The sequence below is a fragment of the Pseudomonas sp. NBRC 111124 genome, from assembly GCF_001320245.1.
Lineage (GTDB): Bacteria > Pseudomonadota > Gammaproteobacteria > Pseudomonadales > Pseudomonadaceae > Aquipseudomonas.
The window spans coordinates 1-41,286 of sequence record NZ_BCBA01000070.1; the positions used below are offsets into that span (position 1 = coordinate 1).

Sequence of the window (41,286 nt, forward strand, 5' to 3'; positions counted from 1 at the left end):
CCGACCGATCACCGCCTGTACCAGCGGGTCGGCGGCCGGTTGCGACTGCCCCGGCACGCCGAAGGCGCGGGTGCGGCCCTGGACGAAGGCCACGGCATCGGTCAGCACCGCGCGGCTGATGCCGGCCAGCGTGGCCAGGTGCACCACCTGGTAGAACGCGGTGAGGTACGACTCGGCGCGCAACTCGCCTTTGGCGAAGCGGCGCAACAGGTGCTCAGGCTGCACCGTCACGTGCGTGAAGCGCGTGGTACCGCTGCCGGTCAGGCGCTGGCCGAAGCCATCCCAGTCATCGACCCGCTCCACGCCCGGTGCACCGGTCGGCACCGCGAGGCTGACGAAGTCGTCGCCGTGGTTGGCCACCGCCGCGACCCAGTCGGCGTAGAGGGTGCCGGTGCAGTAATACTTCTCACCGTCCAGGCGGTAGCCGCCCTCACCCTCGCTGAGCTGCACGGTATTGCCGGTGCTGTCGGTGCGCTCAGCCATGGCCGCGCCCCACAGCTCACCGGCCACTACGCGGGCGAACCAGTAATCCTGAGAGGCAGCGTCGTTGGACGACAGGCGCCCTTCGACAAAGCCGAAGTGGGCGCGGAAGATCTGCGGCAGGTTTGAATCGGCCTGGCCCAAGCGCACCAGCTGGCGCAGCAACTGCGGCAAGGTCGCACCAAGGCCGCCATGGCTGCGTGGCACGCGCAGGGCACCGAGGCCGGCTTCACGCAGCCAGGCCACCGGCTCATGGGCCAGGGTGCGCTGCTGCTCGCGGGCTACCGCGCCTTCGGCAATACGCGCGTAGATGGGCGCAAAGCGCTGATCCAGTTCGGCATCGGTAATCGGGGTTTGACTCATGACAGTTCCTTTCTCGTGAATTCAGGGGCGCGCGGTGCGCGGGTCGATGGCCTGGGTCGCCAGGTCCACCAGCAGGTTGACCAGCACGTAGAGGGCTGCGGCCAGCAGGGTCACGCCGAGCACCAGCGGCACGTCCTTGGTGGCGGTGGCATCGAGCATCAGCCGGCCGATGCCCTGGCGACCGAACAGCAGTTCGAGCACCACGGCGCCGCCGAGCAGGCTGGCGAACACGTAGCCGGCCAGGGTCACCAGCGGCACCAGGGCGTGGCGCAAGGCATGGCGCAGGCGCACGGCGGTGTCACCCATGCCGCGGGCGCGGGCCTGGGTAATGAAGGGCTGTTCCAGCACCTGCTCCAGCGACTGGCGCAGCACCTGGGCCAGCACCGCCGCAATCGGTAATGCCAGGGCCAGACTCGGCAGCACCAGCGAGCGCCAGCCGCTTGAACCGGACGGCGGCAGTAGATGGAAGTAGAAGGCGAAGGCCAGCAGCAACACCGTGCCGATCACGAAGTTGGGTGCCGACGACAGCACCAGTTCGATACCCGACACCAGCGCCCGCAGGCGCGGCCCGCGGTTGGCGGTGAGCAGCGCCGAGGCCAGCGCCAGCAGCACCGCCAACAGCGCCGCGCTGCTAGCCAGGGCCAGGGTCGCGCCGGCCTGCTCGGCAATTGCCTGGCCAACCGGGATGCGCAGCCGGTATGACTCGCCCAGCTCGCCCTGGGCCAGGCGCAGCAGGTAATGCCCGTATTGCACCCACAGCGGCTGATCGAGGCCGTATTCGGCGCGCACCTGGGCCAGCAACGCTTCGCTCGGCATGGCATCCGGGCCGCCGAGAATCGCCAGGGCGGTGTCGCCACCGCTGTGCTGCATGCCGAGGAAAGTCAGGCTGGCCGCCGCCCACAGCACGATCACGCCGTCACGCAGGCGGCGCAGCAACATTGCCAGCAGTTTCATGGTTGCTCCTTGGCCAGCCACACGCTGGTGAACAGGGGAACGTTGTGCGAGCCGTCGAACAGCACGCCGCCGACCACGTTGCGGTAGGCCAGCAGCATCTGGCTTTCCACCGAGGGCACGGCTGGCACGGTCTCGCCCAGGCGCTGCTGGGCCTGCCGATACAACGTGCGACGTTGTGCCGGGTCGGTGCTGCGCCGGGCCTCACCGAGTAGCTGATCGATCTGGGGGTCGCGGAAGTGGCCGACGTTCTGCCCGATCATGTGCGCGCTGGGGATCGAGTGGCTGTGGTAAAGGATGTACAGGCCGTCGGCGGTGTTGGTGTGCCAGTAGCCGCCGCCGAGAGCATCGAAGTTGCTGCGATAGCGCAGCTCCATGACCTTGCTGATCGGCAGCAGCTCGATGCGCAGGTCAAAGCCGACCTTGCGCAGGTCCGCCTGAGCCGCTACTGAGACATTGGCCGGGAACGCCGGGTTGTCGTAGGTCAGCAAAGTCGCCTCGAGGCGCCGGCCGTTGCGGGTGCGGTAGCCTTCGGCATCGCGCCCGGTCCAGCCGGCGGCATCCAGCAGGCGGCCCGCTTCGGCCGGGTCGAACGCCAGCGCATCGCGCGCCACCGGGTCGTAGCCGGGGGTGTTCACGGCAAGAAAGTCACCCTTGGCCAGGTACTCGCCAAAGCCGGAGATCCACGCCAGGCCGTCGCGGTCGATGGCCTTGGCCACGGCCAAGCGCACCCGCACGTCATCGAACGGCACGCGCTCGACATTGAAGGTGATGCTGCGCATCGGGTTGCCCTTGCGGATGCGGTTGCGCAGGGTCAGCTGCGGGTTGGCGCGGATCGCCGCGGCGTTCTGTGCCGGGGCGTCCAGGGCCATGTCGTTGTCGGCCGCTTCCAGCGAGGTGTAGCGGATCATCGCCTCGGGCACGTAGCTCAGTTCGATGCCGTCGAGGTAGGCCTCGCCCTGGTGGTTGATTGCCGTGGGTGCCCAGTGGTAGCCCGGGCGGCGGGCAAAGCTGGCGCGCTGGTCACGTACCCAGCCGGTCAACACGAACGGCCCGGTGCCGATCGGCTGGCTGGCGATAGTCGCGGGCGCCTCGAGGATCTGCCGTGGCGAGATCATCCCCAGCCAGGCCTGCGACAGCACATCGAGAAACGGCGCATAAGGTGCGCGCAAGGTAGCCTCGAAGGTGAATTCATCGACCACCCTGCCCTGCAGATACGGCGCAATGTAGGCAGCCGCCAGCGGCGACTTGGTCTTCGGGTCGCGCATGTGTTCGAGGTTGACCCGCACCGCTTCGGCGTCGAAGCGCTGGCCGTCGCTGAAGGTGACGTCGTCACGCAGGTGGAAGGTGTAGGTCAGGCCATCGGCGCTGATCTCCCAGCTTTTCGCCAGCCACGGCGTGAGGGTGCCGTCTTCGGCCTGGTAGACCAGGCAGTCGAAGAGGATGCGGCCCATCCACTGCATGTTGCCGTGGGACAAAGCGTGGATATCGAAGCTGCCGGCGTCGGTCGCTGCCGACACGCGCAAGGTGCCGCCCCGCTGGCCGGCCTGCTGCTCGACGAAGTCGCTGGCTGGATAGCGCATTACGCCATTCACTGCGCTGACCGCTTCGCCCTTGAGGGTATTTTGCGTTTGCGGAGGTGTGGCAGGTGAACAAGCGGCAACTAACAACGCACTGGCCAACAGGCACAACTTGAATAATCGGGAATTTGGCTGCACAGCAGGGCCTTTATATAGACGGCTACATAAAGGGCTATTGCAGTTGTCATGCCAGCGCTAAATCCGCGCATTCATTGAGTGCTAATTCAAACTTCTGAATGATTAATCATACAAACTGTTTCACTCCTGTTGCTCCGGCAACATCCAGCCCTGTGGGAGCGGGCATGCCCGCGAATACGGTGTTTGCCGCACCGCCGCATTCGCGGGCACGCCCGCTCCCACAGCGTTCACCATAGCGGTCGGGTATTTGTTTATAACCGACACTGTTCCAGACGCAACACGACCGCAACAAAACTTGCTGTTTCGATCATCACCACACACTAAGTCACTTGGCAAACCCCCAACTTCCGGCCTTTTGCCAGCTGGCACAGAAACTGCTCTTACCGATTTCGACAGGCCTGACTATTCCCATAGAACGCCGAGGACCTACGATGACTTTCAAGGAATACAACGATGCGTGCGATCCACCCCCAACCACTGCGCCTGGCCATCCGTCGCGCCGCCCTGGCCAGCCTGCTGGCCCCGGTCACGGTACTGGCTGCTGACCCAACCCTCAGCACCGTGACCGTGCAGGCTGCCAAGCAGACTGAAGTGCAACAGGCCGCCAGCGCCCTCGCCGAAGTGCCCGGCGGCACCAGCGTGGTCGACAGCGAAGAAGTCGCCAAAGGCCGTACTGCCACCCTGCAGGACACCCTGGCCTACCAGCCCGGCGTATTCGTGCAGTCCACCGGCGGCAACGACGCGGCAAAGATCTCGATCCGCGGCTCCGGCGCCAACACCTCGCCCGGCTACTTCCGCGAAGGCATCAAGTTCCTGTTTGACGGCCTGCCACTGACGGGTGCCGGTGGCACCCCATACGAATTCCTCAACGCCAGCGGGGTCAACTACACCGAGATCCTGCGCGGCGCCAACGCCTTCCAGTACGGTGCGCTGACCCTCGGCGGCGCGGTCAACTTCGTCAACCACAGTGGCTACAGCGCCCCCGGCCTGCGCGTGCGCGCCGAGGCCGGCAGCTACCACTACCAGAAGCAAAGCATCAGCTACGGCGGGGTCGAAGGCGACCTGGACTACTACCTGCAGGCCGACAACTACCGCAACGACGGCTACCGCGACTACAGCCTGTCGAAAAGCTCGGGCATCGTCGCCAACGCCGGCTACCGCTTCAACCCGAAGCTGGAAACCCGCCTGCTGCTGCGCTACCGCGACGAGACCCACAACGACCCCAGCGCCACCACCCTGGACAATGCGCTGCACCACCCGCGCCGTGCCAGCGCCACCGCCGAAAGCAGCGGCGCCGGCGCACGCCGCCCGGGCAGCATCTGGGTCGGCAGCAAGACCACCTACACCTTCGACGACGATGCCCGGCTGACCTTCGGCCTGTCGTACCACGACTACCGCCACACCAACAGCCCGCGCAGCCCAAGCAACCCCAGCTACTGGGACTGGCACGACCTCGGCCTGCTGCTGGGCTATGACCGCGTCGACTACCTGTTCGGCCACGAGAGCCGCAGCAACATCGCCTTCACTTCGACCCAGCACCTGCGCGGTGGAGTGGATTCGGCCAACGGCAACAAGGTGTCGCTCAAGCAGGTCAACTACAAGGACTCGTTCGACCGGGTGATCGCCCTGGGCAACGACATCAACCTGGTCGACAACCTGTGGCTCACCAGCGGCGTGTCGTTCATCAACGTGCGGCGCAAGGTCAATATCGACTACGCAGTGAACCCCAACACCACCACCTTCCCGCAGCATGTCGACTATGACAACTGGAGCGTCGCCCCGCGCATCGGCCTGCGCTACGAGATCAACCCCGAGCTGCAGGTGTTCACCAACTTCAGCCGCAGCATCGACCCGCCCGCCTCGTGGGAATACTCAGGCTCCGGCCCGACACTGCCGTACATCCGCCCGCTGGTGGAACAGAAGGCCAACACCTTCGAGGTCGGCATCAAGGGCTCGCACGGCATCTTCGACGGCAGCCTGGCGCTGTACCGCTCGTGGATTCACGACGAGTTGCTGAACGTGCAGATCATTCCCGCCACGTCTACGGCGGCTGCAGTCACCGGCGCGTTCAACGCCTCGCCAACGATTCACCAAGGCGTCGAGGCCGGGCTCAACACGCGCCTGTGGGACAACCCCGAGGGTGACCTGGTGCGCTGGCGCCAGTCGTACACCTACAACGATTTCTACTACCGGCATGACGACACCTTTGGCGACAACCAGCTGCCGGGCGTGCCCAAGCATATCTACCAGGGTGAGTTGCAGTACCAGGACCACAGCGACTGGTACACCGGGGTCAACGTGCAATCGGCATCGCGCACGGCGGTGGACTATGCCAACAGCCTGTATGCGCCGTCTTACACGATCTGGGGAGCGAACCTGGGGTATGAGGCGCCGAAGGGTAACTGGAAGGTGTCGCTGGACCTGAAGAACCTGGCGAACAAAGCGTACGTGACAGCGGTGACGCCGGTGTACAACGCGCGCGGGCTGGATACCGCATCGTTCTGGCCGGGGGATGGGATCGGGGCTTATGTAGGGGTCGAGGTTCGTTACTGATAGCTGATTTTTCCTGTACCGACCTCTTCGCGGGTAAACCCGCGAAGAGGCTCGCACAGATTACACAAAAATATGCTTAGATCTCCCGATCAACCCGCCAGGAAGGCCCGCAATGCCCTACCCTGATCTGCCGCGCACCCTGTCCACGCCCCGCACCCTGCTGGTCCGCCCTGCACTGGCGTTCGCCCAGCAACTGCAGCAGGCGCTGCTCGACAGCTACGCCCTGCACCAACCGTTCCTGGCCTGGGCCAAGCCCGACTGGACCTTGAAAGAAGTGCAGGAATCCCTGCAACTGAGCGCCGAAGAATTCCTCGACCCGGCCAAGGAAAAGCGCTATTTCGTACTTGCTGCAGACACTGGGAATGTCATTGGCTGCATCGGCTTGCGCCCTGGCAACGACGAGTACGAAGTGGGCTATTGGGCGAACCAGGCCAGCAGCGGCCAGGGCCTGATGCGCGAGGCGCTGACCTGCCTGCTGGATGCCGTGGATGTCACCGTATGGCTGACCACCGACATCGACAACCTGGCGAGCCAGCGCCTGGCCGAACGTTCTGGATTCGTGGCGGCCGGCAGCACGTTGACCGAACTCGACCCCAGCACCCCACGGCCGCTCTACCGTCGCGTACCTACCGGGCACGGGTGAGCCCGAACATCCCACCACCCGTCCCTCCCGTTATATGCCCCCCGCCAACCCCGATGCGATAGTGGAGAAAACAACACGGATAAAATCCCATGTACAGAAACACCTCTACCCCCGCGGACGACAACGGTTGCGGCTGGTTCCACCTCAGCCCCAAGCGCCAGCCACGCGCCGCGCACCGGGGGCGGAGCGAGGCGCGCTGGGTGGTGCTCGGCGCGGGCTTCACCGGCCTTGCCGCAGCGCGGCAACTGGCGCTTCACCACCCTGACGACGAGATCATCCTGGTCGAAGCGCAGGAAGTCGGCTTCGGCGCCTCGGGGCGCAACTCCGGCTTTGCCATCGACCTGCCCCATGACATCGGTGCCCCCGACTACATCGGCGACCTGGCCACTGCGCGGATGAACCTCAAGCTCAACCTGCGCGCCCAGTCGATCCTGCGCGGGCTGATCAACCAGCATGGCATCGACTGCCAGATCCGCCCGGACGGCAAGTACCAGGCCGCGGTCGAAGACAAGGGCCTGGCAGTACTCGAAGCCTACCGCAGCGGCCTCGAAAAGCTCGGCCAGCCCTATGAGATGATCGACACTCGCGACCTGCCCGCGCACTTCGGCACCGATTTCTACCGCAAGGCGCTGTACACCCCCGGCACACAGTTGCTGCAGCCAGCCGCGTTGGCCAAGGGCCTGGCCGAAAGCCTGCCCGCCAACGTCACGCTACACGAAGGCACCACCATCACCCGTATCGAACAAGGCCGGCGCATCACCCTCAAGCACGCCAACGGCGAGATCGTTGCCGATCAGCTGCTGCTGACCAACAACGCCTTCGCCTCGTATTTCGGCTTTCTGCCGGGCCGCCTGCTGCCGATCTTTACCTATGCCAGCATGACCCGCGCGCTGACCGAAGAAGAACAGGCGCGCCTGGGCGGCAAGTCGACCTGGGGCATCATCCCCGCCGACCCGTTCGGCAGTACCCTGCGGCGTACCCCAGACCAGCGCCTGCTGGTGCGCAACAGCTTCAGTTTCAACGCCAATGGCCGTGCCCAACAGCGCTATCTGCACCGTGCCGGTCGCCAGCACCGCGCGTCGTTCGAGCGGCGCTTCCCGATGCTCGCGGGCCTGCCGTTCGAGTTCACCTGGGGCGGTTCGATGTGCCTGTCGCGCAATCACCTGTCGCACTTCGGCACCCTGGCGCCAAATGTGCACGCGGCGCTGTGCTGCAATGGTCTGGGCATCACCCGTGGCACCGCCACCGGTACCTTGCTGGCCGACTGGCTGAGCGGCGAGCGCGACGAGCTGATCGACTTTTTGCTGAGCTGCGAAGGGCCCAACCGCAACCCGCCGGAACCGCTGCTGAGCGTCGGGGTCAACTTGAACCTGCACTGGGGCCAGCGCCGCGCCGGCCTGGAAAGCTGACAAGGAGGCAACATGTATAGCCTGGGTATTCTCGGTGTCGGCGAGCTGACCGAGAAAGTCGTGATCGGCCTGCGCCGCAGTGGGTTCGAAGGCACGCTCTACTTGTCGCCACGTAACGCTCAACGCGCCGAGGCGCTGGCGGCCGAGTACGGTTGTGAGGTATTGCCGAGCAATCAGGCCGTGGTCGACCAGGCGGACCTGGTGATTCTCGGCGTACGCCCGGAATCCCTGGGGCAGCTGGCCAGCGAGGTGCACGTGCGGCCGGGCCAGCGCCTGGTATCGCTCGCCGCCGGGGTCAGCTTGGATTTGCTGGCCAACGCCTTCTCCGGCGCCCATTGCGTGCGGGTGATGCTGTCTTATGCGGCGCAGTACAACCAGTCGACCGTGGTGGTATGCCCGGCGGATGCACTGACCGAACAGTGCCTGGGGCCCTTGGGCAAGCTGGTGGTGGTGCAGGACGAGCCGGCATTCGAGCTGGCCACGGTGGCGGCGTGCATGAATGGCTGGTTCTATTTCCTGCTGCATGACTTGCAGCAGTGGCTGACCGACAAAGGGCTGCCGACGGCCGAGGCGCGGGCGCTGGTGCTGGGTAACCTGCAGGATTGCGTGACCAGTGCGCAGCAGCAGCCGGCGTACACCCTGAAGGCGTTGGGGCAGGCGATTGCCACGCCCGGGACCTTTACTGCCGATGGCCTGGCGGTGTTGATGCATCAGCCGGTGAGTGCCAACTGGGGTGCGGCTTGCGAGGTGGTGCTGGACGCCTTGCTGACCCGGTCGGGGTTGGCTGGGCGATAGGTTTTTCCTGTTCCGGCCCTTTCGCGGCTAAAGCCGCTCCTACAAGGGTTATGCGATCCCTGTAGGAGCGGCTTCAGCCGCGAAGAGGCCAGCTGCCGTGATGCAGATCTAAAGCTGGCGATACACCCGGGCAGTATCCTGTTCAAAGTGCTTCAACTCTTCCTGCCGGCGCGCCTCCGACCAGCCCATCACCTCTGCCGCGCGGTGTGACAACTGCTCCACCCGTTCACGCCCCAGGTCCGGGTCCAGCCCCCACGGCAAGCGACGGCGCACCAGGTCGACCAAGCGCACCACGTGCTCACGGGCAACGATGCGGGCGATGTCCTCGCCATCGATGCGCTCGCGTTCAATCATGCCCTTGGGCGCCGTGCCCCGCTTGCCCAGCCGCGCCTCGACGCCACGGGCGATCACCCGCGCCGCATGGCGATGGAGCATGATGGTCGAGCCGGTCAGGGTCAGCAGGTCCGGCTTGCCGGCCGCCTCGCTCAGGCGCACCGGCAGGTAGGTGCTGCGGCCATCCAGGGTCGAGGTCGGGCGCACGCCGCACCAGCTGTACTGCACATCGGCGCGGGTCAGTTGCAGGTCGGGGAACAAGTGGTTGGCCTCGGCCAGGATGTAGTCGATCTCGCCGTCCTCGACGCGCACCGTGTCCGGGTCGTCGGTGAAGTGCGACTCGGTCGGGCCGATGAAATGAAACTCGCGCCAGGGGAATACGTAGTACGGCTCGCCCTTGCTGGAAAACGCCTCCAGGCCCTGGCCACGATAGGCCTCGGGCAGCCGCACCATGACGTTGACACCCTTGATGCCAAGCACCCGCGGGCCACGGTCGGCAGCGCCCGCCACACGATCGACCCAGGGCCCGGCGGCGTTGATTACCACCTTGGCCGTCACGTGCGCCTGGCCGAGGGCCTCGGGTGCCTGTTCGTCCAGTGTCAGCCGCCACTGGCCTTCACTGCGCTGCAACTGACTGACGCGGGTATATGTGCGCACCGTCGCACCGCGCCATTGGGCGTCCAGCGCAGTGTCGACGCAGATGCGCTCGGGCCAGGCGTACATGTATTCCTCGAACACCCCCACGCCACGCAGCGGCCCGCCGAGGCCGGCAGCCATGGCACTGTCGCCGGCCGCTTGTTGCGCCGACTGGCGGCGGTAGGCCAGCGGTACCTTCCAGCCACCGAGCGCCTCGACCAGGCGAAAGCCCATGTCCACCAGCCATGGGGGGTAGCGGTCGCCCTTGCGGAACGGGTAGTGGAAACGGTGCTTGGTGAGGTGCCCGGGCATGTCCTTGACCAGCTCGGCGCGGCAGCGCATCACCTCGCGGGTGTAGCGCAGGCGCTGCCACATGTCGAACGGGCGGAACGGGATCTGCCACAGCGGGTAGCGGGCAGCCAGGTAACCCAGGCCCGAATAGAGCATGCGGCTGGAGCGCGACGAGGTGCCGGCACCGATGTCGCCACGGTCGACCAGCAAGGTGCGGAAGTTGCGCGCGGCCAGCTGCCGGGCGGCGGCGCAGCCGACCGCACCGGCGCCGATGACCACCACGTCGTAGTGGTCGCCGTCGAATGATTGCAAGGGGGGACGGGTCATGTGTCTGGTTCCGGTTCTTGTGATTGTTCTGCCTCCTGCACACAGTAGAAAAGCCCGCGCCCTCCCCTCTAGAACATCCAGGACAACTTGCATAAGCCTTGGGCGAGCCCTGCCAGTGCATCCCATGACTCGTCCCAGCCGTTATATGGAGCCCCGCAAGGCCAGTGCCATAGTGCCGCGACGCTGATGCGTGAATAACAACAAGAGGCAAGTTGAATGACCACATCCAAACGCTCTGTCGAAGATGCTCCGCTGAACGCCTTCCACCGCAAGCTGACCGTCTACTCCGCTGGCGGCCCGTTCCTCGATGGCTATGTGTTGAGCATCATCGGCGTGGCCATGCTGCAGATCACCCATGCCTTGCAGCTGTCGGCCTTCTGGGAAGGCCTGATCGCCGCCTCGGCGCTGATCGGCGTGTTCCTCGGCGGTTTTCTCGGTGGCTGGTTCACCGACAAGTTCGGGCGCAAGGTGCTGTACCTGGTGGACCTGATCGCCATCGTCGGTTTTTCGGTGGCGCAGTTCTGGGTCGAGTCGGCCTGGGCGCTGTTCGCCTGGCGCTTGGTGATTGGTATTGCGGTCGGCGCCGACTACCCGATCGCCACTTCGCTGCTGGCCGAATTCCTCCCGCGCAAACAGCGAGGCCCACTGCTCGCCGCCATGGTGCTGATGTGGTTCGCCGGTGCTGCCGTGGCCTATGTAGTGGGTGAATTGTTGTTGCGCATGGGCGGTGACGACGGCTGGCGTCGGGTACTGGCCAGCGCCCTGTTGCCGGGCGTGCTGTTCCTGATTGCCCGCAGCGGCACCCCGGAGTCGCCACGCTGGTTGCTGAGCAAGGGCCGCAAGGCCGAAGCCGATGCGGTGATCAAGAAGGTCTACGGCCCGGACTATTCGATTGCCGACCTGCCCGAGCAGAGCAGCGGCAAACCGGTGGCGCTGTGGTCGCTGTTCCACTCCGGCTAGGGCAAGCGCATGGCCTTCGTCACGCTATTCTGGACATGTGCCATCGTGCCGCTGTTCGCCATCTATGCCTTCGCCCCCAAGGTGCTGCAAGCGCTTAAGCTGACCGGCGACTGGGCCGCCTACGGTTCGATCGCCATTACCTTCCTGTTCACCCTCGGCTGCTTGTTGGCAACCTTGCTGATCAACCGCCTGGGCCGACGCAAAATGCTGATCCACAGCTTCCTCTGGTCGGGTCTGTCACTGGTGCTGCTGGGCGTGTTCCCCGATGCTTCGCCGACCACCGTACTGGTGCTGTTCGGCGCCTACGCGGTGCTGATCGGCGGTGCCCAGGTGCTGGAATACGTGTACCCCAACGAACTGTTCCCCACCGAGATCCGCGCCTCTGCCGTGGGCCTGGCGACTTCGCTGTCGCGCATCGGTGCTGCGGTGGGCACCTACCTGGTGCCGATCTCGCGGGCCAGTTATGGCGTGGCCAATACCATGTTTGCCGCTGCACTGATCTCACTGTTCGGCGCGCTGATTTCCTGGTGGCTGGCCCCTGAAACCAGCAAGCTCGACCTGCAGCAGGCTGCTGCCCTGGGTGGTCAAGCCGCAACAACGTCACCCACTTACAAAACTGTCGCTCGTAAAGCCTGAAGGAACCTGTAATGAGCCAAGTCCTTACCGTAGTCCGCAATGCTCCTGCCTCGCTGCTGGGTGAGCCGTCCCCTGCCCGCCTGCCGATCGGCGAACCGATCGCCCACGCAGCATCCGCCCAGGACCAGACCGATGAAGCGGTCGGCGCCAGCATTGGCGTGTGGGAAAGCAGCCCGGGCGTGTTCCGCCGCTTCCTCAAGAACCGCGAGTTCAGCCATATCGTCAGCGGCCGCTGCACCTTCACCCCCGATGGCGGTGAGCCGGTGGAGCTGCGCGCCGGCGATGCGGTGCTGTTCCCGGAAAACTGCGAAGGCGTGTGGCATGTCCACGAAACCCTGCGCAAAACCTACGTGCTGTTCTGAGGAGCGGGCAGATGATCGAACGAATCAACCCTGGCCCACGGGCCAGCCAGATGGTGCGGGTGGATGGGCGCATCGAGACCTCCGGGATCGTCGCGCTGGAAGCGGGCGATATCGCCGCGCAAACGCGATGTGTGCTGGCGCAGCTGGAGCAATGGCTGGCGCAGATCGGGGCTGGCAAGCAGCACCTGACGCGCATGCAGATCTGGCTGGCCGACATGGGTGAGTTTGCGGCCATGAACGAGGTGTATGACGTCTGGGTGGGGAACCAGCCGCCGGTACGAGCCTGCGTGGGGGCTGCGTTAGCGGCGCCTGAGTACCGGATCGAGATTCAGGCCTTCGGCCAGCTTTGAGATTCCCGGGGCCGCTTACGGCCCCCTGTTTTGACCTGGCGCCTCCTGCTTTCAGTGCAACGTCCGCCGGGCCCTGGCCCGCGCCAGCTCGATCACCTCGGCCCAGGTGTCGTTCTCGTCCTCCGACACGGTGAACCACGGGTACACCTGCACCCGCCGTTCGTAGTTGGCCCACTCACCTTCCACGTCTTCGCCGTTGGCGCACACCACCTTGTACTCACGGCCCAGGGCATCGTAGTAATGGGTGTCGGCGTAGATGCCCTCGCGGGCGCTGTCGTCGCTGACCCAACGCCAGTCATCGAGGTAGAACGGCAGCCATACGCGCACCGCCTGGCCTTTGTTGTCGAACTCGGTCTTGCCGGTCACCGCCCAGCGCACCTCGGTGTCGCGGGTGACGGCCTGCTGTTTGTCGTCGGTCTCCAACCCACCCGCTTCAATTCGCACAAAGGCTTCGCCCGGTGGGTTGAGAATAGCGGTCTGCAAGATCTGGCCACCCCCATTGAGCACTACCTTGACCCTGACCTGCTGTTCGGGATCGCTGTCGTAGCGGTCGGTCTGGATCTGGATCACATGGGGCGGCGTGCGCCCATTCATGATCGATGGCACAGCTTGCCCATCTCTGTTCAGGTGCCGGGCAGCGCGGCGCCAGGCCATTTCGCCACACCGTCGAACGCCATCGACGCTGCCATCGGCATTCAGCGCCAGCGGCATCCAGCTGTCGGCGATGACCGTGAACGCCTGGGCTACCGGGACTTTCTTGCTCAGGTTCAGCGCTACCGCAGCTTCTACCGAAGCCGGTGGATCGAAGGGCACTTCCGGGGTGTAGCCGCTCATCACCGCTTCATCACTGCCGCCAGGTGTCTCGGTGCCGTAGAAGCGCGTGTGCCGCACCCGGCCGAGAGCATCGAGGTCGACGGTGCTGGTGTTGTCGTTGGCATCCTTGATCTGAACCGGGGTGAGAAAACGCCAGTCATGCGCCTCGACCGTCGTCGTCAGGCCCGCAGCGTCGGTGACCAGCCGCAGCGCCAGGCCATGGGCGGTGTATTCCAGCTGGCTGGGCCCGGTGACCGTGTTCTCCTGCACCGTCTTGGGCAGCCAGAACTGCGCAGCACCGTGGTAGAGGCTGATACCGTGGTGCCCGCAGTAGGCCTCCTTGACCGATGGCTCGCCCAAGATACCTGGCGTACCGATACCCTCTGGGTCGTGGGGGTCGCCCAGCTCCGGCGCATCAGGGGCGCGATCCATGATGACATAGCCACCGCGCTTGAGCAGCTCAGTCAACGATTCGGCTTGCACGCGGCTGTTCAGCAACGTCTGGACCGCGTCCAGCCAGGCTTGCGCCGCCAACGGCAGCTGCTCCCCAGCGGCATCCGGCTGCAACGCCGCCAGCAGCGTACGCCAGAACACCGGCAATGCCTCGGCCCGAGCCAAGGCGGCTGCCACACTGGCGTGCAAGGTGACCAGGCTGGCGCTGCCCTCACCTTGCTGGCCGGCAAACCAGACCAGCACTGCCCACAGCGCCGCATCCGGTACCCGGCTTTCCTTGTAGACCGCTGCCTGCAGGCCATCAGGCAAGGCTGCCTCATCCGCCGCCAGCAGCCGCTTGCGCAAAGCATCCACCGAAATCACCGTCTTCAGGGCGTCACGCAACAAACGGCTGGCGTCCAGGTCTTGGGGTGCGCCATGCAGGTAAGCCAGCAGCAGCGCATACAGCGAGGTGTCGTCGCCCAGGGCTGGCAAGCGCTGGCGCACCCGCTGCAACACCTCCGGGTGGTTGTCGGGGGCCTTCAATGCTTGCGTCACCAGGTCCTGCAAGGTCTGCTCGAAGGTGGGGCGCAACACATCCAGCGAGGCCTTGTCGAGCATGGCCGTGCGGGTATAAGCCACCAATGCCTGGGCTGACGGCACGTTGGCCACACCGCTGCCGTCAGCGTCGCGCCAGACCACTTTCTCGTAGCCGGCCAGGGTGGTCTTGCCCGGGTCGGCCAGTGGCAATCCGTTTTCCAGCAGGTACTCAAGGGTGAAACCTCCGGCCGGCTCATCGCTGACCGCAAAGCGCACCACATCCTTGCGCTGGGTATCGGGCAAGCCAATCACCCAGGTGTCGTCGTCGACCAGGTTGTGCACCGTGGTGCGCGTGAGGTTGACCCAGCAGTCGTACTGCTGGGGATCGCAACTGGCGGTGATCAGCCCTTCCGGCAGGGTCTTCGGATAGATCGCCCGGTCTCGCTCTTCAACTTCAAGCACCTCGGGCGAGAGGCGCCGCGGGTAATGGATGCTGACACTCTCCAGCACCGTGCCATAGACATCCTGGCGCAGCACGATGTCCTGCTTGATCTGCGGGTCTTCAGAAATACGTTCGCAGGTGACCGTCAGCGCCTGAACGGGCGTCACCAGCGCCGACGGGCGCTGTGGGTCGGCCGTCGCGCAGGCGCGCACCTGCAAGCGAGGCCGCGCCACTGTGTAGGGCCGGTCTGCACGTTCATGGCCGTCCTCACCGTAGGCCTCCACGCGCATCAGCTGCCCGCGCAGGGCGCGGAACAACCAGGCCCGCTCGGCCGGCTCGGGTTCGAAGGCCTGCTCACCCTCTGCATGCCACTGGGTGAAGCGCACCGCGCCAGGGTCGAAGCCGTGTTCAGCCTCGGTATGGGCCCCTTGGGCAATTTGATCGTGCGCTTCGATGCCGCAATGGAACCAGCTGCACGTACGCGCGGGCGGCGACAGGTGCGCGGCGCCCTTGCTGGCCAGTGCATGGGTGTCGGTCTGCAGCAAGCGGGTGAAACCCGCGAATTCACGCTCCTTGCCGTCCCATACGCCCCCCAGGTACGTGGTCTGGCTGCCCAGGCACAAGCCGGTGATGTCGTTGTACCGGGTAATCTGGCTGACCGTGTGCACCGGGAACGGCAGGTAACTGACCGGGGCCTTGCCGGTGGCCGCGATCACCGCCGCCTTCTCGTCCAGCCAAGCCTGCGCCGAGCTGCGATAGGCCAGCTGCGTACGGCCGCCGGCGTTGTCCACCACGGTTTCCAGCAACCAGGGGCGCTGCTCGTTGAAGCGGTACAACCAGCTGCACGGTTGCAGGCCCGGGCCATGGTGAGGGCTGGTCAGCAGCAGGTCCGCCGTGCCCTGGCCGAGGATGTCGGCGACCTGCAGATAGCAGGTTGCATCCAGAGTCACCCCGGGTGGGGCCGGTACGAAAGCGCCCTCCTGGTAGCGGTTCCCGCTCTGGCTGACGAACACGCGGATGCCGTCCGGCTGCAGGTAGAGGATGTCGGTGGTGCCGGCGCCATCGGTGTCGGCCAGGAACACCCTTGAGGGATTGAAGTCCTCGATTTTGAAGCCAGGGATCTCGATGGCGTCGGCGAAACGGCCATAGCCCAGCGAAGGCCACAGTGTCACCCCCTGGCCAGTGATGCGCAACAGATGCGCCTGGCCACTGCCGGCAGGGTCGGCGAAAGCGACCAGTTGGTGCTCTGAAGACTCAAGGGTGGGTAATGGCTCGCGACCTTCATACGCTTGATTGAGCGCGGCCAGCCAACCTGCGGTGCCGCTGGAGGGATAAAGCCGCACACTCCTTGGCCCCAAGGCACGCAGCAACACGACATCCTGTTGCCCGTCGCCGGTCAGGTCGGTCATCTGCGCCTGCGGGTGATGAAATTCGCTCGGCAAGGCCGTCAACGGTACCAGGCCCCCCCAGCTGCCATCGGGTGCCAGGGTGAAACTGCCACACAGACCCGCGGTGACCAGCCACTCCGGGCGACCATCGCCGTCCAGGTCCACCAGCGTACCGGCCGTACCGTCTGGCTGAGTTCGCAGGGGTTGAGGCGTGCCCCAGGTAATCGCGTCCTGCTCGGCGCCGCTGCGCCGTTGCGGTGCCCGGTAGTGCCACGCGCCCTGATCGAGGTACAACAGGCCGGGGATCCCTTCACCGTACAGGTCAGCCAATTGCCACGCCGGCGACCAAAAACCGTTCAGCTCCGCCAGCGCCTGCCAAGCTGGCGCGGCACGGCCTGGCCTGCTCAGCTCGAACTCCAGCGGCGGCATGTGGCTGCTGGATTCATGGCTGATCTGTTGCGCCGACGCCAGCACGCTGGTGACCGCACCGCTGTCGTAAGCCAGGTGCACGCGGGCCACCAGGGTAGGCGTGTCGTCGTCTTCACCGTTCATGCGCGCCGTACGGTGCCAGAGCAACACATCGCGGCACAGGCGCCGAACGCGGACGTTGAAGCCGTAGCGCCAGAACGAATGGCAATCATCGCGTACCGGCCAAGGTTCCGTGGGCGCCAGTGGCGGCAATGCTTCAGGATCGGCACCGCGCTCGCCGTAATCGAACAGCGTGAAGGTGAGAAAGTCGTTCTCGTCGAAACCGTCCTGCGGGGTCAGCAAGGCCTCGGAAGGCGTGACGTTCATGGCATGCACGGACGCCAGGTACAGGTGGGTGACCTGTGGATGGGCAGCAAGCTCGGCCGCGCTGCAACCTGCGTCATCTTCATCGCGGTAACGGTAGACCACGTGTTCGCCACGGGCGGAGACGGTCTCTTCGAGGTACCAGCAGACCGCATGCCCCGGCGTGGTCGGGTCCTGCAGGCGCGCCGAGGCCGACCAGCCGTACAGTGACAGGCTGCCGTCGGGCAGCCAGTGCAGCCAGAAGCCCGGGGCGTCTGTTGCCGCCTTGTCCACCCAGTGCTCCAAGCGTTCTACCAGGCCGCCAGTACGCGCGCGCCAGGGGGTGACGGTGTAGACCACCGCACCACCCACGAACGGCAGGCCCGTAGCCTCCCGCGTCGCGCCGGCACGCAGAATCTCCTCACCGGACGGGCCGGCCAGGCGGTCGCTGACGTTGTATTTCGGGAAGCCGAAGCGGGTCATGCGTACCACTGCCGGCAACGGGCAGTCCCAACCGGCACCGAAGGCGCCATTGCCGCCGCCGGAGGAGTATTGCAGGGTCAATTCGGCAGACAGAGCGCGGCCTGCTGGCGAGGGCAGCGGTAGTTGCCAGCCGGCGGCGCCGTCCGGGCCACCGGCGGAGAGCATGCCGCCGCCGATGGAGACGGTGCCGCCGCCTTTGGGGAGTGACGGGGTAATAGCAGAGACTGTATTACTCCCGTCCTGCACCGCAGATGAAACAGGGTTTTGATCCGACACGTGCAAGCCTCCTACTTCAGACAGGGCAAACTTATAGTACGACGCTATTCAGTTAGGCACTCTAACTACGGTATATCAAACCGTCATCACCCGGGGGACCCATACTCAAATCAACGTGCAATTGAAACTGAAGAGCCCCCTGCCCCTCGGAAGACTTATTCAATGAAACATATACTTCACCGTCAATAAATGACATTACAGTATCCGCAACTGGGATCATCGCGATTGAAGCACCAGGTCTAAAAACTGAAATTGAAACCCGCACAAAAGCATCAAAGCCTGGCCACTTGGGCCGGAGTGAAAGCGAATTCCAACGTACTGAAAATGGAACATCAATAGTTTCGCCGCGGGCAAGCACCCTACCCTTATAGCTAAACTCAATATCATTCCATACACTGCTACTACGCACGCAAAGCTTACACAGCTCCTGAACAGCAGGGTATAAAGAGCACCGCATAGACACCACGCCCGCTCCGCTTTTTGAAGTACTCCCCGTCGCATACCAAATACTCGTCCCACTACTATGGGTTGACATCGCCACACCGACTGTTGGAGAAAAAAGCGCCGCCTCATTTTCCAGAGAATTATAAATAGTAAGTTTAGCCCCTAACGCCAGCATATGCGCTGCATCGTACTTAACCGTCAGTTCCTCGCGTGCGCCCCTTACCAAAAGCCACCCAGAACTTCTAGAGACCTCAAATTCATCCAGAAAGTTTTCAGACAATGTTCCACACACCGGCCACTCCAGCGGAGAGTCAAATTTATCTACAATCAGTTTCAACCCGAAGAGCCCGCGCTCACTGCCTGCGGTAAGCGCCCAGGCATTCGCCCCATTGATGGGTGCTTTAGAATCAAAACTCGGCTCCGCCCGCATCTGTGTCGCTGGTAAACCTTTATTCACAAAAGACAGTGAAACGTTGAGGTCAGTCGCCAAGTACAATGGGCTACCGCCTTTGTATACCATACGAACGTTGGTAGGGCTGTCAAAAAAGAACACCTTAGGTTCGGCCTTCGGATTCCGCGGATGCTCAAGCGCGATTTCATCCCCGAGATTTTTTGAAAGAATCATCCCCCTGCTCAAACGCAATGGCGTTTCAAAGCCATCCACTGTTACTTGAAGTTCGAAATACCCACTGCTGCTCTTCGGCGACAGCGTCCAACGGCTTCCCGTATCAGTAATAGCTTGTGGCACCTCATAATTCGGGTTCGCTCCCAATTGCGCCTTACCGAAGCCGCCCTGGGTCTCGACGAACGTCAAAGTAGCTTTGAGCGCCCCCCCCTTCAACGGGCTACCGGTCCTGGGCACGAGGCGAATGCCCCCCTCCGTGTTACGCCAAAAATAGCCGATCCCGCCTTTGTTAGAGCCCTCGACTTCAAGTTCTGCCTCATTAATCAAGTTTTCCGACAGCACCACGCAATCATCGTATGAAATCGTGTAAGCATCATCCTTGCCCACTTTGAACTTTAAAGAAAATTCAAGGCTTGAGTTCGGGGCGGTCACGGTCCACTTCAAACCTGCAGCGGGGATTTCGCGCTCGCCTTTGGGTTCCGTAGAAAGCGACGTAGTCAATATTGCGACAAGCCCAGCCAGCCCGAGAGCGCTGTCAACTTTCGGCACCAGTTCGACCTGATAGGCCTTTTGCCGATTGAACACCACTGTCCCGACCGGTATTTTACTTTCGACCTTGATATCAGCCTCTTCGATGAGTTTGTCTGACAGCAACATTGCCTCACCGACTTTCAACTGCAATGGCGTGGAAAAACCTTCAACAGCGACTTCTAACCCAAAGGTGCCGCGGCCTTTGGTGCCTGTCAGCGCCCAGGTCAGCTTTCCTTCAGGGGTAAATGGGTTCGCGGTGCCATACGCAGGTAATGCCGTCGTATCGGTCTGCGCGACAGTGCCAGCAAGAAACGTCATGACCCCCTTTAGGCCAAGCTCCTTCAAAGGGCTGCCTGCTTTCGCCGCGACGTTGACCTCTTTGGCGGTCCCACGCACGCAAACCATCGGCAATTTGGGCGCCTGTATCTCGGCTTCATCGTTCAAGTTTTGCGACAGCAAGAGCGCTTTTGACACAACCCAGGGCTGAGTAAAACTTTCAACATGAAATTCCAGGCCAAAGAACCCGCTGGCTGCCCCGCCCGTCAACGACCATTGCAAGCCCGCTGCCGGCAAGGAACGCTTTTGCGCATAGGCCGGAGACGCAGGTATGCTGCTTTGCTCCAGGTTAACCTTGACGAACGTCAACCAGGTCTCAAGGCCAAGGCTTGCCAAAGGACTGCCCTTTTTGGGCACGAGGGCGACTGTTCCGGCTTGTGTACGCCAAAACACTGGGTCGTCGCCAAAGGCAGCATACGGTACGGTCAAATCAGCCTCATCCGACAGGCTTTGCGACATCTGCACACCTTTCAATACGAACGGCGCGGCCAAGCCTGTCGCATTGGCTTCGAAGGCAAAAAGTCCGCTGGTACTTCCCCCCTCTATCAACCATTCCAAGCCACCTTCGGGCATTTTTCGCGCCGTTGAAGGCTCGAAGCTGATGCCCAGCTTCCCAGCACTGCCCTCCGGCGAAGTCAGCGTCACATCCCGGCCAATAAAGAAGTTCCCAGGGATAGCCTTGGGTTTCAAAACCAGCTTGCGCGCCTTGTCGCCGCGACTCAGGTGCAGTCCGAGGTTCTTGAGGTCCACCTCCTTGTCATCGAGCAACACCTGAACCTGATCCAGCCAAGGGGTGGTGGTGAACACCCTAAGGGTTTTGCCCTGCCGACTGTCCTCGCCCAGTTCATTCCTGGCGATTGCCGTGATCTCGGCCTGATTGGCGTCCCCCTCATCCCCCTTCTCGGGCTGGTAATCAATCTGCGACTGCCCATGCTGATCGGTGGGAACCGTGCCGAGCAAACGGCCATTGACCCGCCACTCGACCGGTATCTTCTCGACCTTGCGCTCAGATGTGAAATGGTTGAACACGGTCGTGGTGAGCGTCGCCTTGTTGGCGTTCTCGTCGTCGATGATCAGCGCGGTATCGCCCCCTGCGATCGTGCTCATGTCATTGACGTAATCGCCAACACTCGCAGCAACCTCCCGAATCTCCGCTTGCCAGTAGCTACTGATGCCTAGCGCCAGAGCGCCTGAGTTCGCGTCCGTTTTGGCGTTTGAAGACACCGTCCAGGCCGTAACGTCTTCGAGTGGCTGGAAGCTGTCTTCATCCGGTACTCCCCGGTTGAAGGGTGGATTCGCCTGCAATGCGAATTCAGTGGGCAACGTCTCGCCATGCCAGCTCAAGCTCGCTTTCTGGTGCAGCCAACTGTCAGTCTTTACTTCTGAGATGCCGAACCGATGCACTGCCCCATGACAGAACTTGTACGGGGGGACTGTCTGCTCGATCTTCAAACCGTCCGGATCAACGACCAGGCTCAGCGTGGCGGCCAATGCGGGCAAACGCACATCCAGGTCGATATTGCGCAGACTGAGGCGGTTGTTGCCTTTGCCCGCAATGAACTTGATGCGAATAGCGGTGACCGTGCTAACCAGGTTCTCAATGCGCTCCAAGGGTAGGCGCGTCCAGTTCACGAGCGCATCAGACGGTGACACGTCCGGCTCGATACCTTCCATGACCCGTTCCTGCAACCGCGGGCCTTCTTTACCACCGGTGAAGTCATAAATTTCCAGCCGGCAGTCACTCAGGCGGCCGGTATCGTACTCGCAGCCCAGCCAGAAATCGGGCCGGCCATCCTCAGTCGGGTTTGCCTCGACCGGCAGGGTGATGTCTTGCCAGAGGAACGCCTCAGGGTACAGACCCACATAGGGGGAGCCGCCTTCCTCTTGATACTCGTAGTCGCCCTCGACCTGCCAGGACTTGCCCTCACCAATACTGCCAAGTGGGAACGAGGGTTCCTTGACCAGATCATGGCTCTCGGACTCCTGCGCTTTGCTGCCTGCACTCGGGTTTGTGACCTTCGTTTCGTTACGCTTGACCATGATCATCTCCAGCCTGAGGCCGTATCAAAAAGAGGATGGCGAGTGTTCATCTCACACCTGGTTCAACAGCGCCTGCACCTCACGAGTGAACTGCGCGCCACCCGGTAGGGCGTGATAACGGATGTCGAGGACGATATCGCTGAGCCCTTCAAGCAATTGGGTTTGCTTTTCGGGAAGCGGGAACTGCAAGTTCCAGCGTGAAACCGCCCCGGTGCCCTCGAACGGCAGGTAGCGATCATCGGCTTCAGGGGCGGTCACCAGCCCCAGGTCCTGGCTGCCAGTCGACAGGCACACTTGCTGGTGCGGGCGCAGGCTCATCATCACGTTGCTGCCGTCACCGTTGCGTTGGGCCTTCGGCGTCAGGAAGTGCACGCCCTCGATGTCAGGCCTGATCAACAGGCTGCTTTGTGTCTGGGTCAAGGTGGCGCGGATGTTCTGATAGGGCCCCAGCAACGCTGGGAGCGAGACGGCCACGCTGTGCAGGCGGCGCATGTAATGGCCGGGGTAGTCCTGGTCGTACAGGGATTGCGAGAGGTTGAACGCCAGTTCGCCGTCAGCGCGCAACACGGCGAGCAAGGCGGGCCAGTCCTTGATCGGCTCGCCGCGTTTATTGAACAGCAGCTGCTCATCGTCTTCCAGCAATGCCTGCAACGAGACGGTCTTGCGTATCTCAAGGTGCCGCTCGTTGCGCAGCAGTGCTTCAGCCTCCAGGCGTTGCAGGTCCAGGCGCAATTCTGCGCCTGCATTGAGGCCCCAGCGGTCGGCCTGCCATACAGGGGTGCGGATGATGCGTTTGTCGTAGTTACCGGTTTCGTACTGCCAGCAGGCTTCGGCGCTGTTGCAGAGGCTGACGGCCACGTCGAACAGGGTCGCATGCCATGTGCTGGCCTGGGATCGCAGCCAGCGGTACAGGGCCGCGCTGGTCGACTTGTTCTGGTAGAACGCATACATCTGCTCGGCCTGGGCCAGGGCCTTGCGGCTGTGATCCAGCCCTGCGCTGGCTGCCTGAGTGGCGTGTTGCTGGGCTTCGAGCTGCTTGTCCAGCACCTGCAGTTCCTTGTCGGCCAGTTTGTATTGCAACTGCCATTCTTGGCGGCGGCGGCGGTACATCTCCGTGTCTTGCATGTTTTTCGCGGTGAGTTCCCCAATACTTCCCGCCGCGTACGCTATGGTCCCAGCTGCGATCAGTGGATTACCCACCCTATGCCCGCCGTTAGCCATGCCAAAAACATTCGGCGGGGTATTCATCAGGTAGCCTGCGCCTGTCAGCGCGCTGCCGACGGTGGTAGCAATTGAGCTCGCGCCATGCACCGCCATCGCCGCGATCTCCAGGGCCGAGACATTCTCGTCATACAGCGCCTGATAATGCACACGGCGCAGTTCACTGGCAGCCCGCTGCGCCGACAGCACGTCATGGTTCTTGCGCTGCTGCTGATACAGCTGCTGCTGCATGGCGATGGCGTAGTTGGCGATTTCCGCTGCATGGCGGAACTGCAACGTCTCTTGCTCGATGCGTTCTTCCATTTCCATGAAACCGCGCAACTGCTCGCCGAACTGGATCAGAATGGCCACTGTTTCCTGTGCCTTGGCGACCAGGGTGCGGAAGCGGTACGGCGGCACCACGGTGCGGTAGCCCTGCAGGTGCGCCAGGCTGGCGTTGCCGCCCATGCGCGCGAGCAGCAGGTCGAAGGGGTTGGCTGGCGGCTCGTACAGCGGCAACTGCATCGGGTTGCCTTCGAGAGTCAGGAAATGCCGCAGATTGTGGAAGCGCCGAGCCAGCACGCCCCAGGTGTCCAACAGCTGCTGATTGACCGGCGCACGAAAGGCCGGGTGCGCCGACACGCCTGCCCAGACGAACGTTGCCAGCTGCTTGGGCAGGTCGGCGGGCTGCACGTCGTGGGCGTGTTCGAGCAGCCTCGATTCACCGGTTCGCGAGCTTTGCAGCAGCGCGTCAACGGGCTTGGGCTGCCAGGTATCGATTGCCCTGGCGTTCGGTGCCTCCCCCATCAGGTCAGCTGCCATGTTGTAGAGCAACCAGGCATTGGCCAGGCTGTCACGGGTCTGCCGCCGATAGAGCAGATCGGCCTCTCCGATCAACAACTGCACCTGCTGCATGAACACCGCCTTGCGGTAGTGGGACGGTGCATGCAAGGCGATCACGTGGGGGTCGACCAGCTGGTGCTCAAGGCCGGCAGCCTGGGTGTCATCCTGCAGCAGCCAGGCGCAACTCCAGTAATCGACACCGGCCTGCTCGGTCGCCGCCTGCTTGCGCTGCGGATCGAACACCAGCCCGAGCCAACGGCGCGCGTCCTCGAAACGTTCTTCTTCCTGGAGCCGCGAGGCAATCAGGTGCGGAACATGGAAGAACAGTTCGCGCAGGTACAGGCCATTGGCGTCGAAATACTCCACCTTGGGGTCATCGTCCGCACGTTGCCATCCCTGATAGATCGTACTGACATCCTTGGGGTCAAAGGCGGGTTCCTGCAGCAGCTGGGCATCCCAGGCAAAAACAGCCTGAGGTGATGCCTGCGCGCGGTTGATCAGGTCGGTGATATGTTGGGAGTTCAACCGCGAGGTGACGGTACGATATTTGTCTACCGCCTCATACAAGTTGACGACCAGGAAATCCGTACCGCTGGCCTGCTGAGCGATAGTCGGCGGCTTACCGCCGTCAATCATCTTGCCCAGCCCGACCTCAAACTGCGCAGATTCGCTATCACTTGCAAATTTGACCGTGATGCTTTTAGTTTCTGGGTCCAGAAGCAGGCCCCGCCAGGCACTGGTGGCGCTCCCGTTCAGCGTCAAGGACTGCGCGTCAAAGGTTGTGCCCCCAATGGTCACCGCCAGCGCTCGGGTGGCCATTCTCAGGGCCACCCCGATGATGAAGTTGCCCTGGCTCGCCAGTGCCTGGGGTGCACTGCCATCAACGCGGAAGGTGAAACCGGCGCCTTGTCGAATGTTGCTGGCCTTATAGCTGAGCAACTGCATATCAAATTCTGTGAGCTCAACCTCCGCCTCGTACCAGCCGAAAATCCGTTTTTGGAAAGTGGTACTCAACAACGAAGTGACCGGTTTCCCCTCGTGCTGCAACTCTAACTTCTCGAAGAGGGGTTTCACGACAGTAGTGCAACGCAGCAACAAGGTGCCTGAAGGACCGGTGAGCACGTCTGCACGCACCCAGCCCAGGTCCACCTGGACACCACTGGAGAGGTAGACCGCCGCAGGCACCGGAACGGGTAATACCTTGGTGCTGCGGCCTCGTACACGAAGCGTATAGGTCGCCCCATCGCGGGCTTCAAGCAAGACGTCCACGCTTAAGTAGGGGTCGTTGCCAGCCTGTGGCTTGACCGTCACGGGCTGCACGTACGCATTTGTGATTCTGCGCTGAAAAGCCAAACCGCCCTTCGGATCCTCAAAGACCTTGAGCAGCCCGTTACGGCCCTCCTTATCAATGGCATCATCCGCAGGCACAGCGCGCTTCAAGACGTCACGTTGCACGTCCTTGATCAGATCCTCACCGTTCACCCATGCGACGTACAACTGGTCGTCACTGCCATACGTCTTGCCGACGGCCAAGGCCAACAAACGATAATCCGTATCCGTCAATGGATCGTCGCCCTTCTTGACGTCCGAGTCCTTGCTGAACAACAGCTCCGGTGTCGACCACTGGTTGTCCAGGCCCAGATACATCAAATGCACGTTGAAGGTATAGCGCTCCTTGGCACCCTCCTCGATTTCTAGCGGCGCCTCGTATTGCAGCCATACCAGATGCAAGCGCCCACAGAACAGCACCAACCTGGCCTGAACCACCTGTGCAGCCGCCGGCATGCTGATGGCTTTCCATTCGCTCCAGGCATCGGGTTGCACAAAAGTGGACTGCTGGTCGACGCGAACCTCCGCTTTGCGGCAGTAAAACTTTGGCGGTGAGGCAGCATCGTGCCCCAGCAGGTAATAATCCGAGTTGGCCAACGTATAGCCGGGGAACTTGCCTTCATCCGACTGTGGGCCTGCATAGTCGATGTAACCAGACTGCACGCGGATACTGTTCTGGAACTCGTAGCCATTCAGGTAGCTCAACAGCGCTTTTTGCGTAGCCGCGTCGGTGATCTTGCCCTGCGCCAGTTCGTTTTCCAGCCCCTGGAACAGCTCGGTTTTGTCGAAGCGCAGCTCCGGCCGAATGTAGTTCTCCGGGTAGTCTTCGAGCATCTGGTAGGCGGCCCAGATCGAGTAATTGGCCATGCCCTGTTGCCAGAACGTACGCAGTGCCGATGGCAACGCCGCGTCGTAACTGGGCTCGATATTGTTGAAGATACCGTTGATGTACGTCTGTACACAGGCCAGCGCTTCAGCCAGGTAGGACGTGGTTACCGCCGACGTGACCTGAGTGTCCAGCAACAGGTACTTGCTCAGGTGTTCGGCCGTCACCATGTTCAGTGCCGAGGCCTGAAGCACACCGGGTAACACATGGTGAATGCTGAAGGCAGACAACGCATCCCGCCATTGTTCGGCCAGTTGATTGTTCAGTGCAGTGTTCATGATCACCTCGCTAACCGCGATGAAAAACGTTCTGGAAAAGAATCAACGGGAGGGATGAACCTTGACCGGGGTCCGGATGCCGTCGACGGCGTGCTCGTACATCAGCCTGAACTCACCACTGCCGGGCTGGATCAGCGCCGTGGATTCGCAATGCACGGTCCATTGCACCGTGCCATCGACAAAGTGCTGCTCCTCCCCCAACTGGGGTTCGACAGACAGCCCCAGCGAATAGGCCGAATGGCGACCGAAATAGCGCAGGTGCACCGGCATGGTCAGGAGTGGGTAGTCTTCCAGGTGATAAGTCAGGGTATGCTGGGTCTTCCCTGAAGACGGCTGAACGATCTCGATGGATTCCTCCACGCGCTTACCGTCAAACTCGATATCAACCGCAAGTGCCGGCATGAATTGAATGGCCTCGAACGGATGTGTATTACCCGTCCAGCTGGCAACCACGTTGAAGGTTTTCGGCGCCTTGCTCTTGAGCGCGAAGCGGCTGACCCCCTCCTCCCCCGTCAACAGCACAGTCGTCAGGGCATCATCCTCCAGCACTGTCCAGGTCACCGGATAACGCGCCACCGGCTCGCCTTCGGAACTGCAGATTTTTACTTCGAATTCCGCGGCCATGACGCCGTCAGCCATTGGCCAGTCCCAAGACTGGTCGGTTACGTATTGATCGGCATCGGCCAGTACCTTGAACTCCAGCGCCTTGCTGACATAGTCCTTGCCATCGGTGGTCAATAATGCAGTGACCCGCATGAGGCCAGTTTCGGCACTCTTGAAGGTGGCACGGGCCATGCCATCCTTATCACTCTGTGGGTCCGCCTGGTCCAACTCAGCCCCCTCGCACTCCCAGAGCAGCGGCTGGTTGGCGGCCGGTTTGCCGTCCAGGCCGAACACCCAGGCGGTGACGCTGATGGGCTCGCCGGCCACCGCCGAGGAAGTGAGATTCAATGCACTGATGAAAGGTCTGTTGGCGAAACCAATGGGGCGGATAATCGGGTCCAAATTGCCGAACCAGACCAACACGCTTCCCTCGCCTGCCTCCAGGCTCCGCACCTTCATGGTGCTTATGCCGTCACGATCGGTCGTGCTGTTCCCGTCGCTGTCGACCAGATGCCCAATGCTGGTAGACCAGGACACAAGACGATCGCCCCCCAAGTTTCCAAGCTGATCCCTGAGTTGAAACTGCAGGGTGTAGGTTCCCTGGTTGCCCGCCGGAAGCCAGGGCTCCGCGGGCCTGCTACCCATCCCCCAAAGCACGAACGTCAAGTCATCGCAATCGATCACCACCGGTGGTGCGTAGGCCTCACTGTCGAGCAGGTAACTGGCTTTGACATTCGCCACGCCCTGCGCATCTCCCGCCTGCAAGGTCACTGTGGCTCGCCCCTGGTCATCCGTGTAACTGAAGCGGTCAAGCAAATCGCCCATATCGGTGGACCAGTTCACCCGGATGCCCGGCACCGGCTGGTTGTTCATATCCAGCAAGGTCAGCGTCAGGATCGAGCGCTTTTCATGCTCCTCGTACTGGTCTTCTTCAGCGGCTTTGGCAATCAGCCGCAGAGAACTGGCGGTGCAGCGTGTGGACAAACTCTGACGCAGTTCCTCATCGTCCCTGGGCGCGTCGACCGTATGCCTGAGGCTGCTGAGCATTTCTTCCGCCGTCGCCCGATAGGCACGCGTATCGGAGCCTGGGCCAAGCTGGCTGAGTTTCATCAGCGAGGCCGCGCTCAAGCCGGTTTTCTTGCACAATTCTCGGGTATCGAGCAGAGCACAGAATTGGGCCAGGTTGCGGATGATGCCGTCGGTCGACACCAGGCTCGCCACATCCAGTACCTCGCGAATGCCGCACCCCAGCAGATTGGCAACCTTCTCGGCGGCGGCATCTTTGACCAGCCGGTGTTCGTTGTCGCTCATCTCACCCAAGGCTTCAACCAACGAGAAGTAGCCAAGCAATTGCGCTTCCGACTGTCTGGCCGTGCGCACCAAACGCGTGTAGCGCTCCAGGTAGTACAGCGTCGGTAATGTCAGTTCAGGGGTCTGGATACTGAAGCGCTGGCGCTGGGTGCGCACCAACAGGCTGGAGAACATGGCCGGGCTCAGGGAAAACCGCCTGACCACTTCGGCGCGGCGCTGCATTTGCCGCTCCAGCGGCAGGATGGTCTTGAGCTGTTCCGAGTCAGGTTGTTGCGGATCGAACCCGATCGCACTCGCCATCCACGTATGCACATTGGCCTCGGCCCAGTAGATCACCGGGATGACCATGGTGGACTCAAGGTCGAGCAACTGCGCCAGCTGCTCCTGCACCGCCCCCCACTGTTGCGAGCGCACACGCAGTACCACGCCAAGGATCAGGCTGGTCAGACGCTCAGCTTCATCGGCGGTCAATGCAGGCAGTTCGGGTTCCACAGCGGAGCGTGCAGCCGATAGCGTAGAACTGCCCTCTTCCTGCGGCTGCAACTGCTCGATCACTGCCTGGATTTCCCGCCTGGCAAAGTCTTCATACAGCGCCGGGTTGAAGTCCTCTTCCGGGTTACCGCTCTCAGTGATCAAACCGTCATCGTCAACGATCTGCAGCAGATAGCTCTGCCAGCTGCCCCGGTTGAGCGGGGTCACGCCGGCTTCCTCGAGCAGGCCATTGAACGCCCGGAATGGCTGCAGCTTGCCTGCCAGCTCGGTCAGCAAGGTCCTGACCTCCATGGAGGCCACATCCGAACGCTCGTGGGGCAGTAGCTGCCGCACCAGCCAGGCGATCGGAATCTCCTGCTCCCGACACCAGAGCACACTCGTGGCGAGGGCATGAACGACGTTGATCACATCAGTCTGTGTCGTATCGCTGCGGTACGTCGCAACCTGCGGCTTGCCAGTCAAGCGCAGCGCATACAGGCCTTCAGGGTTGAGCACTTCCAGCAGCGACAACAGCTCCACGGGGGTGATCGCCAACAGGCGGGCCAGCCATACCAGACGGTAGAAGGCCGAAACGACCGACAACGAACGCGTCAGGCCTGTGCCCCCTTGAGCCTGCATGATCACCCGCACCATTGGCCGGAAGGTTTCCACGTTGATGCCCAGGCCACTGCATAACTGGTCGATGAAACGCTTACTTGTTTCATCGTCATCGGTCAGGCTGAGCGTCCCTTCATCCAGCAGCAGGACGTTGGGGCCGCTGCTATTGAACACCTGGTCGAACTGGCTGGGTGCCTTGCTGGTGCCGTAGATGGACATGTCAGCCAGCAAAACGGAAAAATCGTCGGTATAGCGGGCCAGGCGCTCCGGCGTGTCCACCCTCGCAAAACGCTCGCGTAGAAACTGGAACAGCCCCAGGCTTCTCAACGTGTCGGACGTGATCACCATCGGCCTATCGGTATTGTTCAGGTGCCCCCGGCTGCGTTCGATCAGGGCATGCGTCTCTCCATCGATGGCGGCGCAGAGCAGCCGGTCGGCGTGCGCGTATTCCAGGCCAAGGGCATTGGCCACACGCACCAGGCGGTTGACCCGGTCACAGCGGGCCGCAGTGAGAAAGTGGAACTCATGCTGTGTCTCATCCCCCTCCTGATTACCAACCGCGACCGGATCAGTACCACCACTGTTGATGAAACGAGCACCGGCCAGGCTGGCACTGGCCCATTTGACGGTGGCCTCCGGCACATTGGCAGAGCGCAGCGGAGCATGCTCAGCCAGTGCAAACAGCCGTTGCATGCCTGCCTGGTCGATCTGCAATGCCTGGCAAAACTTGACCACGTTCTGCAGGTCCGGGTATCCCTGAACACCAAAATTCTGCTGAAAGAAATCTGCTTCACCCATGGAGTCGCTCAGGCCATCCGGTACGTCGCCGCGCGTCGTCAGGGCCTGCAGCTCAGCTGTCAGCCGGGTAAGGTGAACGGCAGTGCCTTCTTCGAAATACGGTGGTTCAAGGAGAAGCTTGCGCAGCAGCGGCCCCATTGAAGCGTCTTGCAGCAGTGCATCGTCAGAGCGGGATGAATGGGCGCCTGGGCGGATGAAATACGGGGCCTGGATGTCACTCAGGCGCGAGACTTCACTCAGGTACACCTTGTTGTGTGCCAGCACGGTACGGATTTGCTGCCAGTAGGCTTCGTAGGGAAACAACCGGGGTGGATAGCGAACCTCTAGCAGTTTGTCTTCGACGCGCGTCAGGTCTTGCGGTGTTTGCTGGCGCTTGGTTTCGATCAACTGCTGCAGCGCCTGGACGACGACCTCGACCTGAGTCACCTCCTGGTTCATGGTTTGCGCATCGAGCATGAGCTTGAACACATCTGGCCGGCGATCTCGCAGGGTCAGCGCGCGGTCGGCATCGGCCTCGGTCTCCAGGTGTTGCTCAACGAACAGCAGCAAGTCGATCAGATAAGCCGCGGGGGACACGGTGGCGTCTACCGCCTGGGGATCAGCGTTGTTGCCCCAGGTTGGGCGAAACTGGTTTTCAAAGGTAGGCCCGGTCGACTGTGCGAGGGGGCCTTTGAGTTCGTCCGCCGAACGCCCGCTGCCGTCGCTCAGGCGCTTTTCGCGGAACGCCCGCATCATGGCTGCAGTGGTGACATCCAGACGCGCCTTGAGCTGCGTCGCTTGCGCGTGGGTCAGGGACGGGAACTGCGCCATCAGCTCGGTCGGGCGCATGCGTTGCAGGCCGGTCAGCAAATCATCGGACAGCGGCGTCGTTTCGAGATTGACCTTGATCCCGGGCTCGGTACCCAGCAGCCTTTCGAAAAGCGATACGGCTTTGGTAGATCTGCTTTTTGCCATTGTCCTCTCCCGACCGCACGCTCGTTGTCGTGCACAGTGATACGGCGTTGGGAGAAAACTACTTGGGATACTGCAAGGCTGAAACTGGTAGAAATGTCAGGTGCAGGTGGCCAATGGGTATGCAAAACTCGGCATGCTCAACGGGCTACAACTCTGGGTCCAACCCCACCTTGTCACCCTGCCAGTCAAACCGTTCCACCTCATGCCGGCGCTTGCGGAAACTGTAGGGCGTCTCGCCATACTGCTTGCGGAACCACAATATGAAGTGCGACGCATCGGAGAACCCGCAGGCCAATGCGATGGTGGTGATGTTCTGGCTGGTGTTCACCAGCAGGCGCCGTGCATGGTCCAGGCGCAGCTTGCGCCAGTAGTTGGCCGGCGGTTCCTGGGTGTTGGCGACGAACTCGCGGTGCAGTTGTCGCGGGTGGGTGCCGACTGCCTCGGCCACGGCCTTGAGCGTCATCGACGCATCGAGGTTGGCACGCATGAAGGCGATTGCCCGCTGCACCCGGTCGTTCTGGTACACACTGTCGCTAGCCGCCTTGTCACTCTCCTCTTCCGCCCGCTCGTCCACCAACAGGTACTCCAGGCCCTTCTGCGCCCGCACCGCGCCGCAGTGGCGGCGGATCAGGTTGGCGGCGAGGTCGATGGCGGTGCCTCCCGGGCAAGTGATGATGCCGCGGTCATCGACGTAGCTCTTGTCGATGACCATGGTCGACAGCGGGAAGCGCTCGCGGAACTCGTCGCGCAGGGTAAAGTGCACCGCGCAACGGCGGCCGTCGAGCAGGCCTGCCTTGCCCAGCACGAATGAAGCCGAGCACAGGGCGATGATCGGGATGTTGGCCGCATGCACGTCGCGCAAGGCATCCAGCAGCCAGTCCGGCGGGTTGCGGGTTTCGCCAAGCAGGCCGCCGGCGACCACGATGTAGTCGTACTGGGCGAACAGGTTGAGCGATTTGGTCGGTGAGATCGGCATGCCGCAACTGGCGGCGATCGGCTGGTCGTCGAGGGTCATCCAGTCCCACTGGCAATAGACCTGCTGGCTGCGGAACGACTTGTCGGCGGCAAAGCGCAGCGAATCCACCAGGCCGGCGACGGGTACCAGGGTGAACTGGTTGAGCAGCACGAAGCCGACGCGCAGTTCGGGCTTGATCTGAGCCGGTGGTTCGGGGGTTTGTAGTTGTTCTTGTCGTTGCGCAACCATGAACGAGGGCCTCATGACATGCTGAATAGCGCCATTGTAGGACGCCCCTGGCGTCCGGCATATCATATGCCGCACGACAAATAGTAAGTCCATGACACAACGCGCCGCCGTTCTATCAATTGTCATGGCTGTAATATCGGGCCGCCGGCCACGCTGAGCATCATGTAGTCACAACAACATGCTCAGAGGCACCCCTCATGTACCGCGGATTCTGGTATGCCCAGGCACTCGACCTGGACAGCGACCTGGCCCCTGCCCTGCAGGACTCGATTCAAGCCGACGTGTGTATCGTTGGCGGCGGCTTCCTTGGCCTGTGGTCGGCCATCCGCCTGAAACAGGCACACCCGCAGATGACTGTCGTGATCGTCGAACGCGACCGTTGCGGCTCCGGCGCCAGCGGGCGCAACGGCGGTATTGCCACCAACTGGTGGGGCAAGTACCTGTCGGTGCGCACCATTTGCGGCGACGTCGAGGCGCGGCGCATCTGCGAGGCGGCGGAATCGGCCATCGACGAGATCGGCAGCTTCTGCCAGGAACACGGCATCGATGCCCAGTACCGCAAGGATGGCTGGCTGTGGACCGCGACCAACCAACGGCAGATGAACTCCTGGCGGGTACTCACCGACGGCCTGCAGAAACTCGATGTCAACCCGTTCCAGGACCTGGACCGCGAGACCATTCGCGGCCGCGTCGGCTCGCCGCTGGTGCTGGGCGGCATCTTCGACCCCAACGCCGCCACCGTGCAGCCGGCCATGCTCGTCCGTGGCCTGCGCCGGGTGGCGCTGAAGCTGGGGGTGAAGATCTTCGAGAAGTCGCCATTCACCCACCTGGTCCGCGGCAAAAACCCTGTTGTGCACACCGCCAAGGGCCACGTGAAGGCCAACCATGTGGTGCTGGCGCTCAACGCCTGGGGCGCGCAGTTCCCCGAGCTGCGCCGGATGATCGCGATCATGTCCAGCGACATGGTGGCCACCGCGCCGGTCAAGGCAAAGCTCGACGCCATCGGCTTCAGCCGCGGCGAGTGCATGACCGACTCGCGCACCGTGCTCAACTACTGGCGCAACACCCCGGACGGCCGCGTGGTGTTCGGCAAGCCGCTGGGCCAGTTCGCCTACGCCGGGCGCATCGGCAACCTCTACGAAAAACCCTCGCCGGCAGCCGACAAGGTCGCCGCTGAATTGCGCCGTCTGTACCCCCAGCTGGAGGACGTGCCGGTGGTCAGCAGCTGGACCGGCCCGATCGACCGGGCGATGAAAGGCCTGCCCAACTTCGGCTACCTCGACCATCACCAGACGGTCAGCTATGGCATCGGCTTCTCGGGCAACGGCGTAGCCACCACCGTGTTCGCCAGCCGCATCATCAAGTCGCTGGCCACCCATGCCAATGACGAGTGGGCCAACTGCGGCCTGGTCAACCAGAAGATGAAGCTGCTGCCGCCAGAGCCGTTCCGCTTCTTCGGCGCGCACATGGTGCGTGACGCGCTGGTGCGCAAGGAGTCGCTGGAAGACCACGACCAGGACGCCGGTTTCGTCACCCGCCAGCTGGTCAGCATGGCCCCGGCCGGCTATGTGCCGGCGCAGAAAAAATAAGGAAGACAGCATGAGCGAACATATCGTCCTGCTCGATGACGAGGGCCTGGCGCCCTCCACCCGGCTCAAGCGCCCGGACTGCGAACACACCTGGCAGCAGTTTGCCTACACCCACCCGGAGCAGCTGCTCGAGCACCTAAAGGATGCCACTATCGCCTTCACCTGCAGCGTGCCGCTGCGTGAAGAGCACCTGCGCCAGCTGCCCAAGCTGAAGATGATCTCGCTGGCCCTGACCGGCCGCGACATCGTCGACGTCGACTACTGCGACGCCCATGGCATCGAGGTTGCCAGCGTTCCGGGTTATGCCGCCAACACCGTGGCCGAACACAGCCTGGCGATGATCCTCGAGCTGTTCCGCCGCCCGGCCGCCTTCACCCGGCTGATGCGCCAGGTGCATGCCGGCGAGGCCGAGTACAAGAACATCTACTTCGACCACCGCATCCGCGATATGCGTGGCAAGCAACTGGCGATCATCGGCAGCGGCCCGATTGCCCTGCGCCTGGCCGAATTGGCGCGGGCCTTCGGCATGCAGGTGCTGTTCGAGGACCGTGGCGGCAAGCGCCGTGGGCCGGACTGCCGGCCATTGGCCGAACTGCTGCGCAGCTGCGATGTGCTGTCGATCAACTGCCCGCTGACACCCGAGACCCACAACCTGATCGACGCCGACCGTCTGGCATTGATGAAGCCGGATGCCATCGTGGTCAACACCGGCCGTGGTGGCGTGGTCAACGAGGCCGCGCTGATCGATGCACTGCAGCACGGGCGCCTGGGCGGTGTGGCCCTGGATGTGGTGGAAGTCGAACCGCTGCACCCGAGCAACCCGCTGTTCCAGTTGATCGACCGCGACGACTTCCTGCTCAACCCGCACATCGCCTGGAGCAGCGAAGACGCCATGCAGCAGCTGATGGACAGCGCCGTGGACAATATCAGCGACTTCGTCGCCCGCCACAACTCCGCCAAAAGGATCCGTAGCGCATGACCCTGGTTACCAAGAGCAGTTACGTCGACGGCGCCTTCGTCGCGCTGGACAGCGGCAGCGATGTGCTGGAAAACCGCAACCCGTCCGACCCCGGGGAAGTGGTCGAGCGCTTCGTGCGGGCCGACCAGGCGCTGACCGAACAGGCCCTCGCCGCCGCCCGCCGCGCCGCGCCCGGCTGGGCGCGCAGCAACCCGCAGCAACGCGCCGACGCGCTGGACTTCATCGGCAGCGAGATCCTCGCCCGCCGCCAGGAGCTGGCTGCCCTGCTGGCCCGCGAAGAAGGCAAGATCGTCCGCGAAGCCCTGGGTGAAGTGGAGCGCGCCGGGCGCTCGTTCAAGTTCTACGCCCAGGAAGCGCTGCGCGCCGAGGGCGAGAAGTATCAGTCGGTGCGCCAGGAGGTGGGCATCGACGTGTTCACCCAGCCCTTGGGCGTGATCGGCATCATTGCGCCGTGGAACTTCCCGATCGCCATCCCAGCGTGGAAGATCGCCCCAGCGCTGTGCTTCGGCAACTGCGTGGTGTTCAAGCCAGCCGAGCTGGTGCCCTCCTCGGCCTGGGCACTGGCCGAGATCATTGCCCGCGCCGGCCTGCCGGCGGGCGTGTTCAACATGCTGATCGGCCCGGGGCGCAGCGTCGGCGACACGATCATCCGCTCGCCGCTAATCGATGGCATCAGCTTCACCGGTTCCGAAAACACCGGCCGGCAGATCGCCCGGCTGGCCGCGGACGGCATGAAGAAGGTGCAGCTGGAGATGGGCGGCAAGAACCCGCTGATCGTGCTCGACGATGCTGACCTTGAGCAGGCGGTGGACGTGGCGCTGAACGGTTCGTTCTTCAGCACCGGGCAACGTTGCACGGCGAGCTCGCGAGTGATCGTTACCGAGGGCATTCACGATGCCTTCGTCGCGCGCCTGGCCGAACGCACCCGTGCGCTGAGGGTGGGTGATGCGTTGCAGGCCAGTACCGACATCGGCCCGGTGGTCGATGGCCGGCAGCTGGAGCAGAACCTGGCGTACGTGGCCAGTGGTCGCGAACAAGGGGCGAAGCTGGTGTGCGGTGGTGAGCGGGTGGAGAACGCTGAGGGGGCGTATCTGTTCACGCCGGCGCTGTTCACTGAAGTAACACCGGACATGCGTATCTACCGCGAGGAAATCTTCGGGCCAGTGTTGAGCGTGCTCAAGGTACGTGACTATGACGAAGCCTTTGCTGCGGCTGAGGATACGGCGTTTGGTTTGTCGGCCGGGATCGTCACCACCTCGCTGCGCCATGCCGAGCACTTCAAGCGCAACAGTTCGGCCGGCATGGTGATGGTCAACCTGCCGACGGCGGGGGTGGATTACCACGTGCCGTTTGGCGGCAATGGCGCTTCGAGCCTGGGCTCACGTGAACAAGGGACCCATGCGCGGCAGTTCTTTACCCGGGTGAAGACCACTTACCAACTGGCCTGACCGGGCCTTGGGGCCGCTTATGCGGCCCTCATTTCTTGCGCTGCATCCACGCAGCGCCCAGGCCACTCAGGCAGATGATGGCAATGCCCAGCAAGCTCGCGCTGTCGGGCACCTGACCATAGATCAGCAGCCCCAGCAACCCGGCAAATACGATCTGGCAGTAGCTGAACGGTGCCAGCAGCGCTGGCGCGGCATGGCGGAACGCCTGAGTCAGTAGCAAGTGCGCACTCATGCCGAAACCGCCCAGGGCCAGCATCAGCAGCGCATGGTCCCAACGCGGCACTTCCCAGAAGAACGGCACCAGCGCACTCATCACCAGGGTATTGCACAGCCCGGCGTAGAAGTTGCTGGTGGTCGGGCTGTCGTAAGCCGCCAGGATGCGCGTAAGCAGCTGATAAAAGCAGAAGCCCAGCGCCGAACCGAACGGGTACAGGATGGCCGGGGTGAACATCGCGCCACCGGGGTGCACCACCACCAGCACACCGATGAAGCCCAGTACCACTGCCACCCACTGCCCTGGCGTCACTCGCTCCCTGAGCAACGGCGCCGACAGTGCAGTAACGAGCACGGGGGCAAGGAAGTTGACCGAAGTCGCCTCGGCCAGTGGCAGGTACTGCAGGCCGGTGGTGAACAGCAAGCTGGTGCTCAGCAGGCTCAATGCGCGCAAGGTCTGCAGCACCGGGCGGCGGGTGCGCAGTACATTGAGGCCCGACTTGGGCAGAAAGATCCCGGCCATCAGCAATGTGTGCACCACGTAACGTGCCCACACCACCATGACGATCGGATACAAGCCACCGAGGAACTTGGACAAGGCATCGTGGCTGGCGAACAGCAGCGTCGCCACCACCACCAGGGCGATGCCGCGCAGGGGATGGTTGACTCCGGACAGCGGTGTGCTGGAACTCATGGCGTTCTCGACGGCGGCGCGGCTGCATGCAGCGCCAGGGGTAAGTGCGACAGCACGGATTCTAGAAGAGATACGACGACTTGAGGAAGTTCATTTCCACGCTTTCCATGGGACGTTTGCCATACCGTTCGCTAATCGACCACTTTCCGCCTTGGCCGCATGGCTCGTGCAGGGCAAAGCGCGCACCATCTTCTGCGGACCCTCGATCCCGAACAAGGAGTTTTCATGCAACGGCTCACCACCCGCAACGGTCTCGACCTGCCCTGCATCGGTCTGGGCACTTGGCCGATGACCGGCGACGAATGCACCCGCGCCGTGCACCAGGCGCTGGAGCTGGGCTACCGACACATTGACACCGCCACCGCCTACGACAACGAGGCCGCCGTTGGCCAGGCCCTGCGCGACAGCAGTGTGCCGCGCGAGCAGATCCACCTGACCACCAAGGTCTGGTGGGACCGCCTGACAGCCAAGGCCATGCGCCAGTCGCTGGAAGACAGCCTGCGCGCGCTGGGCACCGAGCAGGTCGACCTGTTCCATATCCACTGGCCCGGCAAGGACTGGGACCTGGCCCGCAGCATCGAAACCCTGGTGGCCCTGCGCGACGAGGGCAAGGCGCGCAGTATCGGCGTGGCCAACTTCCCGCTCGGTTTGCTACGCCGGGTGATCGAAGAGCTGGGCGCGCCGCTGTCGGCGATCCAGGTCGAATACCACGTGTTGCTCGACCAGCAACCGCTGCTCGACTATGCCCGCCAGCATGACCTGCTGCTGACCGCTTATACCCCGCTGGCCCGTGGCCGTGCGGCGGAACAGGCGGTGATCCGGGAGATCGCGCGCAAGCATGGTGTGCTGCCGAGCCAGGTGGCGTTGAAATGGTTGCTGGACCAGGACGGGGTGGCGGCGATACCCAAGGCCAGCAGCCGGGAGAATCAACTGGCCAATCTGGCGGCGCTGGAGGTGCGGCTGGATGATGCCGACCGGGCACTGATTGCCGGGTTGCCGAAGGATCAGCGGGTGGTCAGCCCGGACTTTGCGCCGGACTGGAACAGCTGAGTCCTGTTGCGGCCTCTTCGCGGGCACGCCCGCTCCCACAGGGGTTGTGGGAGCGGGCGTGCCCGCGAAGGGCTGCGCAGCAGCCCCCAAGGCCCTCGACCGGTTACACACAAACCTGCTTGAGGCGCTCGCTGGCCGGCGCTGGCCGCCCATACAGATAGCCCTGGAAGTGCGAGCACCCCTCCGCCCGCAACCGCTGCATCTGCTCTTCCGACTCCACCCCTTCGGCGGTGGTCTTGATCATCAGGCTGTTGGACAGATCGGTGATCGCACGGATGATCGACATCGCCTCGCGGCTGTCGCACATGTCATGCACGAACGACTTGTCGATCTTGATCCGGTCGAACGGGAATGAACGCAGGTATCCCAGCGACGAATAGCCGGTCCCGAAATCGTCCAGCGAAATCGACACGCCCAGGTCTTTCAGCGCGCGCAGGATGCGCACGTTCTCCTCACTATTGCCCAGCAGCACCGACTCGGTGATCTCCAGCTCCAGGCGCTGCGGCGACAGCCCTGAATCAGCCAAGGCCAGGGTCACGGTGTGGACCAGGTTGGCGTTCTTGAACTGCACCGGCGACAGGTTCACCGACACGGTCTGCTCGGTGCCCCAGGTAGCCGCCTCCTGACACGCCAGGTTCAACGCCCGGGTGCCGAGCTCGTGGATCAGCCCGGTTTCCTCGGCGATGGGGATGAAGTCCATGGGCATGACCATGCCGCGGGTCGGGTGCTCCCAGCGCAGCAGCGCCTCGTAGCCGGTCACGCTGCTGGTCTGCTGATCCACCACCGGCTGGTAGTGCAACTGCAATTGCCCCAGGTGCAGGGCGGTGCGCAGGTCGGTTTCCACCAGGCGACGTTGGCGGGCGGCGACATCCAGTTCGAGGTGGAAGCACTCGTAGCGGTTGCGGCCGTTGCGCTTGGCCTCGTACAGGGCCATGTCAGCGTAACCGAGCAGTTGCTCGGCCTGGTCGTTGTCCTCGGGGGCAATGGCGATACCAATGCTGACGCCCACCGAGAACTGGTGGCCCTCGATCTGGAACGGTGGGCAGATCGCATCGATCAGGCGCCTGGCGGTATTGCAGGCGGCTTCGCGGCTGTCGAGGTGAGTCAGCACCACGGCGAACTCGTCACCGCCCAGCCGGGCCAGGGTGTCATGCTCGCGCAGCTCGCGGCGCAGGCGCTTGCCGAGGGCGCGCAGCAGCTTGTCACCGAAGCCATGGCCGAGGGAATCGTTGATGTTCTTGAAATTGTCCAGGTCCAGGCACAGCGCGGCGGTGAGCTTTTCGTTATCGTGGCCGCGCACCAGGGCCTGCTTGAGGCGTTCATTGAACAAGGTGCGGTTGGGCAGCCCGGTGAGCGCATCATGGTGGGCCATGTGGTGGATCTGCGCGTGGGCGGCCAGTTCTTCGGTGGCGTCTTCAGCCACGAACAACACGTAATCCGCCTGACCCTCGCATTGCTGGCTGAGCAGCGCACGGCTGCGCAGGGTGCGCGGGCCACAAGCGGTATCGACCCGGGTTTCGGCGGCAAAGCCCTTACTGCTGCGCGCGCCCCGGCCGAGCTGGGTTTCCAGGTAATCCGCCGCGGCCGGTGCCAGGCACTCAGCGGGGGTGTGGCCGATCATCGGCTTGCCACGGCCACCGAACAGGCGCTCGGCCTGCTGGTTGGCGAGCAGGATGCGCTGGCTGTCCAGGTCCTGGACGATGACGCTGGCGGGGATGTTGGCGATCACCGAGTCGAGAAACTGCGACAGGTTGGCCATTTCCTGGCTGTACTGCTCGGCCAGTTCCTTGGCCTGCAACAGCTCCAGCTCCTGCTGGCGGCGTTCGGAAATGTCGCGGGTGACCTTGGCGAAGCCCACCAGCTGGCCGCTGTCATCGCGAACCGCGTCGATCACCACATGGGCATGAAACGCCGAGCCGTCCTTGCGCAGCCGCGAACCGATCTCTTCGAAGCGGCCGGTGCTGCGCGCCTGCTCCAGGTTCTGCTCGGGCAGGCCGGCTGCGCGCTCGTCTTCGCTGTAGAACAGTGAGTAATGCTGGCCGACGATTTCTTCTGCGCGGTAGCCCTTGGCCCGCTGGGCGCCGGGGTTCCAGTTGGCGACAATACCGTCGGGGGTGAGCAGGTAGATGGCATAGTCCACCACGCTCTGGATCAACAGCCGGTACATGATGTCGGGGCTTGCGACTAGCGACATGAAATTTACCTGAACCTGCGACGCGCACGGAAGGAACCCGGGGCTAGGGCGGCCGGGTCTTGTAGTACAGTGCTGGCATTATGCCTTGCAGGTGAATTTTGTGAAGTGGGTCACAGAATTTTGCTGCAGTCAGTGCAGGACAGACGTCACATGGTAAGTCAGCAGGTCGGGCTCGTCGTCGGGGAAGATCTGTTGCGCCGGGCGGTGCAGGTCGGCCACCACGGCCTTGCAGAACGCCACGGCGATCGGGTCCAGGGCATAGCAACGCAACAGCCAGTCGCCGGGGCTGGCAAGCAACTGGTTGGCCACGGCGCGGCCGATGCCCTGGCGCCGATAGCGCTTGAGGATGAACAGGTCAGCCAGCTCCAGCGCCTCGATGCCGGGCAATTCGCTACGTTCGATCAGTACGAAACCGGCGATGAAACCGTCCGCCAGTACCAGGCTGGCGCTCCAGCCTGGGGACTGCCAATAGCGCTGCAGATGCTCTTCGTGGATGTAGAATCGGCCGTCCACCTCGACATCTTCCTGCTCCCAGTCAGAGGACTCATAGGCGTAGAACTGATAGAGGTTGCGGATCAGTTCGGCCTGGTCTGAAGTGGTGGGCAGCAGTTCGATGGGCAGCATGGCTGGGATGGCTCGGAGAAAAGGTCATTCTAAGGGTTTTGTATTGCCACTACTGGCCTATTCGCGGGTAAA

General features: G+C 63.0%; 22 protein-coding genes and 1 pseudogene. 11 read left to right on the forward strand and 12 right to left on the reverse strand.

What is annotated here, in order from left to right; genetic code table 11:
- The 3 genes from APH28_RS24590 to APH28_RS24600 form a co-directional block, all read right to left on the reverse strand.
- Nucleotides 1-843: hypothetical protein (locus APH28_RS24590; protein ID WP_060513071.1), on the reverse strand; the 843-nt coding region annotated here is incomplete at its 3' end.
- Nucleotides 844-864: 21 nt separating this feature from the next.
- Nucleotides 865-1,797 (reverse strand): ABC transporter permease, encoded by a 933-nt coding sequence (locus tag APH28_RS24595; protein WP_060513072.1) that lies wholly within the window; start codon nucleotides 1,795-1,797, stop codon nucleotides 865-867.
- Nucleotides 1,794-3,377, reverse strand: coding sequence for an ABC transporter substrate-binding protein (locus APH28_RS24600; RefSeq protein WP_256250250.1), 1,584 nt, complete (start codon nucleotides 3,375-3,377; stop codon nucleotides 1,794-1,796). Before APH28_RS24600 ends, APH28_RS24595 begins: the two co-directional genes overlap by 4 nt.
- A gap of 588 nt (nucleotides 3,378-3,965) precedes the next feature.
- On the opposite strand from APH28_RS24600, the gene APH28_RS24605 reads away from it, so the two are divergent.
- From APH28_RS24605 to APH28_RS24620, 4 genes are all read left to right on the forward strand, one after another.
- The gene (locus tag APH28_RS24605) at nucleotides 3,966-6,065 is read left to right on the forward strand and encodes a TonB-dependent receptor domain-containing protein (RefSeq protein ID WP_060513074.1); all 2,100 of its coding nucleotides are present in this window, start codon (nucleotides 3,966-3,968) and stop codon (nucleotides 6,063-6,065) included.
- Nucleotides 6,066-6,177: 112 nt separating this feature from the next.
- The gene (locus APH28_RS24610; protein ID WP_060513075.1) at nucleotides 6,178-6,708 is read left to right on the forward strand and encodes a GNAT family N-acetyltransferase; all 531 of its coding nucleotides are present in this window, start codon (nucleotides 6,178-6,180) and stop codon (nucleotides 6,706-6,708) included.
- Nucleotides 6,709-6,797: 89 nt separating this feature from the next.
- Nucleotides 6,798-8,117 (forward strand): FAD-binding oxidoreductase, encoded by a 1,320-nt coding sequence (locus APH28_RS24615; RefSeq protein WP_060513076.1) that lies wholly within the window; start codon nucleotides 6,798-6,800, stop codon nucleotides 8,115-8,117.
- A 12-nt stretch (nucleotides 8,118-8,129) separates the two neighbouring features.
- Nucleotides 8,130-8,912, forward strand: coding sequence for an NAD(P)-binding domain-containing protein (locus tag APH28_RS24620; protein WP_060513077.1), 783 nt, complete (start codon nucleotides 8,130-8,132; stop codon nucleotides 8,910-8,912).
- 108 nt (nucleotides 8,913-9,020) lie between these two features.
- Here APH28_RS24620 and APH28_RS24625 read toward each other — a convergent pair whose 3' ends face one another.
- Entirely contained in the window at nucleotides 9,021-10,499 is a 1,479-nt protein-coding gene (locus APH28_RS24625; protein ID WP_060513078.1) for an FAD-dependent oxidoreductase, read from the reverse strand.
- A 216-nt stretch (nucleotides 10,500-10,715) separates the two neighbouring features.
- Between APH28_RS24625 and APH28_RS24630 the strand changes: the two are divergent.
- The 3 genes and pseudogenes from APH28_RS24630 (at nucleotide 10,716) to APH28_RS24640 (ending at nucleotide 12,807) form a co-directional block, all read left to right on the forward strand.
- Nucleotides 10,716-12,095 (forward strand): annotated as a pseudogene (locus APH28_RS24630) (MFS transporter).
- An 11-nt stretch (nucleotides 12,096-12,106) separates the two neighbouring features.
- The gene (locus APH28_RS24635; RefSeq protein WP_060513079.1) at nucleotides 12,107-12,457 is read left to right on the forward strand and encodes a cupin domain-containing protein; all 351 of its coding nucleotides are present in this window, start codon (nucleotides 12,107-12,109) and stop codon (nucleotides 12,455-12,457) included.
- A gap of 11 nt (nucleotides 12,458-12,468) precedes the next feature.
- On the forward strand, nucleotides 12,469-12,807 hold the full coding sequence (locus tag APH28_RS24640; RefSeq protein WP_060513080.1) for a RidA family protein: 339 nt from the start codon (nucleotides 12,469-12,471) through the stop codon (nucleotides 12,805-12,807).
- 51 nt (nucleotides 12,808-12,858) lie between these two features.
- Here the strand turns inward: APH28_RS24640 and APH28_RS24645 are convergent, their stop codons facing one another.
- From APH28_RS24645 to APH28_RS24665, 5 genes are all read right to left on the reverse strand, one after another.
- Nucleotides 12,859-17,952, reverse strand: a complete 5,094-nt coding sequence (locus APH28_RS24645) for a SpvB/TcaC N-terminal domain-containing protein (RefSeq protein WP_156340943.1) — start codon at nucleotides 17,950-17,952, stop codon at nucleotides 12,859-12,861.
- 61 nt (nucleotides 17,953-18,013) lie between these two features.
- Complete coding sequence (locus tag APH28_RS24650; RefSeq protein ID WP_060513082.1) at nucleotides 18,014-21,928, reverse strand: hypothetical protein; 3,915 nt, start codon at nucleotides 21,926-21,928, stop codon at nucleotides 18,014-18,016.
- Between the two features lie 51 nt (nucleotides 21,929-21,979).
- Nucleotides 21,980-26,464 carry a neuraminidase-like domain-containing protein gene (locus APH28_RS24655; protein WP_060513083.1) on the reverse strand — a complete coding sequence of 1,495 codons (4,485 nt, stop codon included), beginning with the start codon at nucleotides 26,462-26,464 and terminating at the stop codon, nucleotides 21,980-21,982.
- Nucleotides 26,465-26,506: 42 nt separating this feature from the next.
- Complete coding sequence (locus APH28_RS24660; protein WP_060513084.1) at nucleotides 26,507-31,219, reverse strand: Ig-like domain-containing protein; 4,713 nt, start codon at nucleotides 31,217-31,219, stop codon at nucleotides 26,507-26,509.
- Between the two features lie 145 nt (nucleotides 31,220-31,364).
- Nucleotides 31,365-32,423, reverse strand: a complete 1,059-nt coding sequence (locus APH28_RS24665) for a GlxA family transcriptional regulator (protein ID WP_060513085.1) — start codon at nucleotides 32,421-32,423, stop codon at nucleotides 31,365-31,367.
- 197 nt (nucleotides 32,424-32,620) lie between these two features.
- On the opposite strand from APH28_RS24665, the gene APH28_RS24670 reads away from it, so the two are divergent.
- From APH28_RS24670 to APH28_RS24680, 3 genes are read left to right on the forward strand one after another with little or no spacing between them, the layout of a single operon-like run.
- Nucleotides 32,621-34,012, forward strand: coding sequence for an FAD-binding oxidoreductase (locus APH28_RS24670; protein WP_060513086.1), 1,392 nt, complete (start codon nucleotides 32,621-32,623; stop codon nucleotides 34,010-34,012).
- Between the two features lie 10 nt (nucleotides 34,013-34,022).
- Nucleotides 34,023-34,991, forward strand: a complete 969-nt coding sequence (locus APH28_RS24675; RefSeq protein ID WP_060513087.1) for an NAD(P)-dependent oxidoreductase — start codon at nucleotides 34,023-34,025, stop codon at nucleotides 34,989-34,991.
- Nucleotides 34,988-36,439, forward strand: coding sequence for an aldehyde dehydrogenase family protein (locus APH28_RS24680; RefSeq protein WP_060513088.1), 1,452 nt, complete (start codon nucleotides 34,988-34,990; stop codon nucleotides 36,437-36,439). Before APH28_RS24675 ends, APH28_RS24680 begins: the two co-directional genes overlap by 4 nt.
- 28 nt (nucleotides 36,440-36,467) lie before the next feature.
- Here APH28_RS24680 and APH28_RS24685 read toward each other — a convergent pair whose 3' ends face one another.
- On the reverse strand, nucleotides 36,468-37,346 hold the full coding sequence (locus APH28_RS24685; RefSeq protein ID WP_060513089.1) for a DMT family transporter: 879 nt from the start codon (nucleotides 37,344-37,346) through the stop codon (nucleotides 36,468-36,470).
- Between the two features lie 225 nt (nucleotides 37,347-37,571).
- On the opposite strand from APH28_RS24685, the gene APH28_RS24690 reads away from it, so the two are divergent.
- A complete protein-coding gene (locus APH28_RS24690) occupies nucleotides 37,572-38,396 on the forward strand; it encodes an aldo/keto reductase (protein WP_060513090.1) in 825 nt (274 codons plus the stop codon).
- Between the two features lie 103 nt (nucleotides 38,397-38,499).
- On the opposite strand, the gene APH28_RS24695 is transcribed toward APH28_RS24690, so the two are convergent.
- Nucleotides 38,500-40,590 carry an EAL domain-containing protein gene (locus APH28_RS24695; protein WP_060513091.1) on the reverse strand — a complete coding sequence of 697 codons (2,091 nt, stop codon included), beginning with the start codon at nucleotides 40,588-40,590 and terminating at the stop codon, nucleotides 38,500-38,502.
- Between the two features lie 129 nt (nucleotides 40,591-40,719).
- The gene (locus APH28_RS24700; RefSeq protein WP_060513092.1) at nucleotides 40,720-41,214 is read right to left on the reverse strand and encodes a GNAT family N-acetyltransferase; all 495 of its coding nucleotides are present in this window, start codon (nucleotides 41,212-41,214) and stop codon (nucleotides 40,720-40,722) included.
- Between the last annotated feature and the right edge of the window lie 72 nt (nucleotides 41,215-41,286).

What these genes read in the sequence shown, in the direction of transcription:
- APH28_RS24595 (WP_060513072.1), bottom strand. Translation starts at nt 1,797, where the DNA reads ATGAAACTGCTGGCAATGTTGCTGCGCCGCCTGCGTGACGGCGTGATC.
- APH28_RS24600 (WP_256250250.1), bottom strand. Translation starts at nt 3,377, where the DNA reads ATGCGCTATCCAGCCAGCGACTTCGTCGAGCAGCAGGCCGGCCAGCGG.
- APH28_RS24605 (WP_060513074.1), top strand. Translation starts at nt 3,966, where the DNA reads ATGCGTGCGATCCACCCCCAACCACTGCGCCTGGCCATCCGTCGCGCC.
- APH28_RS24610 (WP_060513075.1), top strand. Translation starts at nt 6,178, where the DNA reads ATGCCCTACCCTGATCTGCCGCGCACCCTGTCCACGCCCCGCACCCTG.
- APH28_RS24615 (WP_060513076.1), top strand. Translation starts at nt 6,798, where the DNA reads ATGTACAGAAACACCTCTACCCCCGCGGACGACAACGGTTGCGGCTGG.
- APH28_RS24620 (WP_060513077.1), top strand. Translation starts at nt 8,130, where the DNA reads ATGTATAGCCTGGGTATTCTCGGTGTCGGCGAGCTGACCGAGAAAGTC.
- APH28_RS24625 (WP_060513078.1), bottom strand. Translation starts at nt 10,499, where the DNA reads ATGACCCGTCCCCCCTTGCAATCATTCGACGGCGACCACTACGACGTG.
- APH28_RS24635 (WP_060513079.1), top strand. Translation starts at nt 12,107, where the DNA reads ATGAGCCAAGTCCTTACCGTAGTCCGCAATGCTCCTGCCTCGCTGCTG.
- APH28_RS24640 (WP_060513080.1), top strand. Translation starts at nt 12,469, where the DNA reads ATGATCGAACGAATCAACCCTGGCCCACGGGCCAGCCAGATGGTGCGG.
- APH28_RS24650 (WP_060513082.1), bottom strand. Translation starts at nt 21,928, where the DNA reads ATGGTCAAGCGTAACGAAACGAAGGTCACAAACCCGAGTGCAGGCAGC.
- APH28_RS24655 (WP_060513083.1), bottom strand. Translation starts at nt 26,464, where the DNA reads ATGAACACTGCACTGAACAATCAACTGGCCGAACAATGGCGGGATGCG.
- APH28_RS24660 (WP_060513084.1), bottom strand. Translation starts at nt 31,219, where the DNA reads ATGGCAAAAAGCAGATCTACCAAAGCCGTATCGCTTTTCGAAAGGCTG.
- APH28_RS24665 (WP_060513085.1), bottom strand. Translation starts at nt 32,423, where the DNA reads ATGGTTGCGCAACGACAAGAACAACTACAAACCCCCGAACCACCGGCT.
- APH28_RS24670 (WP_060513086.1), top strand. Translation starts at nt 32,621, where the DNA reads ATGTACCGCGGATTCTGGTATGCCCAGGCACTCGACCTGGACAGCGAC.
- APH28_RS24675 (WP_060513087.1), top strand. Translation starts at nt 34,023, where the DNA reads ATGAGCGAACATATCGTCCTGCTCGATGACGAGGGCCTGGCGCCCTCC.
- APH28_RS24680 (WP_060513088.1), top strand. Translation starts at nt 34,988, where the DNA reads ATGACCCTGGTTACCAAGAGCAGTTACGTCGACGGCGCCTTCGTCGCG.
- APH28_RS24685 (WP_060513089.1), bottom strand. Translation starts at nt 37,346, where the DNA reads ATGAGTTCCAGCACACCGCTGTCCGGAGTCAACCATCCCCTGCGCGGC.
- APH28_RS24690 (WP_060513090.1), top strand. Translation starts at nt 37,572, where the DNA reads ATGCAACGGCTCACCACCCGCAACGGTCTCGACCTGCCCTGCATCGGT.
- APH28_RS24695 (WP_060513091.1), bottom strand. Translation starts at nt 40,590, where the DNA reads ATGTCGCTAGTCGCAAGCCCCGACATCATGTACCGGCTGTTGATCCAG.
- APH28_RS24700 (WP_060513092.1), bottom strand. Translation starts at nt 41,214, where the DNA reads ATGCTGCCCATCGAACTGCTGCCCACCACTTCAGACCAGGCCGAACTG.